Annotated in this window: 52 protein-coding genes and 4 tRNA genes (2 of these 56 only partly in view); 36 read left to right on the forward strand and 20 right to left on the reverse strand. The window is 70.0% G+C overall.

What is annotated here, in order from left to right:
* A protein-coding gene (gene glmS / locus ACFY10_RS06435; RefSeq protein ID WP_390663889.1) for a glutamine--fructose-6-phosphate transaminase (isomerizing) crosses the window boundary here: on the forward strand, positions 1-31 show its 3' portion. Its footprint begins 1,787 nt before the window's first position; 31 of the gene's 1,818 nt are visible here — the last part of the coding sequence; its start codon lies off the left edge, out of view; its stop codon occupies positions 29-31.
* A 91-nt stretch (positions 32-122) separates the two neighbouring features.
* Here the strand turns inward: glmS and ACFY10_RS06440 are convergent, their stop codons facing one another.
* Positions 123-689, reverse strand: coding sequence for a GPR1/FUN34/YaaH family transporter (locus tag ACFY10_RS06440; protein ID WP_390663890.1), 567 nt, complete (start codon positions 687-689; stop codon positions 123-125).
* Positions 690-839: 150 nt separating this feature from the next.
* Positions 840-1,367 carry a universal stress protein gene (locus ACFY10_RS06445; RefSeq protein WP_361257292.1) on the reverse strand — a complete coding sequence of 176 codons (528 nt, stop codon included), beginning with the start codon at positions 1,365-1,367 and terminating at the stop codon, positions 840-842.
* Between the two features lie 372 nt (positions 1,368-1,739).
* On the opposite strand from ACFY10_RS06445, the gene ACFY10_RS06450 reads away from it, so the two are divergent.
* The 4 genes from ACFY10_RS06450 to ACFY10_RS06465 all read left to right on the forward strand — a co-directional run bounded on the left by ACFY10_RS06450 (position 1,740) and on the right by ACFY10_RS06465 (position 4,577).
* Positions 1,740-2,072, forward strand: a complete 333-nt coding sequence (locus tag ACFY10_RS06450) for a hypothetical protein (RefSeq protein ID WP_390663891.1) — start codon at positions 1,740-1,742, stop codon at positions 2,070-2,072.
* Positions 2,073-2,449: 377 nt separating this feature from the next.
* A complete protein-coding gene (locus ACFY10_RS06455) occupies positions 2,450-3,685 on the forward strand; it encodes a helix-turn-helix domain-containing protein (RefSeq protein WP_390663892.1) in 1,236 nt (411 codons plus the stop codon).
* A gap of 112 nt (positions 3,686-3,797) precedes the next feature.
* Positions 3,798-4,400: an oligoribonuclease gene (gene orn / locus ACFY10_RS06460; protein ID WP_390663893.1), complete on the forward strand. Its 603-nt coding sequence runs from the start codon at positions 3,798-3,800 to the stop codon at positions 4,398-4,400.
* A 104-nt stretch (positions 4,401-4,504) separates the two neighbouring features.
* Positions 4,505-4,577, forward strand: a tRNA-His gene (locus tag ACFY10_RS06465).
* 174 nt (positions 4,578-4,751) lie between these two features.
* Here the strand turns inward: ACFY10_RS06465 and ACFY10_RS06470 are convergent.
* Positions 4,752-5,795 carry a LacI family DNA-binding transcriptional regulator gene (locus ACFY10_RS06470; protein ID WP_390663894.1) on the reverse strand — a complete coding sequence of 348 codons (1,044 nt, stop codon included), beginning with the start codon at positions 5,793-5,795 and terminating at the stop codon, positions 4,752-4,754.
* A 414-nt stretch (positions 5,796-6,209) separates the two neighbouring features.
* Between ACFY10_RS06470 and ACFY10_RS06475 the strand changes: the two genes are divergently transcribed.
* The 5 genes from ACFY10_RS06475 (at position 6,210) to ACFY10_RS06495 (ending at position 11,692) form a co-directional block, all read left to right on the forward strand.
* A complete protein-coding gene (locus tag ACFY10_RS06475) occupies positions 6,210-7,532 on the forward strand; it encodes an ABC transporter substrate-binding protein (protein WP_390663895.1) in 1,323 nt (440 codons plus the stop codon).
* Positions 7,529-8,557, forward strand: coding sequence for a carbohydrate ABC transporter permease (locus ACFY10_RS06480; protein ID WP_390663896.1), 1,029 nt, complete (start codon positions 7,529-7,531; stop codon positions 8,555-8,557). The genes ACFY10_RS06475 and ACFY10_RS06480 overlap by 4 nt, the downstream gene beginning before the upstream one ends.
* Complete coding sequence (locus ACFY10_RS06485; RefSeq protein ID WP_390663897.1) at positions 8,554-9,456, forward strand: carbohydrate ABC transporter permease; 903 nt, start codon at positions 8,554-8,556, stop codon at positions 9,454-9,456. The genes ACFY10_RS06480 and ACFY10_RS06485 overlap by 4 nt, the downstream gene beginning before the upstream one ends.
* Before the next feature lie 138 nt (positions 9,457-9,594).
* A complete protein-coding gene (locus ACFY10_RS06490) occupies positions 9,595-11,034 on the forward strand; it encodes a GH1 family beta-glucosidase (RefSeq protein WP_390663898.1) in 1,440 nt (479 codons plus the stop codon).
* A gap of 94 nt (positions 11,035-11,128) precedes the next feature.
* Positions 11,129-11,692 (forward strand): hypothetical protein, encoded by a 564-nt coding sequence (locus ACFY10_RS06495; RefSeq protein ID WP_390663899.1) that lies wholly within the window; start codon positions 11,129-11,131, stop codon positions 11,690-11,692.
* An 87-nt stretch (positions 11,693-11,779) separates the two neighbouring features.
* Here ACFY10_RS06495 and ACFY10_RS06500 read toward each other — a convergent pair whose 3' ends face one another.
* From ACFY10_RS06500 to ACFY10_RS06510, 3 genes are all read right to left on the reverse strand, one after another.
* Complete coding sequence (locus tag ACFY10_RS06500) at positions 11,780-13,234, reverse strand: cellulose binding domain-containing protein (RefSeq protein WP_390663900.1); 1,455 nt, start codon at positions 13,232-13,234, stop codon at positions 11,780-11,782.
* 184 nt (positions 13,235-13,418) lie between these two features.
* A complete protein-coding gene (locus ACFY10_RS06505) occupies positions 13,419-14,804 on the reverse strand; it encodes a sensor histidine kinase (RefSeq protein ID WP_390663901.1) in 1,386 nt (461 codons plus the stop codon).
* On the reverse strand, positions 14,801-15,514 hold the full coding sequence (locus tag ACFY10_RS06510) for a response regulator transcription factor (protein ID WP_390663902.1): 714 nt from the start codon (positions 15,512-15,514) through the stop codon (positions 14,801-14,803). Before ACFY10_RS06510 ends, ACFY10_RS06505 begins: the two co-directional genes overlap by 4 nt.
* 98 nt (positions 15,515-15,612) lie before the next feature.
* Here ACFY10_RS06510 and ACFY10_RS06515 point away from each other — a divergent pair, with 98 nt between their 5' ends.
* On the forward strand, positions 15,613-16,122 hold the full coding sequence (locus ACFY10_RS06515) for a hypothetical protein (RefSeq protein ID WP_390663903.1): 510 nt from the start codon (positions 15,613-15,615) through the stop codon (positions 16,120-16,122).
* Here the strand turns inward: ACFY10_RS06515 and ACFY10_RS06520 are convergent, their stop codons facing one another.
* Both ACFY10_RS06520 and ACFY10_RS06525 read right to left on the reverse strand, forming a co-directional pair.
* Positions 16,123-16,992: a spermidine synthase gene (locus ACFY10_RS06520; protein WP_390663904.1), complete on the reverse strand. Its 870-nt coding sequence runs from the start codon at positions 16,990-16,992 to the stop codon at positions 16,123-16,125. It abuts the gene before it with no gap.
* A gap of 63 nt (positions 16,993-17,055) precedes the next feature.
* Positions 17,056-17,508, reverse strand: coding sequence for a hypothetical protein (locus ACFY10_RS06525; protein ID WP_390663905.1), 453 nt, complete (start codon positions 17,506-17,508; stop codon positions 17,056-17,058).
* 272 nt (positions 17,509-17,780) lie between these two features.
* Between ACFY10_RS06525 and ACFY10_RS06530 the strand changes: the two genes are divergently transcribed.
* Positions 17,781-19,229 carry a hypothetical protein gene (locus tag ACFY10_RS06530; protein ID WP_390663906.1) on the forward strand — a complete coding sequence of 483 codons (1,449 nt, stop codon included), beginning with the start codon at positions 17,781-17,783 and terminating at the stop codon, positions 19,227-19,229.
* Positions 19,230-19,419: 190 nt separating this feature from the next.
* Here the strand turns inward: ACFY10_RS06530 and ACFY10_RS06535 are convergent, their stop codons facing one another.
* Positions 19,420-20,016: a histidine phosphatase family protein gene (locus ACFY10_RS06535; RefSeq protein ID WP_390663907.1), complete on the reverse strand. Its 597-nt coding sequence runs from the start codon at positions 20,014-20,016 to the stop codon at positions 19,420-19,422.
* 192 nt (positions 20,017-20,208) lie between these two features.
* Here ACFY10_RS06535 and ACFY10_RS06540 point away from each other — a divergent pair, with 192 nt between their 5' ends.
* The 7 genes from ACFY10_RS06540 (at position 20,209) to ACFY10_RS06570 (ending at position 26,643) form a co-directional block, all read left to right on the forward strand.
* Positions 20,209-21,156, forward strand: a complete 948-nt coding sequence (locus ACFY10_RS06540) for a phosphatase PAP2 family protein (RefSeq protein WP_390663908.1) — start codon at positions 20,209-20,211, stop codon at positions 21,154-21,156.
* Positions 21,107-22,264, forward strand: a complete 1,158-nt coding sequence (locus ACFY10_RS06545) for a hypothetical protein (protein ID WP_390663909.1) — start codon at positions 21,107-21,109, stop codon at positions 22,262-22,264. The genes ACFY10_RS06540 and ACFY10_RS06545 overlap by 50 nt, the downstream gene beginning before the upstream one ends.
* Before the next feature lie 43 nt (positions 22,265-22,307).
* Positions 22,308-23,897 (forward strand): hypothetical protein, encoded by a 1,590-nt coding sequence (locus ACFY10_RS06550; protein WP_390663910.1) that lies wholly within the window; start codon positions 22,308-22,310, stop codon positions 23,895-23,897.
* Positions 23,894-25,231 carry an AAA domain-containing protein gene (locus tag ACFY10_RS06555; protein ID WP_390663911.1) on the forward strand — a complete coding sequence of 446 codons (1,338 nt, stop codon included), beginning with the start codon at positions 23,894-23,896 and terminating at the stop codon, positions 25,229-25,231. The genes ACFY10_RS06550 and ACFY10_RS06555 overlap by 4 nt, the downstream gene beginning before the upstream one ends.
* A 267-nt stretch (positions 25,232-25,498) precedes the next feature.
* A complete protein-coding gene (locus ACFY10_RS06560) occupies positions 25,499-25,864 on the forward strand; it encodes a hypothetical protein (protein ID WP_390663912.1) in 366 nt (121 codons plus the stop codon).
* 121 nt (positions 25,865-25,985) lie between these two features.
* Positions 25,986-26,579: a bifunctional DNA primase/polymerase gene (locus ACFY10_RS06565; protein WP_390663913.1), complete on the forward strand. Its 594-nt coding sequence runs from the start codon at positions 25,986-25,988 to the stop codon at positions 26,577-26,579.
* Positions 26,570-26,643: transfer RNA gene (locus ACFY10_RS06570), tRNA-Lys, on the forward strand. The genes ACFY10_RS06565 and ACFY10_RS06570 overlap by 10 nt, the downstream gene beginning before the upstream one ends.
* A 302-nt stretch (positions 26,644-26,945) precedes the next feature.
* Here ACFY10_RS06570 and ACFY10_RS06575 read toward each other — a convergent pair.
* Positions 26,946-28,256, reverse strand: a complete 1,311-nt coding sequence (locus ACFY10_RS06575) for a M6 family metalloprotease domain-containing protein (RefSeq protein ID WP_390663914.1) — start codon at positions 28,254-28,256, stop codon at positions 26,946-26,948.
* A gap of 284 nt (positions 28,257-28,540) precedes the next feature.
* Between ACFY10_RS06575 and ACFY10_RS06580 the strand changes: the two genes are divergently transcribed.
* Positions 28,541-30,418, forward strand: coding sequence for a putative bifunctional diguanylate cyclase/phosphodiesterase (locus ACFY10_RS06580; RefSeq protein WP_390663915.1), 1,878 nt, complete (start codon positions 28,541-28,543; stop codon positions 30,416-30,418).
* Here ACFY10_RS06580 and ACFY10_RS06585 read toward each other — a convergent pair.
* The 3 genes from ACFY10_RS06585 to ACFY10_RS06595 form a co-directional block, all read right to left on the reverse strand.
* On the reverse strand, positions 30,397-31,485 hold the full coding sequence (locus ACFY10_RS06585; protein ID WP_390663916.1) for an LLM class flavin-dependent oxidoreductase: 1,089 nt from the start codon (positions 31,483-31,485) through the stop codon (positions 30,397-30,399). The genes ACFY10_RS06580 and ACFY10_RS06585 overlap by 22 nt on opposite strands.
* Before the next feature lie 193 nt (positions 31,486-31,678).
* Entirely contained in the window at positions 31,679-32,410 is a 732-nt protein-coding gene (locus ACFY10_RS06590; protein WP_390663917.1) for a decarboxylase, read from the reverse strand.
* A complete protein-coding gene (locus ACFY10_RS06595) occupies positions 32,407-33,204 on the reverse strand; it encodes an aspartate/glutamate racemase family protein (protein WP_390663918.1) in 798 nt (265 codons plus the stop codon). Before ACFY10_RS06595 ends, ACFY10_RS06590 begins: the two co-directional genes overlap by 4 nt.
* Before the next feature lie 151 nt (positions 33,205-33,355).
* Here ACFY10_RS06595 and ACFY10_RS06600 point away from each other — a divergent pair, with 151 nt between their 5' ends.
* Together ACFY10_RS06600 and ACFY10_RS06605 are read left to right on the forward strand one after the other, a co-directional pair.
* On the forward strand, positions 33,356-34,303 hold the full coding sequence (locus tag ACFY10_RS06600) for a D-2-hydroxyacid dehydrogenase (RefSeq protein ID WP_390663919.1): 948 nt from the start codon (positions 33,356-33,358) through the stop codon (positions 34,301-34,303).
* 22 nt (positions 34,304-34,325) lie between these two features.
* Positions 34,326-35,735 (forward strand): amidase, encoded by a 1,410-nt coding sequence (locus ACFY10_RS06605; RefSeq protein ID WP_390663920.1) that lies wholly within the window; start codon positions 34,326-34,328, stop codon positions 35,733-35,735.
* On the opposite strand, the gene ACFY10_RS06610 is transcribed toward ACFY10_RS06605, so the two are convergent.
* A complete protein-coding gene (locus tag ACFY10_RS06610; protein ID WP_390663921.1) occupies positions 35,716-36,210 on the reverse strand; it encodes a DUF3830 family protein in 495 nt (164 codons plus the stop codon). The genes ACFY10_RS06605 and ACFY10_RS06610 overlap by 20 nt on opposite strands.
* Positions 36,211-36,398: 188 nt before the next feature.
* Between ACFY10_RS06610 and ACFY10_RS06615 the strand changes: the two genes are divergently transcribed.
* The 9 genes from ACFY10_RS06615 (at position 36,399) to ACFY10_RS06655 (ending at position 42,422) form a co-directional block, all read left to right on the forward strand.
* The gene (locus ACFY10_RS06615; RefSeq protein WP_390663922.1) at positions 36,399-36,779 is read left to right on the forward strand and encodes a hypothetical protein; all 381 of its coding nucleotides are present in this window, start codon (positions 36,399-36,401) and stop codon (positions 36,777-36,779) included.
* 152 nt (positions 36,780-36,931) lie between these two features.
* Entirely contained in the window at positions 36,932-37,867 is a 936-nt protein-coding gene (ehuB, locus tag ACFY10_RS06620) for an ectoine/hydroxyectoine ABC transporter substrate-binding protein EhuB (RefSeq protein ID WP_390664147.1), read from the forward strand.
* Positions 37,864-38,619, forward strand: coding sequence for an ectoine/hydroxyectoine ABC transporter permease subunit EhuC (ehuC, locus tag ACFY10_RS06625; RefSeq protein WP_390663923.1), 756 nt, complete (start codon positions 37,864-37,866; stop codon positions 38,617-38,619). Before ehuB ends, ehuC begins: the two co-directional genes overlap by 4 nt.
* A complete protein-coding gene (gene ehuD, locus ACFY10_RS06630) occupies positions 38,616-39,266 on the forward strand; it encodes an ectoine/hydroxyectoine ABC transporter permease subunit EhuD (RefSeq protein ID WP_390663924.1) in 651 nt (216 codons plus the stop codon). Before ehuC ends, ehuD begins: the two co-directional genes overlap by 4 nt.
* 34 nt (positions 39,267-39,300) lie before the next feature.
* On the forward strand, positions 39,301-40,071 hold the full coding sequence (gene ehuA, locus ACFY10_RS06635) for an ectoine/hydroxyectoine ABC transporter ATP-binding protein EhuA (RefSeq protein WP_390664148.1): 771 nt from the start codon (positions 39,301-39,303) through the stop codon (positions 40,069-40,071).
* Positions 40,072-40,241: 170 nt separating this feature from the next.
* Positions 40,242-40,733, forward strand: a complete 492-nt coding sequence (locus tag ACFY10_RS06640) for a hypothetical protein (RefSeq protein WP_390663925.1) — start codon at positions 40,242-40,244, stop codon at positions 40,731-40,733.
* 256 nt (positions 40,734-40,989) lie between these two features.
* Positions 40,990-41,214, forward strand: coding sequence for a LuxR C-terminal-related transcriptional regulator (locus ACFY10_RS06645; protein WP_390663926.1), 225 nt, complete (start codon positions 40,990-40,992; stop codon positions 41,212-41,214).
* A 263-nt stretch (positions 41,215-41,477) separates the two neighbouring features.
* Entirely contained in the window at positions 41,478-42,236 is a 759-nt protein-coding gene (locus ACFY10_RS06650; protein WP_390663927.1) for an IclR family transcriptional regulator, read from the forward strand.
* Between the two features lie 112 nt (positions 42,237-42,348).
* Positions 42,349-42,422: transfer RNA gene (locus ACFY10_RS06655), tRNA-Lys, on the forward strand.
* Between the two features lie 127 nt (positions 42,423-42,549).
* Here ACFY10_RS06655 and ACFY10_RS06660 read toward each other — a convergent pair.
* The 5 genes from ACFY10_RS06660 to ACFY10_RS06680 form a co-directional block, all read right to left on the reverse strand.
* A complete protein-coding gene (locus ACFY10_RS06660) occupies positions 42,550-44,205 on the reverse strand; it encodes an AMP-binding protein (protein ID WP_390663928.1) in 1,656 nt (551 codons plus the stop codon).
* A gap of 40 nt (positions 44,206-44,245) precedes the next feature.
* Positions 44,246-44,761, reverse strand: coding sequence for a DUF3592 domain-containing protein (locus tag ACFY10_RS06665; RefSeq protein ID WP_390663929.1), 516 nt, complete (start codon positions 44,759-44,761; stop codon positions 44,246-44,248).
* Positions 44,762-44,858: 97 nt separating this feature from the next.
* Entirely contained in the window at positions 44,859-45,464 is a 606-nt protein-coding gene (locus tag ACFY10_RS06670) for a lytic polysaccharide monooxygenase (RefSeq protein WP_390663930.1), read from the reverse strand.
* Between the two features lie 97 nt (positions 45,465-45,561).
* Complete coding sequence (locus tag ACFY10_RS06675) at positions 45,562-46,683, reverse strand: SPFH domain-containing protein (protein ID WP_390663931.1); 1,122 nt, start codon at positions 46,681-46,683, stop codon at positions 45,562-45,564.
* A gap of 118 nt (positions 46,684-46,801) precedes the next feature.
* Positions 46,802-48,229: a peptidoglycan-binding protein gene (locus ACFY10_RS06680; protein WP_390663932.1), complete on the reverse strand. Its 1,428-nt coding sequence runs from the start codon at positions 48,227-48,229 to the stop codon at positions 46,802-46,804.
* A gap of 187 nt (positions 48,230-48,416) precedes the next feature.
* Here ACFY10_RS06680 and ACFY10_RS06685 point away from each other — a divergent pair.
* The 4 genes from ACFY10_RS06685 (at position 48,417) to ACFY10_RS06700 (ending at position 53,588) form a co-directional block, all read left to right on the forward strand.
* A tRNA-Lys gene (locus tag ACFY10_RS06685) sits at positions 48,417-48,490 on the forward strand.
* A gap of 120 nt (positions 48,491-48,610) precedes the next feature.
* Positions 48,611-49,327: a FadR/GntR family transcriptional regulator gene (locus ACFY10_RS06690; RefSeq protein ID WP_390663933.1), complete on the forward strand. Its 717-nt coding sequence runs from the start codon at positions 48,611-48,613 to the stop codon at positions 49,325-49,327.
* A 320-nt stretch (positions 49,328-49,647) separates the two neighbouring features.
* On the forward strand, positions 49,648-51,654 hold the full coding sequence (locus ACFY10_RS06695) for a glycosyltransferase family 2 protein (protein WP_390663934.1): 2,007 nt from the start codon (positions 49,648-49,650) through the stop codon (positions 51,652-51,654).
* Positions 51,651-53,588 (forward strand): galactose oxidase-like domain-containing protein, encoded by a 1,938-nt coding sequence (locus tag ACFY10_RS06700; RefSeq protein WP_390663935.1) that lies wholly within the window; start codon positions 51,651-51,653, stop codon positions 53,586-53,588. Before ACFY10_RS06695 ends, ACFY10_RS06700 begins: the two co-directional genes overlap by 4 nt.
* A 65-nt stretch (positions 53,589-53,653) precedes the next feature.
* On the opposite strand, the gene ACFY10_RS06705 is transcribed toward ACFY10_RS06700, so the two are convergent.
* Positions 53,654-54,673, reverse strand: coding sequence for a glycoside hydrolase family 6 protein (locus ACFY10_RS06705; protein ID WP_390663936.1), 1,020 nt, complete (start codon positions 54,671-54,673; stop codon positions 53,654-53,656).
* Between the two features lie 164 nt (positions 54,674-54,837).
* On the opposite strand from ACFY10_RS06705, the gene ACFY10_RS06710 reads away from it, so the two are divergent.
* Positions 54,838-55,482, forward strand: partial view of an ANTAR domain-containing protein gene (locus ACFY10_RS06710; RefSeq protein ID WP_390663937.1) — the 5' portion only. Its footprint extends 147 nt past the window's final position; only the first 645 of its 792 coding nucleotides appear in the window; it begins with the start codon at positions 54,838-54,840; the stop codon falls past the right edge of the window.

The following is a 55,482-nucleotide window of genomic DNA, read 5'->3' on the forward strand; positions in this document are numbered from 1 at the left end:
GAACCTCGCGAAGTCGGTGACGGTCGAGTAGCGGCAAACAGAACGGACCCCCACGTGATGCCACCAATCACGGGGGGTCCGCTCCATTCGCCGGGGGCCGCCCAAACCCCCGGCCTGCGCAGCTAGCCGGTGGCCGTCACCCGCCGGCCGGCAGCACGCCGAGGAAGCACCGTCGGCCAGTGAGCCAGCGCCGCAGTCGCCGCGTACCAGGCAACTGCCCCCGCCGCCACGGCGAACCAGCCCCCCACCTTCGTGAGCGATCCGCTCGTCGCGAACTGCGCGATCGCGAGAAGCACGAGGGAGACGAAGAACAACCCGTACGTACCCTGCGTGAGTTGATCCCCACCCGCCAGGGTGAGCGACAACGTCACGAGGGCGAACAGCAGCAGGAACAGCCCGGCCGCATTGGCGGACATCGCCGCGCCGGCGGTGACGGCCCAGGTGAACCAGAGGGCGCCGAGCGCCGAGTACGCCGTTCCGTTGACGGAGTCACCGTCACGGAAGGCGAAGAGTCCGGCGACGAAGAGCGCAACGCCGCCTACGTAGTGGGCCAGTGAGACGGCGTCAGCGGCCGACACGCCATTGATCACATCGGTGTATCCGAGTCCGAACGCCAACAGGGTGATACCCAGGGCGAGTCGGCCGACCACGGTAGTGGTTCCGCTTCCCGCAGAGACGTCGTTGTCCACGGCGGGCTCCCTTCATGCATGTGCAGTTGTGCGGTGACCGATATATGCCCTTCACAAGGGCACAAACACCTCTACGCGTGAGTAGGTTTGCACGCTGCACAAAGGAAGCAGACCGTTCCCGGATCGCATCTCACCTGGGAGAACGAGGCGTTACGGAATGACAACGACGGGTCGCTTCGCCCGCTTCGCGAGCCGGCCCGCGACGGAGCCGAAAATCCGCCCGACGATGCCGTGCGTGGAGCCGACGACGATCGCGTCCGCCTCGTACTCCCGCCCCACCTCTTCGAGTTCGTGGCAGATGTCGCCGCCGCGCTCGACCAGGATCCACGGCACCTCGGCGAGGTATTCCGCGCAGGCGAGCTCGAGGCCGAGCACCTCGGTGCGGTGATCCGGCACATCGACGAAGACCGGTGGCTCGCAGCCGGCCCACACCGTGGTGGGCAGCCGGTTGGCGACGTGGACGATGATCAGGCCCGATCCGGAACGGTGGGCCATGCCGATCGCGTAGGCGAGGGCGCGCTCACTGGAGGTGGAGCCGTCGAAGCCGACGACGACGCCGTGCTTGAAGGCTGGATCGCAGGAATGGCGTGGCTCTTCGGCCGCCTGGGGCTCGGCCGCCGTGGGATCGGCGACGGGCCGCTTGCGGTCCGCGGGTTCGAAGAATTCGTGACCGGCCATGGCTGTCTCGGCGTTTTGATCCTTTATGGGAGGGCCCGCGAGCGGAACTCGCTGACGGATGCAGCAGTAAGCGGCGGAGCTGTGTCCGGGAAACATCTTCCCAACCCCATACCCCCAAGGGTACGGCGGCACGCCTCCTTAGCCCAGATCCCGCCCACTCCCCCACTCTCGGCTTCGCTCGAGCGGGGGGACCCCCATCGTGGGGGTTCCAGGGAGCATGCACGAGGGTGCGCCCGTAACGCAATGGTTGCTGCGCTGTACAGGCGGTTTGCACAGGGTTCAATTATTCCGGGGCCGCAGAGGCGGAGGCGTACAGTGACCGCCCGGTCGAACACGCGTTGAACACCGAGACCCAGGCCCCAGGGAGCACGCATGTCCGGACCGCACCCCACCCCCGAGACTCCCCGCGCGACCGCCCCGCCCCAGGACACCGTGACCGATGTCGTGCGCTGGGCGGTGTTCAGCTGCGTCCTCGTCCCCGTGGTCCTCCTCTGGTACGGCACCTCGCTCGCCGGCGCCGCGGGCACGGCGCTCGGCCTCGCCGCCGTCACCGCGGTGTGCCGGCTGCTGCTGCGCCAGTCCGAACGCGTGGCGGCCCGCCCGCCGAGCGAGGATCACACGTCCCGTCGTGGCCGCCATCACAGGAGCGGCACGGGTGCTCACAGAGGCAGGCGTCACACTGGGGGAAGTACACCGGTCGGCTGACCGGTTTCCGCGCACGCGCCCGACGCTTTTCAGCCAACTTCCGGACACCGTGCATCCCTTGCCCCGACCACCCCCCAACCCCCGTTCCACCTGCAGAGAAAGGGGCTCGGGGACCCCGCGTACCCTACGTGGATTGGCCACTGCGACAAGGCGCACTTCCCTGCACGGCCCACGAGTGCAACGCTTCGTGATCGAATGCTTCACGCCAAGTTGCCATGTCGACAATGCGCCGGTTGGCGAACTGGTCACACCGGCAGCATGCGACACAGTAGATTCGATCTTGACGTCTTACGGCGGGGGACTCGTGCAGGACCGAGGGGAAACGTGCAGGAGCGACACAACCGAGGAGCCGCGACCACCGAGGGGGGCTTAGCAGTATGAGCCACGACTCCACTGCCGCGCCGGAAGCCGCGGCCCGGAAGCTTTCCGGGCGACGCCGCAAGGAGATCGTCGCGGTGCTGCTGTTCAGCGGCGGCCCCATCTTCGAGAGTTCCATACCGCTGTCGGTGTTCGGGATCGACCGCCAGGACGCCGGCGTACCGCGCTACCGACTGCTGGTGTGCGGCGGCGAGGAAGGCCCGCTGCGGACCACAGGGGGCCTGGAACTCACCGCGCCACATGGCCTGGAGGCGATATCGCGCGCCGGCACGGTCGTCGTACCGGCCTGGCGCTCGATCACGTCTCCGCCGCCGGAGGAGGCGCTCGACGCTCTGCGCCGGGCGCACGAGGAAGGCGCCCGCATAGTCGGGCTGTGCACCGGCGCCTTCGTGCTGGCGGCGGCGGGCCTGCTGGACGGCCGCCCCGCGACCACACACTGGATGTACGCGCCGACGCTGGCCAAGCGCTATCCGTCGGTGCACGTCGATCCGAGAGAGCTCTTCGTCGACGACGGGGACGTATTGACGTCCGCCGGTACGGCGGCCGGAATCGATCTCTGTCTCCACATCGTGCGGACGGACCACGGCAACGAGGCGGCGGGCGCACTGGCCCGGCGTCTGGTCGTGCCGCCGCGCCGGTCGGGCGGTCAGGAGCGCTACCTCGATCGATCTTTACCAGAGGAGATCGGCGCCGACCCGCTCGCGGAGGTCGTCGCCTGGGCGCTGGAGCACCTCCACGAGCAGTTCGACGTGGAGACCCTCGCCGCGCGTGCGTACATGAGCCGGCGCACCTTCGACCGCCGGTTCCGCTCGCTCACGGGCAGCGCCCCGCTGCAGTGGCTGATCACCCAGCGGGTGCTGCAGGCGCAGCGCCTGCTGGAGACGTCGGACTACTCGGTGGACGAGGTCGCGGGCCGCTGCGGCTTCCGTTCGCCGGTGGCCCTGCGCGGGCACTTCCGCCGTCAGCTGGGGTCGTCTCCGGCCGCCTACCGTGCCGCGTACCGCGCTCGCCGTCCGCAGGGCGACAAGCCGGCCGACATGGAGGGTGCGGCCGGGTCGCCGGGGCCCGCGCCCATGCTGCATCCGGAGGGTCCGGTTCCGCTGCAGAGCCGACGGGCCGCGGCGAGTGCCGTCGGGTCGGGGGCGTCGCTTTCGGCCGCGGCCGCGGCGGAGAACGGCCGCGAGGCCTATGTGACAAGCCGGGCGAGCCTGCCGGGGCAGCGCAGCGGCACGTGACGGCGAGGAGGGGGCGGGTGACCGAGGCCACCCGCCCCCTCCCCCCCCCGTACTCCCGCTCCTCGAACACCAGAGGGGCTGTTTTTGCGGGCGCCAGCCTTAGGGTGGTCGCATGAACGATCGCATGGTGTGGATCGACTGCGAGATGACCGGCCTCTCGCTGTCCGACGACGCTCTCATCGAGGTGGCCGCCCTCGTCACCGACTCCGAGCTGAACATCCTCGGGGAGGGTGTGGACATCGTCATCCGTCCGCCGTCCAAGGCACTGGAGACGATGCCGGAGGTGGTGCGTCAGATGCACACCGCGTCCGGACTGCTGGAGGAACTCGCCGGCGGCACGACACTGGCGGACGCCGAGGAGCAGGTCCTCTCCTACGTCCGCGAACACGTCAAGGAACCCGGCAAGGCCCCGCTGTGCGGCAACTCGGTCGGCACCGACCGCGGCTTCCTGCTCCGCGACATGCCGACGCTCGAGGACTACCTCCACTACCGGATCGTCGACGTGTCGAGCGTCAAGGAGCTCGCACGGCGCTGGTACCCGCGGGCCTACTTCAACAGCCCCGAGAAGAACGGCAACCACCGCGCCCTCGCCGACATCCGCGAGTCCATCGCGGAACTCCGCTACTACCGCGAGGCGATCTTCGTGCCGCAGCCCGGCCCCGACTCCGACACCGCCAGGTCGATCGCCGCGAAGCACGTCCTGCCTGCGGAGTAAGGACCTGTGAGGCGCGCGGCAAAAGCCGTGCGCGAGCACCCCTTCGGACCCTGTACACTTTTTCTCGGCCGGTCGGAAAACCACGAAGTAGACCGCCGGTCGTGGTGGGTGTAGCTCAGCTGGTAGAGCACCTGGTTGTGGTCCAGGATGTCGCGGGTTCGAGTCCCGTCACTCACCCTGAGTAATCAGCCGGTGACCCTGAAGAACAGGGTCACCGGCTGATTCGTTTCCACCACCGCCAGCTGCGCCGCCGTACTGCGCCCCGTAAGGGGCGCGGGGCGTTGAACACCTCCCCCACCGTGCGGAGATACGGCTCGACGGCGGGAACCTCATGGCAGACCCGAGCGGTGATCAGGAAGACGTACGCGTCACCAGCTCCGTGGCCAGGACCACCTGGCGGCGTTCCAGGTCGCGGGAGACGGCCGGGCGGCGGTCGGCGATCTCGCCGAGGAGGAGGTCGATCATGCGGCGACCCATTTCCTCGATGGGCTGGCGGACGCTGGTGAGGGGCGGGTCCATGTGGCGGGCGATGGCCGAGTCGTCGTAGCCGACGAGCGCCACGTCGTCGGGGATGCGGCGGCCCTCCTCACGCAGGACCTGGCGGGCGCCGGCCGCCATCACGTCGGAGCCCGCGAAGACCGCGTCCAGGTCGGGGCAGCGGGCGAGCAGTTTCGTCATGGCCCGGCGGCCGCCCTCCTCGGTGAAGTCGCCCGGTTCGATGAGGAGTTCGTCGACCTCGTGGCCGGCGTCGCGCAGGGCGTCGCGGTAGCCGTCGACGCGGCGCTGGGCGCCGTAGACATCGAGGCGGCCGGTGATGTGGGCTATCTTGCCTCGGCCCCGGTCGATGAGGTGCTCGACCGCCGAGCGGCCGCCGCCGTAGTTGTCCGAGTCGACGGAGGTCAGGGTCTCCGCGGCCGAGCGGGGTCCGCTGATGACCGCCGGGATCTCCAGCTGGGCGAGCAGGTCGGGGAGCGGGTCGTCCGCGTGCACCGAGACCAGCAGGACGCCGTCGACGCGGTGGGCGGCGAGGTACTGGGCCAGGCGCTGGCGCTCGCGGTCGCTGCCCGCGAAGATCAGCAGGAGCTGCATCTCCGTGTCGGACAGCTCGGCGCCGACGCCTTTCAGCATGTCCGAGAAGTACGGCTCCGCGAAGAAGCGGGTCTCCGGCTCGGGGACGACCAGGGCGATCGCGTCCGTGCGGTTCGCCGCGAGGGCCCGGGCGGCCGTGTTGGGGACGTAGCCGAGTTCGGCCACCGCCGCCTCGACCGCGGCGCGGGTCGCGTCGCTGACGCGCGGCGAGCCGTTGATCACCCTTGAGACCGTGCCGCGGCCCACGCCGGCGCGGGCGGCAACCTCTTCGAGGGTGGGTCGACCACCGCTCCGGTTCCGCACCATTGGCTCCGCCCTTTCCGCCGTTATTGCAGCTGGCCTGGAATGTAACAGTCCCGTGGGATCCGTGAACGCCCCTGGGGACTGCCGCCCCCAGACCCCCGCTGTCGGCCTGAACGGCCTCGTCCTCAAACGCCGGACGGGCTGAAACAGCCGACCGGGGCCGAACGGCCCGACCCCTCGCAGCGGACTCCTCAAGTCCAGTTAACAGCCCGATAACTGAACACATCTCGCCGCGCCGACTCCCTTGACACCCCCGCTCGAACCGACGAACCTTCAACACATCACTTGTGGGAGCGCTCCCACAGTACCTGACACATACACATCCCGCACGTTCCCCGCCCGAGCCGCAGCGTGTAGAACGGGCCCAACAATGCAGTTGGCCGGGGGGTCGGCACGTCAGGCAACAGGAGGACGCAAATGGGCACGAGTACCCGACGGTCCCGCAGGCTGATGGCCCTCGCGGCCGTCGCCGCGCTGACCACGGGGCTGCTGGCCGGCTGCTCCAAGGACTCGGACAACGGCTCGTCGAACGACAGCGGCGGCAACGCCAACGGCAAGACCACACTGACCATCGGCACCTTCGGTGTGTTCGGCTACAAGCAGGCCGGCCTCTACGACGAGTACATGAAGCTGCACCCGGACATCAGCATCAAGGAGAACGTCACCACCCGTACCGACGTGTACTGGCCGAAGGTCCTCACCAGGCTGCAGGCGGGCTCCGGCACCGACGACATCCAGGCGATCGAGGTCGGCAACGTCACCGAGGCCGTGCAGACGCAGGGCGCCAAGTTCGTCGACCTCGGCAAGGACGTCGACAAATCCCAGTGGCTGAACTGGAAGAACGCCCAGGCCACCACCAAGGACGGCAAGCTGATCGGGCTCGGTACCGACGTCGGCCCGATGGCGATCTGTTACCGCAAGGACCTCTTCAAGAAGGCGGGCCTGGAGACGGACCGCACCAAGCTCGCCGCGCAGTGGAAGGGCGACTGGGCGAAGTACGTCGACCTCGGCAAGGAGTACATGAAGAAGGCGCCGAAGGGCACCAAGTTCGTGGACTCGGCCTCCTCCGTCTACAACGCAGCCCTCGGCGGCGGGAGCGAGCGCTACTACGACAACAGCGGCAACGTCGTCTGGGACAAGTCCGACGGCGTGAAGAAGGCCTGGGACGTCGCGATGACGGTGGCGACCAGCGGCATGTCGGCGAAGCTGAAGCAGTTCGACAAGCCCTGGGACCAGGGCTACGCCAACGGCACCTTCGCCTCGGTGGCCTGCCCGGCGTGGATGATCGGCTACATCGAGCAGAAGTCCGGTGACTCCGGCAAGGGCAACTGGGACGTCGCCGCCGCGCCGACCGCGTCCAACTGGGGCGGCTCCTTCCTCGGCGTGCCGACCGCGGGCAAGCACCAGAAGGAGGCCGTCGCCCTGGCCAAGTGGCTGACCGCGCCCGAGCAGCAGGCGAAGGTCTTCGCCAAGCAGGCCAGCTTCCCGTCGACCCCGTCGGCGTACGCGAATCTGAAGCCGGCCGCGGACACCACGGCGTACTTCTCGAACGCGCCGATCACACAGATCTTCGCCGACTCGGCGAAGACCATCCCGGTCCAGTACTTCGGGATCAAGGACCAGCCGATCAACACCGCGATCACCGACGTGGGGATCCTCCAGGTCGAGCAGAAGGGCAAGAGCCCCTCGCAGGGCTGGGACGCGGCCAAGAACGAGATCAAGGACGTGCTCGGCCAGTGAGCAGTTCCAAGCAGGCACTCGCGCATCCCGCGTCGAGCGCCGAGGCCGCGCCCGGCACCCCGCCGGGCGCGGCCCGGGGCGCTCACGGTCGCGGTACGCCGCCCGGGGGCTCCGACTCCTGGCGCAGCCGGCTGTACCGCTGGGACATGAAGGCGTCGCCGTACGCGTTCATCGCCCCCTTCTTCATCATCTTCGGGGCGTTCTCGCTGGTCCCGCTGCTCTACACGGCCTGGTACTCGCTGCACAACGTGCAGCTGTCCTCGCTGGACACGCAGACCTGGGCGGGCCTGGACAACTACAGGAACCTGCTCGGCTCGGACTTCTTCTGGAACGCCCTGAAGAACACCTTCACCATCGGTGTGATCTCGACCGTGCCGCAGCTGATGGCCGCGCTCGGGCTCGCCCACCTGCTCAACTACCGGCTGCGCGGCTCGACCATCTGGCGGGTCGTGATGCTCACCCCGTACGCCACCTCGGTGGCAGCGGCGACCCTGGTCTTCACGCTGCTGTACTCCTGGGACGGCGGCATGATCAACTGGCTGCTGCACTTCGTCGGGGTCGATCCCATCAACTGGCGTGAGTCCGACTGGGGTTCGCAGTTCGCGGTGTCGTCGATCGTGATCTGGCGGTGGACCGGTTACAACGCGCTGATCTATCTGGCGGCGATGCAGGCGATCCCGGTCGACCTGTACGAGTCGGCGGCACTCGACGGCGCCAACCGCTGGCAGCAGTTCCGGCATGTGACGATTCCGCAGCTGCGGCCCACGATCCTGTTCACGGTGGTCGTCTCCACGATCGGCGCGACCCAGCTGTTCGGTGAGCCGCTGCTGTTCGGCGGGGTCAGCGGCTCCAAGGGCGGCTCGGAGCACCAGTACCAGACGCTCGGCCTGTACATGTACGACCAGGGCTGGATCATCGGCAACCTCGGCAAGGCGTCCGCGATCGCCTGGTCGATGTTCCTGATCCTGCTGATCGTCGCCGTGATCAATCTGCTGTTCACCCGACGCCTGAGGAAGTCCCAATGACCACCAGTGAACTGACGTTGCCTCAGGTTCGGAATCAGAAGGCGAAGAAGGACCGCAACCGCCGGGTCATGGGCGCGGGCAAGCAGCTGCACGCGGGCCCGGTGACGTACCTCGTCCTGACGGTCTTCGCGCTGCTCTCGCTGGCTCCCCTGGTGTGGACGGCGGTCGCGGCCTCCCGCACCGACCACCGGCTGGCCGAGACTCCGCCGCCGCTGTGGTTCGGCGGGAACCTGTTCAAGAACCTGCAGGCCGCCTGGGACCAGGCCGGCATGGGCACCGCGATGTTCAACAGCACGGTCGTCGCGGGCACCATCACCATCGCCACGGTGCTGTTCTCCACGCTCGCCGGGTTCGCCTTCGCCAAGCTGCGGTTCAGGTTCTCCAGTGTGCTGCTGCTGCTGACGATCGGCACGATGATGATCCCGCCGCAGCTGGCCGTCGTACCGCTGTATCTGTGGATGTCGCACCTGGGCTGGTCGAACCAGCTGCAGACGGTCATCCTGCCGACCCTCGTGACGGCCTTCGGCACGTTCTTCATGCGGCAGTACCTGGTGCAGGCACTGCCCACCGAGCTGATCGAGGCGGCGAGAGTGGACGGCGCGAGCAGCCTGCGCGTCGTGTGGCACGTGGTCTTTCCGGCCGCCCGGCCCGCGATGGCCGTGCTCGGCCTGCTGACCTTCGTGTTCGCCTGGAACGACTTCCTGTGGCCGATCATCGCCCTCAACCAGCAGAACCCGACCGTGCAGGTCGCCCTCAACTCCCTCGGCACCGGTTACGTCCCCGACCAGGCGGTGATCATGGCGGGCGCGCTGCTGGGCACGCTGCCGCTGCTGATCGCGTTCATCCTCTTCGGCAAGCAGATCGTGGGCGGCATCATGCAGGGCGCGATCAAGGGCTGACCGCTCCTCATATCGCTCTTGCCCCATGCCCCTTCGGGGCCGGGTCACCGCCGCCTCGGCCCCTCTGCTCCTCTCCTCCTGTCCCCGCCCCTCCCCTCCAACTCTTCGGTCTGAACGACCACTTATGGGAGCGCTTCCATGTCTGAGTCCGCACAGCCGGCGACCCCGGTGACCTTTCCCCCCGCCTTCCTCTGGGGTGCCGCGACCTCCGCGTACCAGATCGAGGGTGCGGTGCGGGAGGGCGGCCGTACGCCGTCGATCTGGGACACCTTCAGCCATACGCCGGGCAAGACCGCGGGTGGCGAGCACGGTGACATCGCTGTCGACCACTACCACCGGTACCGCGAAGACGTGGCGCTGATGGCCGAGTTGGGCCTGTCCGCGTACCGCTTCTCGGTCTCCTGGTCGCGGGTGCAGCCGACGGGGCGTGGTCCGGCCGTGCAGGTGGGTCTGGACTTCTACCGGCGGCTGGTGGACGAGCTGCTCGAGCACGGCATCAAGCCGGCCGTCACCCTCTACCACTGGGACCTGCCGCAGGAGCTGGAGGACGCGGGCGGCTGGCCGGAGCGGGACACGGCGCTGCGGTTCGGCGAGTACGCGCAGATCGTGGGCGAGGCGCTGGGCGACCGGGTGGAGCAGTGGATCACGCTCAACGAGCCGTGGTGCAGCGCGTTTCTGGGATACGGCTCCGGGGTGCACGCACCGGGCCGTACGGACCCGGAAGCATCGCTGAGGGCCGCTCACCACCTCAACCTCGCACACGGTCTCGGCACTTCGGCCCTGCGGTCCGTGATGCCGGCCCGCAACTCGGTCGCGCTCAGCCTCAACTCGTCGGTGGTCAGGCCGCTTTCACCGCAGGACCCGGCGGATCTGGCGGCAGTACGGAAGATCGACGACCTGGCCAACGGCGTCTTCCACGGCCCCATCCTGCACGGGACCTACCCGGACTCGCTGTTCGCGGCGACCGAGCTGATCACCGACTGGTCGTACGTCCTCGACGGCGACCTGCCGGCGATCAACCAGCCGCTGGACGCGCTGGGCCTCAACTACTACACGCCCGCGCTGGTTTCGTCGGCCGAGGCCGACCCGAGCGGCCCGCGCGCCGACGGCCACGGCGCCAGCGACCACTCCCCCTGGCCGGGCGCGGACGACGTCGCCTTCCACCAGACGCCGGGCGAGCGCACCGAGATGGGCTGGACGATCGACCCGACGGGCCTGCACGAGCTGATCATGCGGTACACCCGCGAGGCCCCCGGCCTGCCGCTCTACATCACCGAGAACGGCGCGGCCTACGACGACAAGCCCGACCCCGACGGCCGCGTCCACGACCCCGAGCGCATCGCCTACCTGCAGAAACACCTCGCGGCGGTACGCCGGTCGATCACCGACGGCGCGGACGTCCGCGGCTACTACCTGTGGTCCCTGATGGACAACTTCGAGTGGGCTTACGGCTACGAGAAGCGCTTCGGCGCGGTCTACGTCGACTACGCGACCCTCGCCCGTACGCCCAAGTCGAGCGCCCTCTGGTACGGGGAGGCGGCGCGGACGGGGACGCTGCCGCCGGTGGAGGCCGAGTAGCGGGACCCATGAGCGGGGGCGGGGCGCGGTGGCCGAGGGGGCACCGCGCCCCGGTCTTCACAGGGACCGCTCAGGCGGGGCTCAGAGGCCTCTCGTGCGGGGGCGTTCGATCCGTACTGCAGGGCGAGTTGCCCCTGAGCTGCTCGGCGGGAGCCTCTCCACGCTGGACGCGGGCGGGAACCAGGCCGCCCGGCAGGCCCTGGCGGACGCGGGCGAGCGGCACCGGGCGGCCGAGGGGCAGCTCGCCACCGCCTGCTCCCCCGCTCAGTACGCGCTGGTCACGCAGACCGCGGTCGAGGGACTGCACCATGTGCGTACGGCCCGTACCGCCCTGGGCCTGGACGCGGGTCCCGCCCTGCCGACCACGGGGCTGGGCGGCGGCCAGGTCACGGTCGGCGGGCAGACGCACACCGCCGCCGCGCAGCCGGGTGCGGCGACCCCGTACTACTTACCCGGGCGGTGTGGTCGGCGGACGTACAGTGCCCGGCGGCTGGTAAAGCGCGCGTGGTGGAAGACCACGCTCGGGGCCGGTGCGGCGGGGGTCGGCGGGATGCTGCTGGCCGACGCGATCTTCGACGGGTTCCACCACCACGGCCCCGACCCCGGCGGCCCGGGCGGGTTCGGCTTCGAGGGCTTCGGAGGACCCGGTCCCTTCTGACGGGCCCGTCCCTTCTGACGCGGGTGTGCGCCCCGGCCGGGTGGGGGGAGATCCGGCCGGGGCGCATCAACCCCCGTTCGGCAACGGTCAGTTGAAAGCGCCGAACGCCTTCGAGAAGGCGAACTTGTCCTGGGTGATCGAGCTGCAGGTGGCGTCGGCGGTGGGCTTGGTGCCGCCGTCGCACTGCTTGTCGCGGGTCGCCGACCACATCGAGAGACCGCCGAGGCCCTTGGACTTGGCGAAGTCCGTCAGCTGGGTGGCGTCGTCCACCTTGAAGATCTCGGACGAGACGTCGTTGACGCCGATCATCGGGGTGACGGCGACCGCCTTCCAGGCGGCCGAGTCGGAGAGGCCGAGCACGCTCTTGACCTGCGCCTGCGTGGCGGTCGCCGCCTGCTCGGCGTAGGTGCCCATGTCGCCGCTGTACGAGGCGCCGTAGTCCATCGCCATGATGTTGACGGTGTTGATCTTCACGCCGTTGGACTTGGCGTTGGAGAGGAGGTTCACGCCGTCCTGGGTGAGGCCCTCGGGCATGACCGGGAGGGTGAAGGAGACGTCCAGGTCGGGGTGGGCCGCCTGGAGCTTGGCTATCGCCTTCGCGCGGTTCGTGTTCGCCGTGGTGTTGGGCAGCGCGCCGCCCTCGACGTCGAAGTCGACCTTGGTCAGCTTGTACGCGTCCACGACCTTGCCGTACGCCGTCGCCAGCGCGTCCGCCGAGGAGCACGTCGTCGCCAGTTCGGAACCGGACGCGCCGCCGAAGGAGACGCGGACGTCGCCGCCCTTGGCGCGCAGCGCGCCGATCTGCGAGGCCACGCCGTCGCTGCCGAGGTCGCTGACACCGCCCCACTTGGGGGTGCAGCCGCCGCCGTCGGTGATGAAGGCGAGGTTGTAGTTCTTCACGCCGGTCGCGTCGGCGCTCGCGAGCAGGTCGAAGGCCGGGTAGAGGGAGGTGTCGACGTAGGGGGCGAAGCCGGCGCTCGCGGTGGTGCCCGTGCCCGAGCTCTGGGTGGGGGTGGGCGTGGGGGTCGCGGTCTTGGTGGGGGTGGGGGTGGCGGTGGCCGTCGGGGTCGGCGTCGCGGACTGCGTCGGGCGGCCACTGGGCTCCGGCGTCGGACCGTCGTCCGCGGAACACTTGGCGCCGTCGACGAGACAACTGGTCGGGTCCGCGCTGCCGTTGACGACGAAGCCGACGGTGACGGACTTCCCGGGCGCGAGGCCGTCGGTGTCCCACTTGGCCGGCGTCACGGTGACGTGCTGCCCGCTCACACTGGACTCGGCGTTCCAGAGCGAGCCCAGCTTGGAGCCGGACGGCAGGTCGAACTCCAGCTTCCAGGTCTTCTCCGTCTGGCCGCTGTTGTTCGTGACGACGTACTGCGCGGTGTAACCCGTCGACCAGTCACTGGTCTTCGTGTACGCGGCGCCGATGCCGGCCGCCTGCGCGGTACCGGTGAGCAGGAGCGCGCCGCCACCGATCACGGCCGCGGCGACAGCTCCGCCGATCGCCTTGTTCCTGCCACTGACCTTGCGCCGGTGCGTGCTCATGCGCGTGCCTGCCTTCGCTGTTCACGGGGGATCGCGGGGTTTCCCAGGGGTGGGTGCGGCAGCACGCTAGCGAGCCGGAATCGGGCAAAGTGCCTGATCCGGACGGGGGTTGAGGATCTTAGGGTGCGCTTAAGGAAGGGATCGGGGACGGTTAAAGGTAGAGACCAATTTCCAGACCGGCCTTCTAGACCGGCTTCGAGACCGGCTTCTTCTGTCTGCGCCGCCGTACGGAGCGGTGGCCCCGCCCGGGCGTCCGCTCCCGTCCGTCCAGCTGGATCCAGATCCGCACCTCGGTGCCGCCCAGCACCGACGCCCCGATCCGGACGTCACCGCCGGTCGACTCGGCGAGCCGCCGCACGATGTCCAGGCCGAGTCCGGTGGACCCGTCGCTGCCGGAGCCCCGCCCGCGCGCCATCGCGGCCTCGGGGTCCAGGATCCCGGGACCGGCGTCGGAGACCAGCACGATCACCGCGTCCTCGCCGTTGTGCAGGTCGACCGCGAAGGCCGTGCCCTCGGCGGTGTGCCGGAAGACATTGCCGAGCAGGGCGTCCAGCGCGGCCGCGAGGTCCGCCCGGGCCACGGGTATGCGCACCGGCCGGTCGGCGCCGGCCACCCGCCACTTGCGGCCCTCGTCCTCGGCCAGCGCCGACCAGAACGCCATCCGCTCGCGGACGACCTCGGCCGCGTCGCATCCGGCGCCGGGACCGGCGGCCGCGGTCTGCGGTTTGGCGTCCCGGGCCGTGCGGATGATGGTGTCGACCTCGCGCTCCAGCTGGGCGACGGCGGCCCGGGTCTGGTCGGCGGCCGGTCCGTCGCCGAGCGAGGCAGCGTTGAGGCGGAGCACGGTCAGCGGGGTGCGCAGACGGTGGGACAGGTCCGCCGCCAACTCCCGCTCATTCGCCAGGAGTTGTACGACCTGGTCGGCCATGGAGTTGAACGCGACCGCCGCCAGCCGCAGTTCGGTCGGCCCTTCCTCCGGCACCCTCGACCCCAGCTTCCCCTCCCCCAGCTCGTGCGCGCCCTCGACCAGCTTCTGCGCGGGCTGCACCATCCGTACGCCCAGCCGGTCGGCGACCGCGACGGACCCGACGATCAGCGCGATACCGACCCCCGCGAGCACCGCCCACGCCGTGCCGACGCCGTTGCTGACCTCGGACTCGGGGACGTACACCTCGACGACCGCGATCGCGCCGGAGCTCAGCGCGACCGGCTGGAGCAGTGTGGAGCCGCCGGAGACCTCGGTGGTGGAGGCGCGGCCCAGCCTGCGCACGGTCGCGATGTCCTTGCCCGCGGCGCGCTGCCGTCCGATGTCGACGGCGGGCTGTCCGGCGGCCGCGGGTATGTGCACGGCCATCCCGGTGTCCGAGCCCGCGGAGGCGACGACCCGCTCCAGCTGGTCGCGCTCGGTGGTGATGGACAGCGCCGGGGCGACCGCGGCGGCCTGCCGCTCGGCGTTGGAGAACGCGCGGTCCCGGGCCATCTCCTTGATGACGAGCCCGAGCGGCACCGCGAAGGCGACCACGACCATGGCGGTGACCGCCAGGCAGACCTTGACCAGTGCCCATCTCATCGAGGCGGCTCCGCTCCTTCGGAGGCGGGCGGCTCCAGTTTCACGCCGACGCCGCGCAGGGTGTGCAGATAGCGCGGCTGCGCGGCGGTCTCGCCCAGCTTCCTCCGCAGCCAGGACAGATGGACGTCGATGGTCTGGTCGTCGCCGTACGACTGCTGCCACACCTCGGCGAGGAGTTCCTTGCGCGGGACGACGACGCCTGGCCGGCCGGCCAGGAAGGCGAGCAGGTCGAACTCGCGGCGGGTGAGGTCGAGGCGGACGCCGTCCAGTTCGGCCTGGCGGCGCAGGGGGTCGACGGTGAGGCCGCCGACGCGCAGGACGGTGGACGGCGAGGTGTCCGAGGGGGCGGACCGGGACCGTCGTAGGACCGCGGACATCCGCGCGGACAGGTGCTCGACGGAGAACGGCTTGGTCAGGTAGTCGTCCGCGCCCGCGTTCAGCAGCCGGACGATCTCCGTCTCGTCGTCCCGCGCGGTGGCGATGATCACAGGCACGTCGGTGATGCCGCGCAGCATCTTCAGGGCCTCGGACCCGTCCAGATCGGGCAGTCCGAGGTCCAGGATGACCACGTCGAAACGGAAATGGGCGACCTCGCGCAGCGCCTCCAGCGCCGTCCCGACACTGCGCACGGTGTGCGCGGCATCGGTCAGGTGCCGGATCAGCGCCGAGCGTACGAACTGGTCGTCCTCGACCACGAGCACACTTGCCATGCGCGGCACCGTACGCCATGCGGGCGGGCCGTATCTGGGCCTGTGGATAACTCCGACCGTGTGCGGCTCGTGGGACGCGTGAGGCAGTATGGCCCGCGATGCGCAGAGGACTCGTACACGTACTGGCTTGGTCGCTCGCCACGGGCGCGGCGGTCACGCTGTCGTGGTGGGGTGTCCACACGGTGATGGCGGGCACTGCGTACGACCCGCCGCGCGCCCTGCCGATCACGGCGGCGGACGCGACCACGCAGGAGTCGAAGCCGCTGGCGTCGTCGACGAAGCGGCCCTCCCCGTCGCCGTCGAAGAGCGCGTCGCGGGGGCCCTCTCCGACGCCCACGCCGTCGGCGGCGACGACACCGGGTCCCACCCCGACCCCCACCGCGTCCGGCCAGGTCAAGGCCTACGACACCGGCGGCGGGCGCGCGGTGTTCGACCTCGGCAGAACCTCCGCGACGCTCGTGTCGGCGACGCCGGGTTCCGGCTGGTCGATGCAGTTGTGGAAGACGGAGACCTGGATCCGGGTGGAGTTCACCTCGGGCACGAACAAGGTGTCGGTGATCTGTACGTGGCACGACGGGCCGCCGCACGTGGAAATAGGCAATTACTAGCTAGCGGAACACCGAGGGCGGCGGTGCCGGTGAGGCGACCGCCGCCTCGTCCGTCACCGGGGTCGCCCCGCCGGTGAAGTCGAGGAGCGCACGGCCGTGTTCGACCCGGCCGGGGTGCGGGTCCGAGGCGGCCCGGCGGGTCAGTTCCGTGATCGGCAGCGGGGCGTCGGAGGCGACGAGGACCGCGTTGCCGAAGCGCTTGCCGCGCAGCACGGTCGGGTCGGCGACCAGCGCGAGTTCGGGGAAACGGGCGGCCGCGGTGGCGATCTGGCCGCGGAGGTGGGCGAGCGGCGGCCCGTCGGCGACGTTGGCGGCGTAGAAACCGCTCGGTTTCAGGACCCGGCGGACCTCGTCGAGGAACTCGGTCGAGGTGAGGTGGGCGGGTGTGCGGGCCCCGCTGAACACATCGGCGATGACGAGGTCGGCCCAGCCGTCGAGCACCTTGGTGAGCCCTTCGCGGGCGTCGACGGAACGCACTCTGATCCGGGCGTTCGGGTCCAACGGCAGTTCGCGGCGGACCAGTTGGACGAGGGCGGCGTCCCGCTCGACGGCCTGCTGGGTGGAGCGGGGGCGGGTGGCGGCGACGTAGCGGGCGAGGGTGAGGGCTCCGCCGCCGAGGTGCACGGCGTGCACGGGCTTCCCGGCGGGCGCGACCAGGTCGATGACGTGCCCGAGCCGGCGCTGGTACTCGAAGGAGAGGTAGGAGGGGTCGTCGAGATCGACGTGCGACTGCGGCGCCCCGTCGATCAGCAGCGTCCAGGCCCGCGCCCGGTCCCGGTCGGGCATGAGCTCGGCGAGCCCGCCGTCGACGGCCTCGACGACGGCTTCGGCGCCGCCGCTTCCGCGCCGGGGGTTCCTGGACTTTCCCATTGCGCCATTATCGGCAGCCCGGGGCGGCCACGCCTGCGCAGGGTGCGGACCCCGGCCCTCGGGTCAGCGGCAGTTGTCCGCGGCCTCGATGATCCGTGCCGCCTCGCCCAGCGCGGCGCGCAGCACCGCCGGGTCGGTCGCGAGGTCGGCCTCGCCGGGCGGGAGCAGCCAGTCCGAGCCCTCCACGGGCGGCTCGGGGTTCAGACTCAGGCCGCGGCCGTTGGTCTCCGTACAGGTGCTGCCCGGGACGTCCCAGGCGGCGGCCGTGCCGGGCGGCACCACGAAGCCCAGCGTGTTGCAGTCGTCGTCGTGCAGGACGGGGCCGACCGCGTCGCCCGCTCCGCGCCGCAGGATGTCGACGGCCTCCAGCCCCTGCCGCGTGGGCACGGTGACGAGGTCGCATGCACCGTCCGGGAGGGGCGGCCCGCTGCGCTCCGGGGTCGGGGCGTGCGCCACGGCCGCGGGCAGCGTATGAGGAACGACGCTCTGGCTGGTCTCCATCCCGGCCTCCACCACGGAACCCCTCCTTGAACGAAGCGGGTCGGGAGTCGGGCGGCTCCCGGTCCGCAGGGTTCAACGCGGCGCCGCGTCAACGGCTACGGCGGAAGTCAGCCACAAAGGATGGCAGTTCATGGCAGATCCCGTATGAGATATCCGGTTTGTAGCCAAACCCAGCGTGAGGGGTCCGGCACAGCAGGTACGTTCTTGCCCGCTGGAGACAGGGCGCTACACGGACAACTCACCCTGAATCCGGCATGGTTCGACGGTTCGCACGAGAGGACCCGGCCATGACGTCGTCAGAGCTGACCTCGTCCCAGCCCACGCCCCCCAGGCCACCACGGCCGAACCTCGTCTTCCGGCAGTTGCGCGGACAGCGCTCGCCGGCCGAGTTCGCCGCGGCGGTGCGGCGGGCCGCGCGCGAGATCGGGGAGCGGGTCAGCTGTGACGCGCGCTACATCGGCCGGGTCGAGGCGGGCGAGATCCGCTGCCCCAACTACGCATACGAACGGGTGTTCCTGCACATGTTCCCCGGCCGCACCCTCACCGACCTGGGCTTCGCGCCCCGCTCGTCCGTACGCGGACGCCGGGCGCGCACCACCGGTGAGACACAGGGGGCGTACGAGCCGTATGAAACGCAGAACAGCCCGGGCCCGCAAGTCCCTTACGACCCGCATGAGCATCACGAGAGCCATGCGCTTCACGAGAACTACGAGGAGAGCGACGTGCTGCGTCGCGCATTCATGACCGGCGGTGGCGCCACGGTGGCCGCCGCCTCGCTGAGCCCCATCGGGCTCGCCTTCGACGCCGCGGCAGCGGGACGTCCCGTCCGCCGCCCCGGCACGCACGACGCGTACGCGCTCGAAGAGGCCGTACGCAGAATCCGGCTGCTCGACGACCGGCACGGCGCGGACGGGCTCTACCGGCGCGCATCGGAACCGTTGCGCGCCGCCTATGCGCTGCTGGACGCCGGGGCGACCCGGCAGACGACCGCCGACCGTCTCCACTCGGGCGCCGGTGAACTCGCCATCTCCGTGGGCTGGCTGGCGCACGACTCGGGGCGGTTCGACGATGCGCGTTCGCACTACGCGGAGGCGCTCGCGACCGCCCGGATGACCGGCGACGACGCCCTGGAGGCGCATGCCTTCTGCAATACGGCCTTCCTCGCGCGCGACGCCGGACGCCCGCGCGAGGCGGTCCGGGCCGCGCAGGCCGCGCAACGCGTCGCGCGCCCCCTGGGCTCCGCCCGCCTGATGTCGCTGCTCGCGCTGCGCGAGGCGGGCGGCTGGGCGGGGCTCGCCGACCGCACTGCCTGCGAACAGGCGCTCGTCCGCGCGCAGACCCTCTTCGAGCGAGGCCCCTCGGACGCCGACCCCGAGTGGATGAGCTTCTACGGCGAGGCCGAGCTGGAGGGCCTGGAGGCGCAGTGCTGGTCGACGCTGGGCGACTGGCCGCGCGCCGCCCGCCACGCACGGCGCGCGGCCCAGCTCCAGAACCCGCACTTCACCCGCAACATCGCCCTGTACACGGCGGAACTGGCGGACGACCTGGCGAGAGGCGGCCGCCCGGACGAGGCGGCGGCAGCCGGGATGCGGGTACTGGACCTTCTGGACCAGGTCCAGTCGTCCCGGGTCCAGACGATGCTGGCAGGCACGGCACGAGTGCTGCTGCCACACCGCCGGGCATCCGGGGTTTCGGGCTTCTTGGAACGCCACGCTTCACAGCCGCGCACGGCTTGAGGCAGGCCGCCCGCCGTAGCCGCGGGCAGTCGTGCCGCCGTAGCTGCGGGCAGTCATGCCGCCGTAGCTGCGCCGCCGTAGCTGCGGGCAGTCGTGCCGCTTGGGGCGGCACGGGTGGGCGCAGCGGCACCCGGCCAGCGCCGGTGAGCGACACCCCCTCGACGGCCACCCCGTCGGACGGTGCAATTTGCTACCCCGCGAGATGCCCCAGGTCATTCCAGCTCTCAATCGCGGGCTCGCCATAGGCCCACCCGAGCACCGACAACGACGTCGGATTGAGCCGTATCCGTGCCGCGAACTCCAGCGGCAACCCCAACCACCGCGCCCCGATCGACCGCAGAATGTGCCCGTGCGCGAACACCAGCACATCGCGGTCAACGTCGCGCGCCCACGCCACCACCTCATCGGCCCGAGCGGTCACTTCGGCAAGGGACTCGCCTTCCGGAACCCCGTCGCGCCAGATGAGCCACCCCGGCCGCGAGGCCTGGATCTCCTCGGGCGTCATGCCCTCGTACGCACCGTAGTCCCACTCCATCAGCGTGTCCCACACAGCCGCCCGCTCCCCGAACCCGGCAAGTTCGCACGTCTCACGCGCGCGTGCCAGCGGGCTGGTGCGGACGGTGACCCCGGGGAGCCCCTCGAACGGCGCGCGGTGCAGCCGCTCGCCGAGCAGCTTGGCGCCGCGCCGGCCCTCCTCCAGGAGCGGTACGTCGGTCCTGCCGGTGTGCTTGCCGGACAGCGACCACTCGGTCTGTCCGTGCCGGGCCAGCAGAATGCGAGGTGCCATGAGCTGAGCGACCTTCCGGGAGAAATCGCAGGCGGAACCCCTCCATCATCGCGCACGCTTGGTACGGGCAACCCGGCGGGCGATCTCTGCGTCTTTGAGGGCCGGGGCGCCCGAATGGGGTGCGCACGTACGCCGTAAAGTGGCACGACCGGACCGCCGGACGCCGCGCGAGAAGAAGGGGGAGGCGATCGGATGCCGAGGACCGAGACGACACCGGGCATCGAGGCAGCAACCCCGCGGACCCGCCTGCGCTGGTGGACCGAGCTGCCGCTGATCCTGCTGGTGTACGCCTGCTACTCGGCCGGCCGCCTCCTTGCACGCGGTGACACCTCGAGCGCCGTCGACCACGGCGTGGCGATCCTGAACATCGAGAAGTTCCTGCACATCAACGCCGAGCACCCGCTCAACCGGCTCTTCACGCGCGAGGCGTGGCTCGGTGTACCGGCCGACTTCTGGTACGCGTCGCTGCACTACCTGGTCACGCCGGCGATCCTGGTCTGGCTGTTCAGATCGCGCGCCGTGCACTACCGCGCCGCCCGCACCTGGCTGATGACCTCGACCTTCTTCGGCCTGATCGGCTTCACCCTGCTTCCGACCTGTCCGCCGCGTCTGCTCTCCGCGGGCCACGGCTTCGTCGACACGATGGCGCAGTACAGCTCGTACGGCTGGTGGGGCGGCGAGGCCAGCGCCCCGCGCGGCCTCGGGGGCATGACGAACCAGTACGCGGCCATGCCGAGCCTGCATGTGGGCTGGGCGCTGTGGTGCGGGGTCATGCTGTGGCGGTACGGCAGGACGCGTACGACGAAGGTCGCCGCCGCCGCCTACCCGTTGCTCACCACGATCGTGGTCATGGGCACCGCGAACCACTACTTCCTCGACGCGGTGGCGGGTGCGGCCGTGATGGGCGTCGGGCTGTTGCTGACGCCGTACGTGATGCGGGGCGCGGACCGGATCAGGGAGCAGTTCCCCTCCGGCGCAGGGCGCTCGCAGGTCGCAGGTTCCTCAATTGTCAGTGCCGGATGCCAGACTTCCGCGGGTGAGCGAATTCCACGGCAGCGCGAGTCCCGGATCGGATCCGGAGCCGAGCCGGATGCCTCTCCCACGGACGCGGGGGAAGGCGCTCCGGCAGCGGCTCGCTGAGCTGCGCGGTCCCGACGTACCGGCCAAGGCGCTGGACGCGCGTGCCCTGGCGGCCCTCGCTGCCAACCCCGGTTGCAAGCGGCGCGCGATCCTGGACGGCGCCGGGGTGAACAAGGCGGCGCTGGCGAGCGCGCTGGGTACCCCTTCGGTGTTCGGGCAGTCGCAGTTCGCGTTCACGCGGGGCAACGCGTTCGAGGCGAAGGTCAAGGCGGACGGCGGCGCGGAGCTGCTGCGGCTGGTGCACGAGAAACTGGACCGGCGCGCGGAGCCGCCCGCAGGCGCGCATGTGCCCGACCTCTCCGCGACCGGCCCCGAGGGCCGCGCGGCCCGTACGGCGCTGGCGCTGCGCGAGGCCACCGCCGCGCCCGGCACCTGGACGCTCCTCGACCACCCGATGCTCGCGCTCGACGTGGCGGGCTCCCCCGCGTTCCTGGAGCCGGACGCCGTGGTAGCGCACCCCGACGGCAGCTGGACGGTCGTGGAGATCAAGTCCTTCCCGATGCTGGACGGTTCCGCGGACCCGGCGAAGGTGGGCGCGGCGGCGCGCCAGGCGGCGGTCTACGTGCTGGCGCTGGAGGAGGTCGCCGCCCGTCTCGATCCGGCCCCCGAGGTGCGGCACCGGATCCTCCTCGTCTGCCCCAAGGACTTCTCCAACCTCCCCACCGCCTCGGCCGTCGATGTGCGCAAGCAGCGCGCGGTCACTGGCCGCCAGCTGGCCCGCCTGACCCGTGTCGAGGACATCGCCGACACGCTCCCCGAGGGCGTGTGCTTCTCCCCGGAGCTGCCCGCCGCCGAGCTGACGTCCGCCGTCGAGTCGGTTCCGGCGACGTACGCGCCGGAGTGCCTGTCCGCCTGCGAGCTGGCCTTCCACTGCCGCGACCGCTCCCGCGCGGCCGGTGCGGTGACCTCCCTGGGCCGCTCGGTCCGCGCCGAACTGGGCGGCCTGGCGACCATCGGGGACGTCCTGTCGGCGGCCCGGGGAGAAGCCGGAGACCCGGAGGATCCGGCGGTGGCGGCTCTGCGCAGGGCGGCCCGGCTGCGCGCCGAGGCGCTGGAGAGCCTCGGGCCGCAGGCCCCGGCGGATGCCACGACGGGGGGTGCCGTGTGATGACGGCCTTCCCGACCCCGGCCCCCTGTTCCGAGGAGCCCCCGTGTCTCTGATCACGACGCTCGCCCGGCTGGAAGCCTGTCGCACCGGCCGTGCCCAGCCCGCCGCCACGGTCCGGCACCGGCACCTGTCCGAACGGCCGCTCGTCTTCGTCCCGCTGACCACCGCAGGTGAGGCGGGGGCCCCGCTCGGCGCACTGGTCGGCACGGACCGGGACGCGCCGCGCCTGCTCGCCGTGCCGCAACCGCGCGACCGCGACCTCAGGTTCACGTTCCTGGCCGAGCTGGCGGACGTCGTCCTGCCGTATCTCGACGCGTACGCGGACGACGTGGAGGCCGCCGAGCGCAACGAGACCGACCCGGAGACCGGCAAGCGGGTCAAGGTCGAGGTCGAACTGTGCGCGGACGCCCCGCAGCTGATCGTGCCGAGCCGTGCGGGCGTCGACTTCGTACGGCTGCTCGGCCGCTCCATGCGCTTCCGGCGTACGGCGGAACAGGACCCGGAGACTCCGTATCCCGCACCCCCGCGCGTGCCACTGCTCGGCCGCTGGCTGACGCACTTCGGGGAGCGCGCCCGCGTCCCCGGCTCCTCCCTGCTGCTGGCGATGACGGACGTCCTGGCCCGGCACTGGGCGACCGGACAGTCCACGCTGGAGGACCAGCACCTGGGCGCCCTGCTCGCGTGGATCGACCCGCCGGAGGGCTCGACGGGCGCCGAGGCCGCCCTGCACGCCGAACTCGCCCGCGACCCCGAGGGCCAGCTGCAGTGCCCGCCCGCCGGACCGGCCACCGACCCGGCGTTCGACAACAAGCTGCTCGCCCCGGCCATCGAGCGCTACGACCGCGCGCGTACCGCCCTTGCCGCCGCCGAGGACGGTCTGCAGGCGGACGACCGGCTCGGTGAACTCACCGCCGCCGAGCGGGAGATCCGGGAGCTGGTGCTGAGCCGCACCCTGCCCACCTGGGAGAAGGTCTGGCAGGGCCTCGACCTGCTGAAGGCGCTGCCGGACGGGGCGCACGTCGAGGAGCGGTGGACGCGCGACCGCTGGTCGTTCACCGGTCACCGCGACCGGATCGTCGCGGGCGAGCCGCCGCAGCCGCGCCGCGACGATGCGGTCACGGCCGCCAACAAGCTCGCCGCACGCGAGCGCGAACAGGCCCGCCTCGAGGCCCAGGAGGCGCTCGACGACCCGTTGGTGATGGCGGGGCGGCGGCTGTCCGGGGAGGCGTTCGCCGGGGAGGTGACGGACGTCGTGATGGCGTACAGCGAGGGCAAGCGGCCCAGCCCGCGCCCGCTGGTCACCGTACGGACTGAGGACCGTCCGCACCTGGGCGAGCGGGTCAAGGTGTACCGCTCGCTGGGCGGCAAGCCGCAGGCGGCGGAGTTCGTCGGGCGGGAGGCGGAGGATCTGCTCGTGCTGCGCATCGTCGACAAGATGGGCCGCGGCAAGGAGCCCGAGGCCGGCTCCGTGCCGGAGAAGGGCGACCGGTTCTGCTTCACCCTCTTCGAGCACGAGCAGCGGGGCGGCCCGAAACTGCCCGACCCGGAGGAGACACCGTGGACGCACGGCGGACCGCCGGGTGAGGCGGCTGCGGAGGCCGCCGATCCTCTGACCGCGGAGGATGTCCTGTGACCACCGCTTTCGACCCCGGTGCCCTGGCCGCCGAGGCCACCGACGCCATCCTCCGCGACACCCTGCACGGCACCCACCGGGGCGTGGTCGTCGACTCCCCGCCCGGCGCCGGCAAGTCCACGCTCGTCGTCCGCGCGGCGCTCGAACTGGCCGACGCGGGCCGCCCGTTGATGGTCGTCGCCCAGACGAACGCCCAGGTCGACGACCTCGTGCTGCGCCTCGCGGAGAAGAACCCGGACCTCCCCGTCGGCCGCCTGCACAGCAGCGACACCGACCCGTACGACAAGGCGCTCGACGACCTGCCGAACGTACGCAAGTCGGCGAAGGCGGGCGACCTGACCGGTCTGTCGGTCGTCATCTCCACGGCCGCGAAGTGGGCGCATGTGAAGGTTGACGAGCCATGGCGGCACGCGATCGTGGACGAGGCGTACCAGATGCGCTCGGACGCGCTGCTCGCCGTGGCCGGGCTGTTCGAGCGGGCGCTGTTCGTGGGCGACCCTGGGCAGCTCGACCCCTTCTCCATCGTGGGCAGCGAGCAGTGGGCAGGGCTGTCGTACGACCCCTCGGCCTCCGCCGTGACCACCCTCCTGGCCCACAACCCCGAACTGCCGCAGCACCGTCTGCCGGTGTCCTGGCGCCTCCCGGCCTCCGCGGCCCCCCTGGTCTCGGGCGCCTTCTACCCGTACACCCCCTTCCGCAGCGGCACGGGCCATGGCGACCGCCGCCTCGCCTTCGCCGTCCCGTCCGACGGCTCCGGCCCCGACAAGGTGATCGACGAGGCGGCCGAGTCGGGCTGGGGCCTGCTGGAGCTGCCCGCCCGGCACACCCCGCGGACGGATCCGGAGGCGGTGCGGGCGGTGGCGACCGTCGTACGGCGGCTGCTGGACCGGGGCGGCGCGGCGACGTCGGAGCGCGCACCCGAGGAGCCGCTGCCGCTGACCCCCGACCGGATCGCCGTCGGCACGGCCCACCGCGACCAGGCGGCGGCCGTCCGCGCGGCGCTGGAGGAACTGGGCGTCACGGACGTCACGGTCGACACGGCGAACCGCCTCCAGGGCCGCGAATACGACGTCACGGTGGTCCTCCACCCCCTCTCCGGCCGCCCCGACGCCACCGCCTTCCACCTGGAAACAGGCCGCCTGTGCGTCCTCACCTCCCGCCACCGCCACGCGTGCATCGTGGTCTGCCGGGCGGGCGTGAGCGAGCTCCTGGACGACTATCCGTCGACGGAGCCGGTGCAGCTGGGGACGCTGGTCAAGTTTCCGGACGGGTGGGAGGCGAACCATGCGGTGCTGGCCCGGCTGGCGGAACACCGCGTGAGCTGGCAGCCGTGACAGAGACACCGGAGACCCGGCCATCAGCATCGACCCCCACCCCGCCAATCCACCGGCCGGAGGCCGGCACGCCGCCGGAGGCGGCCAATAAATACAGCCCGGACGGGTGGGAGGCGAACCACGCGGTGCCGGCCCGGCTCGGGGAACATCGCGTGCCGTTCAGGCCTTGAGGAACCTGGCGTCCCAGACCCACTTGCGTGGCCGCGGGACAATGGACGGTGGCCCGGTCATGGACGGGTCGACCGCGACGTACGAGGAGGAGAAGACATGGCGGAGCCCACGCCGCGTCGGAACGAACCGCGGCTACGCCCCGCGCCCCTGCTCTTCGAGCCCGCGGAGGCGGCCTCCGACCCGGAGCACTTCTTCGACCTCGAGTCGATCGACGACCCGCGGGCGCTGCTGGCCCGCGCGACGGAGCTGGCGCAGGCGTTCCGTGCGGCGGCCGACCGGGCGGTGGAGTTCCAGGCGATGGCGGCCGCGCAGCTGGCGGACCCCCGGCGGTTCGACCGGCTGACGCCTGCGGACATCGCGGAACGCGCCGAGTGGACCGAGGACTATGCCAAGAAGATGGTCGAGTACGGGCGGGACCTGATGAGCGGGGCCGAGGGGCGGGGTTCCGCCGACCCGGTGTGAATACGGGCCATTTCGCTTTGGCATATGCCAGGTGGGCAAGATACTCCCGCCCACTCCCACCTGTCCCGGTTTCCGGCAACTCCTTGGAATGGTGCGTTCACAGCCGGTAGATGTAGATGTCATGAGCAGCGAACGCACGGATCCGTTCTCCGACCGCTTCGACGTCAGCGGGGTCACCGCGGACGGAGCCGCCTGGCTCGCCTCGGCAGGGACGTATCCGCGCAGCACGCTCGCCCTCTGGAAGGAGCACGCCGACGCCCCGGTGGTGCTCCCCTGCGGCTCCGCCTTCGACGTCGTCAGTGCGCCCGCGGTCTTCGCGCGCCGGATGGTCGACCGGCTGTGGGACGAGGGGCCGGGTTCCGGCCCGGTGGCGGCCTTCCGGGGCCGGCTGCTGCTGTTCGCCGCCCCCGGCACGGCCCAGCGGCTGCCCTCGCTGCTGCGCTGGGAGGAATTCGGCCGCACGGGCGCGATCCCGCCGCTGCTGTGTCACGGCAACGGCGACGCGGTGACCGTCCCCGCCCTGCTCTCGACCGCCCCGCCGACCTCCCCCGACTCCCGCTGGCTGGTCGCCCCGGACACCCGTCACCCCTGGCTGCCGGGCCCGGAAATCCTCCTGTGGGCGGCCGTGCGGGCGGCCCGTGCGGCCGTGCGCATATCGATTTTTCCTCCCGCCGATCAGGATGCTAAGGTCTACGACGTCAGCAGGCGCCGCTAGCTCAGTTGGTTAGAGCAGCTGACTCTTAATCAGCGGGTCCGGGGTTCGAGTCCCTGGCGGCGCACAGACAGCGAAGGTCCCTCGCAAGCGCGGGGGACCTTCCCCTTTGGCCCCTCTCCGGTGCCCTGATTCCCTCCGGCGCCACAGGGCGGCTGGGGGTCCGGGGGTTATCCCCCGGGAAATGCAGCATCAGCGGGTCCGGGGTTCGAGTCCCTGGCGGCGCACGATGGCGACGGCGAGGCGTGTTCGCGGAAAGCGCGAACCACCTCGCCATCGCTGTTTTTGCGCGGCTGCGCCGCGCACTGTGGGGGCTTCGCCACCCACACCCCCTTCACCGTCGGCTGCCGTGGCCGCAGGCCGAAGAAGTCACCCGGCGGCCGTGATCTTCACCGTCCACGCCCCCGAAACCATCCGCCCCTCCACTTCCACCCGGATCCCCTCGCCCGGCACCGTGAAGGTCTCGCCCAGAGAGACCGGGGCGTCCGCGAGGGGCGGGTAGACGGAGTTCTCCCAGCACGCCTCCGTGTGCGGGTGGGCGTCGATCACCTCGATCGGGCCGCCGCCGGACTGGGCGCCGCCGCGCACCCGGTACACGAGGATCCCCGACCGGCAGGCCGCCGCGTCGTTGCCGACCGGCCCGCGTGCCTCGAAGGCGAGCACGGTGTCGGGACCGGTCCGCACCACCGCGAGCTTCACGCCGTGCCCGAGCCGGAAGGCCGGCGGGCCCGCCGCACCCCTGACCGGGATCCCCGGCCCGGCCCCCAGCGGCTCCAGTGTCAGCCGCGTGACGCCCGCCTCCCGCACGCACACGACCTGCCGCGGGGCCAGCCACCCCAGCTTCCACTTGTGCCAGCCGAACAGGTCCGGAGCCAGCCCGAACTGGCTGCCCATCAGATCCCAGTCCCCGACGTACGTGTCCCAGTCGCCCTTGCCGTCGTCGGGCCGGTGGTACAGATCCGGCAGGTCGAAGACGTGTCCGGTCTCGTGGGCCAGCACGAGCCGGTCCGGCGGATGCTTCTCGAACACCGTGACGACCCGGCGGATGTCCGTGCCGTCGGCTCTGAGCGGGGTGTCCAGGTTGACGACCTTCGTCGCGTCCGAGTCCACACCGGGCGCGTCCGGGTCGGCGACGAAGTAGACGACGTCGTAGCGGGAGAAGTCGACCTGCGGATCGGCGACGGCGAGTGCGTCGTGCAGGTACGCGGCCCGGTGCTCGGCGCTCCAGTCCCGCTTCATGGCGTACGCCGTGGACGGCTTCGGCATCCGGATCCAGTGCCGCAGCGAATGCGGGTGGAGGGTGAACCTGCCGTAGGAGGAGCGTTCGAAGTAGCGGCTGGTGGCCGGGAAGTGGTCGGCGGTCAGCTGGGCGGGCGTGGTTCTCGGGACGGCATCCGGGAACGACAGGAAGACCATCACCGACTTCAAGGCGCGGGTCGGCCGCGGATATGCGGCGTTCCAGGTGTCGAGGCCTTCCGAGTGATGGGCGTCGGTGCGCTGCAGCGCACACGGCACCGCCGAGAACGGTTCGGCGATCGACGGTCCGGTCACCAGCGAGGTCGCGGCGAGCGCCGACAGGGTGGTGAACACGGCGGCGGTGCTGCGCAGTCGGGAACCCCTGAATTCCTTGAGGGGGGACTGACGCGGCACAGGGACCTCCGGAGGCGGTACACGGGACACCGCACCCAGCCTGTGTCAGTTTGTCGTATTACGCCCTGTTCGCCTGCCCCAGATGAGTGAGGCGGCCGGAAGACCTGTCAGAGTCGACACCCCCGAAACGCTCACGGAACGTCACAAGCGGTCGGGGGCCCCAACAACCCGTCCACCTGCGGGCAGAAACGATCTGTCAGAAGTGCCGCCGGATCCGGGACACTGGGCATGGGGTGGAAGGCCCTTGGGTCTGCCTCTATGATCGGCACACTTTCCTGCACGGACAGAGATCGAGTGCACTGCGGGAGCGAGCGGTGAGCGGAACGTCCGAAGGGCCGGCGCCCGCGGCAGACCTCGACCGGGGCGCCGTAACAGAGAGTAACAACTATGCGTCTCCTCGTACCGAGTCGCTGAGGACTCGTACGGAGCGACCGGCGTACCACTCGGCCTTCACGGCTGCGCCGCTCGCCATGGCGGTCGTCGACCGCGAGGGGCTGGTGGTCAGCGCCAACGACGGGTTCGGCGCCCTGTTCGGCAGCGCCGCCGACGAGTTGGCCGGCCGCCTCGCCGCCGACCTGGTGGACCTGGCGTCCGACGCCCGTACCTGGCACGCGTACCGCGAGGTGCTGCGCGGCCGCGAGGCGAGGCTGCGCTGCACGCGCCGTCTGAAGAGCCCCGACGGCCAGTCGGTCTGGGTCCAGGTCACCGTCTCGCCCCTGGCGGCCCACGACGACGGCGTCCTGATGTCGCTCACCGACATCAGCGCCCACCGTGAACTCCAGGGCCGGCTACGGCACTTGCAGATGCACGACCCGGTGACCCGGCTGCCCAACCGCACCCTGTTCTTCGAGCGGCTGACGGCCACGCTGGAAGCGGAGTCGTACGACGAGAGCGGCACCGGACGGATCGGCCTGTGCTACCTCGACCTGGACGGTTTCAAGGCCGTCAACGACACGCTCGGCCATCGCGTCGGCGACCGGCTGCTGGCCGCCGTGGCCGAACGCCTCACGCGCTGCGCCGACGAGGCGGGTTACGCCAGAACGAGCGCCCCGCTGGTGGCAAGACTCGGCGGCGACGAGTTCGCCCTGCTGGTGGAGGACTCGACGGGCACCGAGCAACTCGCCGATCTGGCCGAGGCGGTGCTGGAGGCGGTCCAGGCGCCGTTCGACCTCGCCGGTCAGCGGGTGTCGGTGTCGGCGTCGATCGGCGTGGTGGAGCGGCGCGCGGCCGACACCACTCCCACCGCCCTGATGCAGGCGGCCGACACCACGCTCTACTGGGCGAAGGCCGACGGAAAGGCCCGTTGGACGCTCTTCGACCCGGAGCGCAACGCCCACCGCATGACCCGCCAGGCCCTCGCCTCCACACTCCGCCCCGCCATCGAACGCGATGAATTCGTCCTCGAATACCAGCCGTTGGTGGGCATGGAGGACGGGCGCCTGCGCGGCGTCGAAGCCCTGGTCCGCTGGAATCACCCGCAGTTCGGCATGCTGACGCCGAATCGGTTCATCGGATTGGCGGAGGAGGACGGCTCGATCGTGCCGCTGGGCCGCTGGGTCCTGCGCACGGCCTGCCGCCAGGCGCGCCGCTGGCAGTTGGACCACCCGGACGAGCCGCCGCTGTTCGTGAGCGTCAATGTGGCGGTGCGTCAGGTCTGGGACTCGGAACTGGTCGCCGATGTGGCCGAGACCCTCGCCGAGACCGGGCTCGCGCCCCATCTGCTCCAGCTGGAGCTCACGGAGTCCGCGGTGATGGGCTCGGCGGGCCGCCCCCTGCAAGCCCTGCAGGCCCTCAGCGACATGGGCGTCGGCATCGCGATCGACGACTTCGGCACGGGCTACTCGAACCTGGCGTACCTCAGCCGGCTGCCGGTGTCGGTGCTGAAGCTGGACGGCTCGTTCGTACGGGGCTTCCAGTACGAGAGCGACAAGGACGGGGCCGTCCCGCCGAACCCGGCCGACGAGGTCGTGGTCGAGGCGATGATCCAACTCGCCCACCGCCTGGGCCTGACGGTCACCGCGGAGTGCGTGGAGACGTCGGCACAGGCAACCCGCCTGCGCCGCATCGGCTGCGACACCGGCCAGGGGTGGCTGTATTCACGGCCGGTGTCGCCGGCTCGCATCTCCGAACTGCTCGGGCCCGACGAGGAACAGAGCGCACGCGCCGAGGATCAGGCGGTCGGCAACCCGTAGGCCTCCGCGATCAGTTCGTATGAGCGCAGCCGCACATCGCCGCTGTGGGCGTTGCCCGTGATCATCAGTTCGTCGGCGCCGGTGCGCTTCTGGAGGTCGTCGAGGCCGGTGCGGACCTCGTCCGGGGTGCCGTGGATGACATTGGAGTTCCAGGAGTCGACGAACTCCCGTTCCATCGGGCTGAATTCGTAGGCCTCGGCCTCTTCGGGGGTCGGGACGAGGCCGGGGCGGCCGGTGCGCAGGCGGACCATGTTGAGCGCGGCGGCCAGGACCTGACGGCGGGCCTCCTTCTCGTCGTCCGTGGCGAGGGCGGAGACGCCGATGAGGGCGTAGGGGGCGTCGAGAACCTCGCTCGGCCGGAAGGACTCGCGGTACAGGTCCAGGGCCGGGACGGTGTTCTGCGCGGAGAAGTGGTGCGCGAAGGCGAAGGGCAGGCCGAGGACGCCGGCCAGCCGGGCGCTGAAGCCGGAGGAGCCGAGCAGCCAGATCGGCGGGCGGTGCGGGGACTGGACACCGCCGGGGGAGGTCGACTGGATCGGGCCGGGTACGGCGTGGATACGGCGGTAGCGGTGGCCGTCCGGGAAGTCGTCGTCCAGGAAGCGGGTGAGTTCGGCGAGCTGCTCGGGGAAGTCGTCGGCGCCCTCGTTCAGGCGGTCGGTGCGGCGCAGGGCGGCGGCGGTGGCGCCGTCCGTGCCGGGCGCGCGGCCGAGGCCCAGGTCGATGCGGCCCGGGGCCATGGCCTCCAGCGTGCCGAACTGCTCGGCGATGACGAGCGGCGCGTGGTTGGGCAGCATGACACCGCCGGAACCGAGCCGGATGCGGTCGGTGTGGGCGGCGAGGTGGGCGAGGATCACGGCGGGGGACGAGGAGGCGACGCCCGGCATGGAGTGGTGCTCGGCGACCCAGTACCGGTGGAAGCCGCGGGACTCCGCGAGACGGGACAGGGCGACGCTGGTGCGCAGGGCGTCGGTGGCGGTGCGGCCCGCGCCGACGGTCACCAGGTCCAGTACGGAGAGGGGTACGGGGGCGGTGCCCTGTGCGGTGCCCCGGATCTCGTCTGCCGTCACGTGTTGCCTCCGTCGGTTTCGCCGTGTGCGTGGTCCATCCGGCGCTAACAGGAGGCACTCTCCGCTTTATTCCCGAGGGGCTCCGCCCCCGGACCCCCGAGTGCGGCAAATCCAGCCCCTCCGGCGTTTGAGGAGCGGGGGTCCGGGGGCGGAGCCCCGGGGGACGGGACGGGGCGGCGGGGGCGAGGAAAAATCAGACCTGGACGATCGGCTCCCTCGTGAACAGCGCCCCCAGGTTCGGCGCGTTCACCCTCCGGTCCGCCAGCCGCAGCGCCTCCCACACCGTGACCTGGTTGGCCGTGAGCACCGGCTTGCCCAGCTCCTTCTCCAGGGCTGGGATGTGCGCAGCAGTGTGCAGGGCGGTGTCCGGCAGGAGCAGTGCGTCCGCGTCCTCCCGATCCGCATCCCGCGCCAGCAGGAACACCTCCGCCTCCCCCCACGTGCCGACCTCCGCCGCCGTGATGATCCCGGCGCCGCGGACGGACGTCACCTCCGCACCGCCCGACCGAAGGAAGTCGGCAAAGAGCCCGGCCACGTCGTCGGGATACGTCGCACCGACCGCCACCCGCCGCGCCCCGATCTCCTGCAGCGCGTGCACGAAGGCAAAGGACGTCGACGAAGCCGGCAGCCCGGCCGCACGGGCCAGTGCGCGCACCTGCTCCTGGGCGCCCTCCCAGCCGTAGACGAAACTGCCGCTGGTGCACGCCCACACCACCGACTCGGCGCCTCCCATGCGCAGCTCCTCGACCCCCGCCGCGAGCCGCTCGGCCGAGCCCATCTCCCGCAGCGCGTCCACCCGGTGTGCGTCCTCGCCGATGTCGGTGTGGACGACGTCGAGGCGGATGTCGCTGCCGAGAAGCTGCTCGATGCGTGGGTATTCGTCCTCGGCGGAGTGGCCGGGATAGAGGAATCCGAGTGCCGTCATGACCTGCCTTCCTGCTGCTGTTCACCGTCCGGGAGCTGTGGCAGTACGGGGCCGGAGCGCGCCGCCGGATCGATCAGCGCCTGATACGGCCCCACCGCCCGGGTACCCAGTCGGGACAGCGCAGCCCACATCGTCACCTGGTTGGCCGAGATCACCGGGATGCGCAGCTCGGCCTCCAGCTGCGGGATGACGTCGTAGGTCGGGAGGTTGGTGCAGCTGATGAACAGGACGTCGGCCGAGCGTCGTACCGCCCTGTGGGCCATGGCGACCACATCGCGGTACGGGACCTTCCAGATGTGCCGGGTCAGACCCATGTACGCGCAGCCGGTGACCTCGACGCCCGCCTCGGCGACGTACTCCTCCAGCGCGCGTGTCACCGACACCGTGTACGGCGTCACCAGTGCCACCCGCCGGGCGTCGAGCGCCGCGAGGGCCTCCAGCAGGGCGCCCGAGGTGGTGACCGAGGGGATCGCGCCGGCCCGGGTCATCGCCGCGCACATCGCGCGCTCCCCGGCGATCCCGCCGACGAAGCTGCCCGAGGTGCAGGCGTAGGCGACGACCTCGGGGGAGATCGCGGTCAGGGTGCGGACCGCGTCGTCCAGCGTCTCGTGCTCGCTCACCAGACGGGCCAGGTCGAGGCTCACCTCGACCGGCACGAACGGCGTCCGCGTCAGATGCAGTGAAACGTCGTCCGGGACCCAGCGCCACAGCTCGCGGTCCAGTGCGAAGTCAAATGGGGCGACCACACCCACACCCCGCTGGGGAAGTGGTCCGCCGAGGAATGAAACGTCCATGGAACCCATGGCGACCACCGCCTCACCGTGAGAGACCAGCGGAGCAACGGACCCCCCATCGCACCCGTGTTGACGAAGGTAGGTTCAGGTGCGAGCGTGGTCAAACCTCGCATGTCAGACGGCCGCCACCACCCCGAGAAACGGCTTTCGCATGACCACCCCCACCCTGCTCGTCCTGGACGCCGATCCGCTCCCCCGCCTCGGCAGACTCACCGGCCGCGCCCGGATCGAGCACGCGGACGAGTCGACCCTCGCCGAGCGGCTGCCGCACGCGGACGTGCTGCTGGTCTGGGACTTCACGTCCCGGGCCGTGCGTTCCGCCTGGCCGGGCGAGGGTCCGCGGCCGCGCTGGGTGCACACGGCGAGCGCGGGCGTGGATCACCTGATGTGTCCGGAACTCGCCGCGTCCGACACGCTGGTCACCAACGCGCGCGGCGTCTTCGACCAGCCGATCGCCGAGTACGTCGCGGCCCTCGTCCTGACCATGGCCAAGGATCTGCCGCGGACCTTGGAGCTGCAGCGGGAGCGGACCTGGCGGCACCGGGAGACGCAGCGGGTGGCGGGCACGCGCGCGTGCGTGGTCGGTTCCGGGCCCATCGGCCGTACGATCGCCCGCACGCTCAAGGCGCTCGACATCACCACCGCCCTCGTCGGCCGCACCCCGCACACCGGCATTCACGGCCCGGACGACCTCGACCGGCTGATCGCCCGCGCCGACTGGGTGATCGCGGCCGCCCCGCTCACCGAGCAGACGTACGGCATGTTCGACGCGCGCCGCTTCGGCGTGATGCAGCCCTCCGCCCGCTTCATCAACATCGGGCGCGGCGGTCTGGTCGTCGAGGACGCGCTCGCTCAGGCGCTGGCCAAGCGGTGGATCGCGGGCGCCGCCCTGGACGTCTTCGAGCACGAACCCCTCACCCCCGACAGCCCGTTGTGGGAGGCCCCGGGCCTGATCGTGTCCCCGCACATGAGCGGCGACACGGTCGGGTGGCGCGATCAACTCGGCACTCAGTTCGTGGAGTTGTACGAGCGCTGGGAGGCGGGCAAACCCCTGCTGAACGTGGTCGACAAGAAACGCGGGTACGTACCAGGACGCTGAACCGCCGAGCGATGGAGGGAAGATGACGGACCTCGACCTCACCGAGCTGACCGCCGTACGAATCGTCGAGGGCTACCGCAAGGGCGAGTTCAGTCCGGAGGAGGTCACGCGGGCCGCACTGGAACGGGCCGAGCGGATCCAGCCCGAGGTGAACGCCTTCGTGCGCCTGCTCGCCGACGAGGCCCTCGCGCAGGCCCGGGAGTCGACGCAGCGATGGCGGCGCGGTGAGCCGAAAGGCCTGGTGGACGGGGTCCCGACGACGGTGAAGGACATCATCCTGCTGCGCGGCGCCCCGACCCTGAAGGGCTCCAACACCATCTCGGAAAAGGGCAGTTGGGACGAGGACGCGCCCTCCGTCGCCCGGCTGCGCGAGCACGGCGCGGTGTTCATCGGCAAGACGACGACACCGGAGTTCGGCTGGAAGGGCGTGACGGACTCGCCACAGTCGGGGGTCACGCGCAATCCGTACGATCCCACCCGCACCGCCGGCGGTTCGAGCGGCGGTGCGGCGGCCGCGGTGGCGCTCGGCGCGGGCCCCCTGGCCCTGGGCACGGACGGTGGCGGCAGCGTCCGTATCCCGGCGGCGTTCTGCGGCATCTTCGCACTGAAGCCGACGTACGGCAGGGTGCCCCTCTACCCGGCGAGCGCCTTCGGCACCCTGGCCCACGTCGGCCCGATGACCCGGGACGCGGCGGACGCGGCGCTGCTCCTGGACGTGATCGGGGTGCCGGACCACCGCGACTGGTCGGCGCTGCCCGCCGCGCCCGGGTCGTTCGCCGCCGGATTGTCGGGCGGCGTGAAGGGCCTGCGGATCGCCTACTCGCCGTCCCTCGGCGGCCAGGTGGCCGTGCAGCCCGCGGTCGCTGCGGCGGTGCGGCGGGCGGTGGAGCGGCTGGCGGAACTCGGCGCGTACGTCACCGAGGACGACCCCGACTTCACCGACCCGGTGGACGCCTTCCACGCCCTGTGGTTCTCCGGGGCGGCCCGGGTGACCCAGCAACTCGGCTCCGAACAAAGGAAGTTGCTCGACCCCGGCCTGAGGGAGATCTGCGGCACCGGCGCCCGCCTCTCCGCGCTCGACTACCTCGCCGCGGTGGACGTCCGCATGGAACTCGGCCGCCGCATGGGCCGCTTCCACGAGTCCCACGACCTCCTGGTCACGCCGACGCTGCCGATCACGGCGTTCGAGGCGGGCGCCGAGGTGCCGAAGGGCTCCGGTCACCGGCGCTGGACGGGCTGGACCCCGTTCACGTACCCCTTCAACATGACCCAGCAGCCGGCGGCGACCGTCCCGGTCGGGGTCGATGGGGACGGTCTGCCGATCGGGTTGCAGGTGGTGGGGGCGCGGCATCGGGACGATTTGGTGCTGCGGGCGGGGCATGCGCTGTACGAGGCGGGGGTCGCGGGCGGCGTCACACCCGCCGGAAGCTGAGCGTCTCCCCCGCCGCCCCCGACCGCCACAGGTCGTTGCAGGCCTCGGCCATCGCGTCGAGGCCCTCGACCACCTGGCCCCAGACGATGCCCGGGACCCAGCCCACGTCCCCGTTGAGCAGCAGGTTGTTGCGCTCGTAGAAGAGGGCGAGGTCGACGACGGTGGTGCCGGGGCGTACGTCGGTGTCGTAGCCGTAGGCCTTGGTGCCCAGCTCCGTGCCGGCGAAGGAGAAGTAGCAGAGGTCGCCGGGGATCGGCGTGACCGTCGGGTTCTCCAGGGGTGGCTCCCGGTCGGCGAAGGGCGGGAAGAGCGCGTAGATCTCATTGCGTGCGTATTTGGCGTGATAGACGTCGCCGCTCAGCGGAAGGGCGTCCCACACCGCCGCGCAGGTGTGCGGTGCGCGCTCGTCGAGGAGCTTCGCCGTGCAGTGGACGCCCCGCTTGACCAGCGAGACTTCGATGTGACGGTCGGCCATGTGCCCTCCTGTGGAGCTGCTTTCAGTCATGTATGCCGCGCCCCGCCGCCGTTGCACGTTCGGTCACCTCCCCAAGAGTCAATGGCAGCGGTGGTGCCCGGGCCACAAGACTCTTGGTGCCCGCGCAGGAGGACGCCACGCGTGACCTCTTGTGAAGCATCAGCACATCCCGCTCAGGAGGCGCCCCGATGACCTCGACGACCGCACGCCGTCCCCGCAAGACCCTGCTCGGAGTCCTGGCCGTCGCCGTGGCCGCCGGAACGGCCCTCGGTGTCACCCCCGCCGAGGCCGCGACGGCGACCAAGAAGTGCAGCGGCGGACCGGCCAACTGCGTCCTCGCCAAGGTTCACCCCAAGAAGGGGACCGTGAAGGTGACGGTCGACAACACCGGAGGCAACAAGCCGTACAAGTACGGCTGGGACCTCCGTCAGAACGGCAGGATCCTGTGCAGCGGAGAGATCCGCGAGCGCTGGCCCGCGAAGACGTTCACCTGCAAGAACATGCCGAAGGGCAAGCTGATGCTGAGCGCGTCGTACCAGAAGAACGCCTCCGTCGGCCTGAAGTGGTAGCCGCGGCATGAAGCGGTGACCCCTGCCCGACGACGTACCCGATGCCTGCGCCAGGGCATCGGGTACGCCCCTTTTGCCATCTTGTGCACCATCCTCATCAGGGGCCGCAAACAGACGGCATAGGTGCAATCGGTCTGGGTAGACGCGCGCCCATGGCTCCACCACAGGGCAAGAACTCAGGAAGCGACACAAGAAACGACACAAGAGGCATCCGGCGCCGCTCGCTGCTCGCGGGGGTAGCGGCGCTCGGCGCGGTGGGCACGATGGGCGCGACGAGCGCATGCAGCAGGGTGGCGACGGCGGACACCGGCGACGGCGGGCATCTGCTGGATCAACTGCGGGCGAAAGGCGTGGTCCGGCTGGGCCTGGCGGGCGAACAGCCCTTCGGCTACATCGGCAAGGACGGAAAGATGACGGGCGAGGCGCCGGCCGTCGCCGAGCGCATCTTCAAGCGGCTCGGGGTCGACAGCGTAGAGCCGTTCGCGACCGAATTCGGCTCGCTGATCACCGGCCTGAATTCCCTTCAGTTCGACTGCGTTGCGGCCGGCATGTACATCACTCCGGAGCGCTGCGGTCAGGTCATCTTCGCCGACCCTGAATACCAGATGCTCGATTCCTTCATCGTGCCGAAGGGAAACCCGAAGAACCTCCGCACTTACAAGGACATCGCCAGAACCGGCGCCAGGATGGCCACCGGCCTCGGCTACGCGGAGATCGACTACGCCAAGGAAGCCGGGGTCAAGCACATCACGACCCTGCCCGACCAGCTGGCCGGCCTCCTGGCGGTCGAGCAGGGCCGCGTCGATGTCTTCGTCGGCACGGCGGTCACCGTGCGCAATGTCGTGAACCAGAGCAAGTCCCAGAAGGCGGAGGGCACACCGGAAGTCACGCCGTATGTGAAGGGAAAGCCGGTCATCGACGTCGGCGCCTTCGCATTCCGCAGTCCGGAGACCCATCTCAGGGATGCTTTCAACCGCGAGCTGCACAAGATGAAGCGGAGCGGTGAACTCCTTGAGGTCATGCGGCCCTTCGGATTCACGAAGGACCAGATGACGACCATCACCGCCAAGGAGAAGTGCAAGCCATGAGCGAAATCAGCTGGGGTTTGTGGAAACTGCTCCTCAACGGCATATGGACCACCGTCCAACTCACCGTCTACAGCGCCGCACTCGCCGCCGCGGTGGCCTTCGTCATCGGCCTGGCGCGCACCCATCGACTGTGGATCGTGCGCTTCCTCTCCGGCGCGTACTTCGAGATCTTCCGCGGCACCTCCGCGCTGATCCTGATGTTCTGGATCTTCTTCGTGCTGCCGATCGGCTTCGGCTGGCAGCTGGTCCCGATGTGGGCCGCGGTACTGGCCCTGGGCCTGAGCTACGGCGCGTACGGCTCGGAGGTCGTACGAGGCGCCGTCAAAGCGGTGGCACCGGCCCAGCGTGAAGCGGGCATCGCGCTCAGCTTCAGCCCCGCCCAGCAGCTGCGCAAGATCATCCTGCCGCAGGCCTGGCCGGGGATGGTCCCGCCGTTCAACAACCTGCTCATCGAGATGCTCAAGGGCAGTGCCCTGGTCTCGATCATGGGCGTCGGCGACATCACCTTCGGCGCCTCACTGGTGCGCAACGCCACCGGCCAGAGCGCACCCGTCTACACGATCATCCTCGTCATGTACTTCGTGCTGGCGTTCTTCCTCACCCGCGGCATGCGCGTCGTGGAGCGGCACGCCAAGGCCGGCATCGGCCAGGCTCCGCAGAAGCGCGAGGGTCTGCGGACCCGGATGACCGGCAGCCAGGTGAACGACTTCGCGCGCTCGGGCGCGACTCCCGGCGGAGGTGGTGTCCAGTGAAGTGGGACTGGAACGCGGTCGGCGACTTCATGCCGATGTTCTGGCACGGTCTGCTGGTCACCCTCGAGGCACTGGCGCTCGGCGCTGTGCTCGCCTTCGCCCTCGGCCTGGTGTGGGCCATGATGCAGCGGTCGGAACACGCCGCGGTGCGCTGGCCGGTGCTGGCGGTTACCGAGTTCGTACGGAACACCCCGCTGCTGGTGCAGCTGTTCTTCCTCTTCTATGTCCTGCCCGAATGGGGGCTCACGCTCTCGGCGCTCACCACCGGCGTGGTCGGCCTGGGCCTGCACTACTCGACGTACACCGCCGAGGTGTATCGCGCCGGCATCGACGGTGTGCCCGTGGGCCAGTGGGAGGCGGCCACGGCGCTCAACCTGCCCCGCGCCCGCACCTGGTTCGCGGTGATCCTGCCGCAGGCGATCAGGCGCGTCGTACCGGCACTGGGCAACTACGTCGTCGCGATGCTCAAGGACACGCCGATGATCTTCGTGATCGGTGTGCTGGAGATGCTGGGCGAGGCCCGGCAGTTCTCAGCCCAGACCTTCCACACGGTCGAGCCCATCACGATCGTCGGCATCGCCTTCATCGTCATCTCCTACCCTGCGTCCCTTCTCCTGCGAGTCCTGGAGCGTCGCCTTGTCCGCTGACAGCAGCCTCTCGAAAGAAACGGCCAATCCCGCGGTGGACGGCAGCGAGCTGATCCGCTTCGACAAGGTCACCAAGCGCTTCGGCGCCAACACCGTCCTCGATTCCCTGGACTTCACCGTCTCCTCCGGCAAGCACGTCACGCTGATCGGACCGTCCGGATCGGGCAAGACCACGATCCTGCGGCTGCTGATGACCCTGACGAAGCCCGACGAGGGCACCATCAAGGTCGGCGGCGAGTACCTCACGCACGAGGAGCGGGGCGACGGGCTCGTCCCGGCCGGCGAGAAGCACGTCCGTGAGGTGCGCAAGAACATCGGCATGGTGTTCCAGCAGTTCAACCTGTTCCCCAACATGAAGGTCATGCGGAACATCACCGAAGCCCCGGTGCATGTCCTCGGCCTGTCCAAGGACGAGGCCGAGGAGCGGGCCCGCGAGCTGCTCGACCTGGTCGATCTGACCGAGCACGCGGACAAGTACCCGACCCAGCTCTCCGGCGGCCAGCAGCAGCGCGTCGCCATCGCCCGCGCCCTCGCCATGCGCCCCCAGGTGCTCCTGCTCGACGAGGTCACCTCCGCGCTCGACCCCGAGCTGGTGGCCGGGGTGCTGGACGTGCTGCGCGACATCGCGCACACGACGGACATCACGATGCTCTGCGTCACCCACGAAATGAACTTCGCGCGGGACATTTCCGACGATGTCCTCATGTTCGACGCGGGCCGGGTAATCGAGTCCGGTTCGCCCCAGAAGATATTCACCGAGCCCGACCACGAGCGCACTCGGCAATTCCTGAGCGCGGTTCTGTAACCGGCCCGGGGCAGTCGTGTGAAGGGAGCGAAACTCTCCCTTCACACGACTGCCCATGAGGGCATTGCACTTCTGGACACCTCCCCAAGTCCCAATGGCGGCCCGGAACCGGCAGTTGAAGAATTCATTTCAACGAATCCACCGGTTTCGGTTACTGGAGGTATCCCCCCATGCCATCGACCACCCCTCGCCGCACTTCCGTGGGCCGCATCGCAGCCGCAGGCCTGGCCGCCGCCGCGTCCCTCGCCCTGCTGGGTACGGCGAGCCCGGCCGCCACCGCCGCACCGTCCGCCCACACCGCGCATTCCGGTGCGACCGCCGTGGTCGGGAAGGACAAGTACGGGAAGTGGGTCGCGACCGGCCCGGCCCGCTACAAGTGCCGTGTCTACGTCGCCGTCAGCGCAGGCGGGACCGCCAACGGCGCGGCCTCGGGCGAGTGCACGGTGAGGATGTCCCAGGTCGTTGTCGTGGGCATCAGCATCAACAACAACCACATCAAGCACACCACCGCGCGCGGCACCGGCAAGAAGGTCTACACCCAGGCCGTGAAGGAGACGAACCCCAGGGGCAAGCAGACCATCTGTGCCTTCGGCTACGTCAACTCTCCCCTCGACGAGACCAACCCGGTGCGCAGTGAGGCGAAGGTCTGCGTCAAGGCCTGAGCTGACGGCAAATATCCCGCCTTCCTCAAATGAACCTCAGTTCCTTTCACTTGCCTATGGATCTCGTCAATTGATCGCGAACGCGAAGACACTGCCCTAGAGTGTTGAGCGAAGGTGAAGGAAAACGGGGAAGGTAGCCATCACCGTGCCGATCAAGAATGCAACGCAATACCACTGCCACAACACACCGCATGAGCCCGGAGATCCACACTGCCCCTGTCGGCTCGCATTCCAGCCGGTTGAGACCGAACCGGCGGTGAATGAGCTGACGGACCGCGAGCGACAGGTCCTGGTCCTCCTCGGGGGCGGGCTGCCCAACCGTCTCCTCGCCCGCCAGCTGGGCATCGCGGAGCGGACGGTCAAGGCCCATGTCGCGCACATCATCGAGAAGCTGGGGCTGCGCACCCGGCTCGAGGCGGCAGTCGTCGCCAACCTTCACCACGACCTGATCTGCCCGGGAAGAAGCTCCCACAGCAGGTGACCGTCCCGCCCCGGGCCCGGACCGGGAAAATTTCCGGCGCGATGTCGCCGCTTCAGGGGTTGAACACGATTCAATCTCCGAGGTCCGGGCTCCGGGGCATGACGAGCGCATATGCCAGAGTGCCTCCGCCCCTGCTGAGAGCCGTGCACCGGGGTCGGAATCTCGTCAACAACCGCTCACAACAAGCCGCTTGACCGTTATCGTGGAAGAGATTCGCTGTCCGCAATACGGCCCAGTTGTAGAGCGAGCGCAGGGGGACCACCGTGGCGCTGAAGCACGAGCCGACCGCGCCGTACCACTCGGCCCAGGACGCCCTGCGCGTCCTGGAGACCGTGGCACGGCACACCACCGGAGTCACCGACACCGAGCTCGCCAGGCTCACCGGCCTCACCCCGGAGCGGCTGACCACGCTCCTGAGGATGCTGCGCCGCGAGGGCTACGTCGAGCAGATCACCGACGGGGCCTACGTCACAGGCGACGCCCTCACCCGCCTCGGCTCCGCACAGGGCCGCGAACAGGCACTGCGCGACAAGCTCCAGCGCACCCTGGACCGGCTGCGCGACTCGGTGGGCGCGGCCGTGTACCTGAGCCGGTACGTCGACGGCGAGGTCAAGATCGCCCAGTACGCCGACGGCCCGACCACCCCGGTGGTCAACGAGTGGGTCGACTTCCGGTACTCGGCGCACGCGACCGCGATCGGCAAGAGCCTCCTGGGTCAGCTCGACCAGAACAGCCGGCGCGACCATCTGTCCCGCCACAAGATGGCCCGCCTCACCTCGCGCACGATCACCAGCGACCGGCTCCTGCTCTCCCGCCTGGAGTCCCAGCCGCCCACCGTGCCCCACCTGGACCTCCAGGAGTACGCGGTCGGCACGGTCTGCGCGGCCGTCCCGATCAGCGCCGGCTCCGCGGTCGGCTGCCTGGCCCTCTCCCTCCCCGTCGAGGACGCCCACCGCCTCCGCCAGGCCGCGGACACCCTGAACCGGAACGCGGCGCCCGTACTGCTGTCCCTGGCGATCTAGAGCACGCCAGCCGGAGTACACCGGCCGGTGGTCAGAAGCACCCTTCCGGACCAGGTACTATTTTCTTCGTCGCCGCCCACGAGGAACGCACCAAGTGGTCGGCGAGAGTCATGCGCCGCTAGCTCAGTTGGTTAGAGCAGCTGACTCTTAATCAGCGGGTCCGGGGTTCGAGTCCCTGGCGGCGCACTTCTGAAGGGCCTCTCGTGGGAGCGAGGGGCCCTTCGAGATTTTCCGGGCACCGCAAGGGCGGCTGGGGGTCTGGGGGCCGCGCGGCGGTAGCCGCATATCAACACAGCCCCCAGAGGATGCAGCATCAGCGGGTCCGGGGTTCGAGTCCCTGGCGGCGCACCTCTGAAGGGCCTCTCGTGGGAGCGAGGGGCCCTTCGACGTGTTCCGAGGTCAGCCTCCGGTACGTCCCCTCGCCCGGCGGCCGCCACCACACCGGATCGGCGCACCGGAGCCCCTCCTTCCTGAGCCGCGCCCGGTGGATCTTGTTCGTCGCCGTGACCGGCATCCGCTCCACCACCCGTACGAACCGGGGCGCCATCTTCGTCCCGAGGTCGGGCTGGGCGGCCAGGAAGTCCGCGAAGTCCGCCGCGTCGAACCGTCCCGCGAGCGTCGCCATCACCTGGTCCCCGGTCACCGGATCGGGCACGGCGTACACGGCGACGGCGTCTGCGCCCTCGTACCGGGCGAGGATGTTCTCGATCATCGCGGCGGCCAGGTTCTCGCTGTCGACGCGGAGGCGGTCGTCGGTGCGGCCGGCGAAGTAGAGGTAGCGATCGGCGTCCCGGTAGAAGAGGTCGCCGGTCCAGTACCAGCCGTCGTGCCGCCGCTCGGCCTCCGCCGCGGGGTTGCGCCAGTAGCCCTCGAAGGGGTTGGACCCCTGGTTCACCAGCTCCCCTATGGCCTCGTCCCCGTTGAGCAGCCGCCCCGCCGAGTCGAAGACAGCGGGCGGGCACTCCTGACGAGTCTCCGGATCGAGTACGACGAGACCGGGCGCCGCCCGCCCCACCGCCCCGGTCGGCGTCCCCGGCGACCACTGCACGGCCGCCCCGCCCTCCGACGACCCGTACCCCTCCACCAGCCGCACCCCGAACCGCCGCTCGAAGGCCGCCGCGTCCACCGCGCCCGCCTCCGTGCCGAAGCCGAGCCGGAGGGGATTGTCCCGGTCGTCGTCGCGCTCCCCGGTGGCCAGGATGTACTGCACGGCCCGCCCCACATACGTGAAGTACGTCGCCCCGTACTGCCGTACCTCCGCCAGGAACCGCGAGGCCGAGAAGCGCCGCCGCAGCGCCACGCCCGCACCTGCCGCCAGCGCGGGCGCCCAGTCGGCGATCACCGCGTTGCCGTGGAACATCGGCATGCAGATGTAGTGCACGTCGTCGCGGCGCACCCCGAACTGTCCGACGAGGGACGCGCCCGCGGCGGCCAGCCGGCCCTGGCTGCAGATCGCGGCCTTGGGGGCGCCCGTCGAGCCCGAGGTGAAGTAGAGGAGCAGACGGTCGTCGGGGGCGGCCCGGGAGGCGTCCGGCTCGGCGTCCGTATACGACGCGAGCAGGTCGTCGTACTCCTCGCTGTCGGTCAACAGCAGCCTCACGCCGGGGAGTTCGAGGCCGGTGAGGAGCGGGAGGTGGGTGCGCTCGGTGATGACGGTCCGGCACTCGGTGTGCAGGATGTCGCGGGCCAGCTCCGGGCCCCGGCGGGTGGGATTGATCCCGGCGACCGCCGCTCCCGCCAGTGCCGCGGCGCCCAGCCACAGGGGATATTCAGGGGTGTTGTCGAGCAGTACGCCCACGTGCGGCTCGGCGCCGGGCGGCAGCAGGTCGGCCAGCAGGGCCGCACGGGCCGCGGCACCGGCGGCCACCTCGTGATGGGTGAGGACCAGGTCCTCGCACCACAGGCCTGGGCGGTGGTCGCCCCACCGCTCGGCTACGAGTTCCGCGACCGTGCGCCTCTTGGACTCCATGGCGGCGCACGGTAGTTGATGGACCGTCAGATGTGGAGGGTCACGGGGTCATCGTGACGCCGTCCACCACGACGGTGTTGGTGGTTTCGTCGGTGCCGTCGCCGAAACCGAACTCGTCGGACATCGCATGGAACGTGACCATGAAGCCGACGCAGAACACCGCGACCACCCCGAGGAACGCCAGGATGGCGACGGTGCCCGCGGCCAGCGCGCCCCGGCCGGGAGCCTTGGCCGTGGCGACCACGTTGTCGCCCTCCGCGTAGTAGACGGTGACGAAGTCGCCCTCCAGGATCGTCGCCGGGCCGTTCTCCTCCTCGAAGCGGACGACACGGCCGTCGCGCGCGGTGAACTCGTATACGTGGTGCAGCGTGGTGCTCACGGACGAGTCGCCACCGCCGCCGTGGGTCGTCGTGAACATCCGCAGACAGCGCCCCTCGGCCGTCAGCCCGCTGTTCCAGGCGCTGCGTATCTGCAGCGAGCGGCGCAGCACCCGGTACGCGCCGAAGAGGACGGCGGCCAGGATAAGGCTGGGGATGAGGTAGAAGAAGAGGTCCATGATGCTTCCCCCGAGGTCAGGTACTGCTTCGTGTGGGGAACCTACCCCCGGGGGAAGCCTGCCTGTCTCAAGTAACGCTCAGAGATCCACGAGCAGGTCAGAACGTGACGTCCGAGCAGGCGTAGAACGCGTTGCCCGTGTCCGCGATCGTCCATACGGCGACGATGACGTGGTGGCCGCTCAGCCCGGACGGGAGTGTGCCGCTGTGGGAGAGGGTGGCCGGGGGACGCTGGCCGTTGTACGGCACCGTGAGGAACGGTGTCGTGTTGAGGTCGGAGCGGGCCAGGTTGTGGTTCTGGTTCCAGCCCTGCCTGGTGACGTAGTACTTGAAGTCGGTGGTGGCGTGCATGGCGGTGAACTGCCAGCGGAACGTGTAGCTCTGGCCGCCGGTCACCTTGGTGGTGGGCCAGGCGCCGCCCGACGGGGTCTTCGGGCTGTCGAGCTGGGCGAAGCGGGAGTTGCCGCCGGAGCAGATGGCGCCGTCGGCCGGTCCGGCGGCGGGGAAGCCCTTGGGGCCCTCGACGCTCTGCGGCTCGTACTGGATCTCACCGCAGTTGGTCACGGTGCCGTTCTGGCAGAGCTTCTGCCTGCTGATGGGGAGGTCGGTGTAGCCGTGGCCGCTCGCGCCTCCGGCGGAGAGCACGAAGGCCCCTGCCGTGGTGAGCCCGAGCGCGGCGGCGTACCACTTGGTCTTTTTGCGCATGCTGCCGCTCCTGAAGAACGTGGGGGAAGTTCCATGAGGGGTGCAGGTCTAGACCAAGTCTCAGATTATTGCCGTTAATTGAACATGTCCATACCAATCACGGGCCGGGTTCTCCCCGCCCCGCACAGAACGCCACCGTCAAGTCCTTGACCAGCGCCTTGCGTTCGTAGTCGTCCAGTTCCACCAGGCCCCGCACGGTCAGCCGCGTCACGGTGTCCTCCACCGAGTCGACGACCGAGGTCAGCACGGTCGCGCGGTGCTGTGCGTCCAGGGCGGCGATACGGCGGCGCTGCATCGCGGCGGCGACCTCGGGGGCGTACTCGACCCGGACCGGCTGCACCGAGAACACCTCGAGCCCGATCGGCGCCGCGTCCGCCGCCGTCAGCCGGGTCAGTGCGGCGATATTGGATTCGGCCGCCTCCACCGAACTCCTCGCCCCGCCGGGCGCCTCCACCGCGACCCGGGCGAGGGCCGCCTCCACGCACTCGCGCAGATAGGTCTCGTGGTCCTCGACGCCCAGCACCGCCCGCGCGGTGTCCCGCACCCGCCACACCACCAGCACCACCACGCGCAGCGCGACCCCGTTGCCGTCGGCCGCGGGCATCTCCTCGCTGCGCCAGTGCCGCAGCCGTACGTCGACCCGGCGGCGCAGCAGCAGCGGGTTGACCCACATCAGGCCGGTGCGCCGGACGGTCCCCCGGTAGCGGCCGAACATCCCGAGCACCCAGGCCCGTCCGGTCCGGCCGCGGGCGAGTCCGCCGAAGCCGAAGAGCCCCAGCGCTCCGGCGCCCGCGTAGGCCGCCCACTGCACGGGACCGAGCCCGGCCCCCGGGTGCGCCGGCAGCCGCAGCGCCGCCGCCGCGAGCGACGGCAGAACGCCGGCCCACCACGAGGTGGCCACGCACCCGGCCGTCCCGCAGGCCCCGACGAGCACGCCTGCCGCCCCGGGCAGCACCCTGGCGGGCCGCTCGCCCAGTTCGGGGTCGACCTTGGGTACGGACGGCGACTTCGCCGACGCGGGGCGCCGGAACCGCGGCTGTTCACCCGTCCCCTGCCGGCGGCCGACGACCGTCGGCCTGAGCGGCACGGACACCGGGGCTTGTTCGTCGCGGAACAGCAGATGGACGGGGATCTCGGTGGTCGCCTCGTTCTGGATGAGGCGACCGGGCCTGCCCGGCCCCTCGGACTCGGGCGTCTGTGAAGTGGTCGTCGTACTCATGCGTGCCTCCAGCCTCCGCGCCAGATGCGTCACAACGGGTGGGTCAAACCAAACTGCTCAAACCGCTCAGAACCACAGAAAAGCCAGTACTGCCGGAACCGCTCAGGACCAGAACCGCTCAGGAGAACAGCCGCCGCCAGGTCTCCGGGCCCGGGATGCCGTTCGCCGCGCCGCCCCGCCATCCCTGGGAGCGCTGGAAGGCCTCGACATTGCGGCGGTCCTCCTCGTCCCAGCCCGGGCCCGGCTCGTCCGTGTAGTGCTTGCCGAACCCCTTCTTCACCAGCTGGTCTCCCAGCTGGGTGACGTAGGTGTTGGACGCGCCGGGGCGGAACATCGCCCGTCCCGGATAGCCCTGCACCCCATGGGACGAAGGCACCTTCGGAGCCGTCACCGCGGCCGACTTCGGATCCGCGAACACGGCCGCCGTCGGAACCGGCACTCCGGCCTGCGTCGGATCCGCGAACACGGCCGCCGTCGGATCCGCCACCTCGTCCTGCGTCGGATCCGATTCCTCGGCCGCCGGAATGTTCTTGCCCTTCCCGGACACCAGCAGCTCCCAGGTCCGCGGCCCCGGCATCCCGTCCGCGCCCTTGCCCTTCCAGCCCTGGGCCAGCTGGAAGGCCCGGGTGGCCTGCCGGTCCGCGTCCGACCAGCTCGGGCCGAGGTCCGACGGGTAGTAGCGGCCGGCACCGCGCGCGATGAGCATCTGCCTGAGCTGGGTCACGTACTTGTTGTTCGCGCCGGGGCCGAAAAACGCCGCTCCCGGGTACGCCATCGGGCCGCCCGGAGCGGCCGGCTTACCCGGCGCCGGCCCCTCCGCGTCCGCCTTGAGCCCCTTGTACCGGTAGGGGATGTAGCGGCCCGACTGACTCCAGTAGGCGTACGGGGTGGCCTTCCGGCGAGTCCGCGGGGGCGTCTGCTCGTAGGCGGTGTACTTGGTGTGCGCGCCGTTCTTCCAGCCGCCGAAAATGACCACGTGCGAGCCCCTCTGCGGGTTCGCCGGATTGTGGAACAGCAGAATGTCGCCCGGCTGCAGTTCCGCCTTGGTGACGCGTTCGCCGAAGTGGTCGAGGCTGCCCGTCCATTCGTTTCCGAGCAGGCCCCAGGCCATCGAGACATAGCCGGAGCAGTCCTGCCGGTAGCCGTCGGACCAGTAGGCCTCCATGCTGTACGGCACCCTCGCGTCGAGCCATTTCCTGGCCCGCTTGATGATCTCCGCACGGGTGGTCGCGGGCGCCTTGAGCGCATCCGCGGGCTTGAGGGACTGCCCGCTTCCGCCGTGCAGCGGGGCCCGGTGGCCCTGCGGGGTGGCAACCTCGTTACCTGCGGAAACGCCCGGGCCGGGCGGTAGGTGCGGGGCGGCGAGCGCCGGTGCCACGTGCCCCGTGCCGAGGGCGGCGGTCGCGGCGGCCGCCACGATCAGGGCCCTGCGGGCCGCCGGGTGCCGTCCCGCCCTCGAATACGGCAGGACGCGCCGCCAGTGCGCACATCCGGGGCAGTCGCAGTCGCTCGCCGGATCGAATTCCTCGAATACCGGAGTCGCCATGCGATTCCCCTCACACTCCAGATGAAAATGTCCGCGCCTGTCCACGATGATCAGTTTCCCAACCGTCTTCCCGACGCGCATGTTGACGGTCCGAATGATGTACAAGGCCGGTCCTCGACCCGGGCCGGGCCCGGGGTGGATGGTGCGGAGCACCCCGGACCGTCCGGTAGAGTTACGACGTCAGCAGGCGCCGCTAGCTCAGTTGGTTAGAGCAGCTGACTCTTAATCAGCGGGTCCGGGGTTCGAGTCCCTGGCGGCGCACAGACAGCGAGGCCCTCCGCGGAAGCGGGGGGCCTTCCGCATGTCCGGCCACGGGCTGCCCGGAACGCAGACTGTCCGGAACCCGGGAGCTCCCCTTGTTTGGCCGGATACTCTCTGGCCATGGCAGCGCGTGACCTCCAGGAGCGGATCAAGAAGCTGATCATCGATCGCAGGCTGCCCTCCGGGGCCCCGCTGCCGACCGAGCCCGAACTGATGGAGTTCCTCGGCGCGAGCCGGAACTCGGTACGCGAGGCGCTGAAGGCGCTGCAGGCGATGGGCATCGTGGAGATCCGGCACGGCTTCGGGACATACGTCGGCCCGATGTCGCTGGCCCCGATGATCGAGGGGCTCGCCTTCCGCACGGTCGCCGGGCACTACCGGGGAGAGGACTCCCTGCTCCAGCTGCTGGAGCTGCGCGAGGCGGTGGAGACGGGGCTGGTCTCCCGGCTCGCGGGACGGATCCCGGAGCCGGACCTCATTGAACTCGACGCCCTCGTGCACCGTATGGAACACCAGGCCGCGCAAGGAGGCGGCGGCCTCGCGGACACCGACCGCGCCTTCCACGCCACCCTGTACCGGGGGCTGGACAACGTGCTGCTCGGCGAGGTGCTGGAGGCGTTCTGGGACGCCTTCCACCGCGTACAGACGGATCTGGGAGGCGTGCCGCAGGACCCGAAAGTGACCTGCAGGCAGCACCGGGACATCCTCGACGCGGTGCGGTCGGGCGACTCGGTACGGGCGGAGGAGGCCATAAGAGAGCACTTCGGCAATATCCGCGCCCGGCTGTCCACGACTGGTCCACAAGACCCTCACAGGCACCGCAATGAACGCGTATGACCGGTAAACACCGCGTTTCGCATCTTGCGATCATGATGAACGCCGTAGAACCCTGTTTTTCAAGATGCTGCGGATACGCGGCAGTTGGGGGTCTAGTAAGCGGTTGCCGGGTCTGCGGGGATAGGGGGCCCCGTTCACGAGGCGATGCCGAGGGGGGCATCATGCAACCGGAAGGCCGCGGTTCCATGTCTACGGGTGTGGAAAGTGTGGTGACTGCGGCCGGTCACTGATACGTCTGTGGAGAGTCGAGGGGGACTCGGCCGCGGACGGAAGGAACCGACACAACACGCGGGCGTGTCCTGCGTGTGGGGGGATGACTCATGACGTCGACGCCGACGGGCGCCCGGCAGAACTTCGACCCGTCAGAAACCACCCAGCTCAGGGTGCCTTCGCACCGGAACAGCCAGACGGGCCAGTTCCGCCGCATCAAGAAGACCCTGCCGAGATACGACTACGAGCACTACAGCCGGCTGGCCGGTCCCCTCACCCAGCCCGACCCGAACAAGCCGTACAAGGTGCAGTACCGCTCGCTGCTCTCGCAGGAGCCGCACCGGCTGCGTGCCGCCCTGATGCTGGGCGCCGCGCCGCTGCTCTCGCTGATCCTGCTCGGCTGGCTGCTGCAGCCGCAGCATTGGACCGAGCGCGACTACCCCGCCTTCAGCTTCCTGCCGACCCTCGACGTCGTGATGCTCGTCTCGATCGGTCTGATCGAGTTCTTCCGCTGCATGAACGTGCTGTCCAACGCGCACGCCACGCTGGTCGCCCGCGACCCCGTCCCGGTGGTGCCTGAGACCGGCACGAGAGTCGCGTTCATCACGACGTACGTGCCCGGCAAGGAACCCCTGTCGATGGTGACGAAGACCCTGGAGGCGGCCGTCAGGCTGCGCCACCGGGGCCTTCTGCACATCTGGCTCCTCGACGAGGGCGACGACGCCGAGGTGAAGGCGGTCTGCGAGCGCCTCGGCGTACACCACTTCTCCCGCAAGGGCGTCGAGAAGTGGAACCAGAAGAAGGGCCCGCACCGCGCCAAGACCAAGCACGGCAACTACAACGCCTGGCTCGAGGCGCACGGCGACGACTACGACTTCTTCGCCTCCGTCGACACCGACCATGTGCCGCTGCCCAACTACCTGGAGCGGATGCTCGGCTTCTTCCGCGACCCGGACGTCGGCTTCGTCATCGGCCCGCAGGTGTACGGCAACTACGACAACCCCATCACCAAGGCGGCGGAGTCCCAGCAGTTCCTCTTCCACGCCCTCATCCAGCGGGCCGGAAACCGCTACGGCGCCCCGATGTTCGTCGGTACGTCGAACGCCGTACGCATCAAGGCGCTCCAGCAGATCGGCGGCCTGTACGACTCGATCACCGAGGACATGGCCACCGGCTTCGAGATCCACCGGCACAAGAACCCGGCGACGGGGAAGAAGTGGCGCTCGGTGTACACGCCGGACGTGCTCGCGGTGGGCGAGGGACCGGGTGCCTGGACGGACTTCTTCACGCAGCAGCTGCGGTGGTCGCGGGGCACGTACGAGACGATCCTGAAGCAGTACTGGAAGGGCTGGTTCTCACTGCCTCCGGGCAAGCTCTTCAACTACACGATGATGATCATCTTCTACCCGATGTCGGCCCTCAACTGGATCCTGGCGGCGCTGAGTTGTGCGCTGTTCCTGGGGCTGGGCGCCTCGGGTGTGAACATCGACCCGACGGTCTGGCTGATGCTGTACGGCAACGCGTCCGCGCTGCAGATCGGCCTGTACATCTGGAACCGCCGGCACAACGTCTCCCCGCACGAGCCGGAGGGCTCCGGCGGTGTGGCGGGCATGGTGATGTCGGCCCTCTCGGCGCCGATCTACGCCCGCTCGCTCATGGACACCGTGCTGCGCCGCAAGAGCAAGTTCGTGGTGACGCCCAAGGGCGACTCGGCCAGCCCGGACACGCTGTTCGGGACCTTCCGGATCCACCTGTTCTTCATCCTGGTCTTCGGCGGTTCGATCGCCGCCGGTCTCACACTCGGGCACTCGCACCCGGCGATGATCACCTGGGCCACGTTCGCCCTGCTGATCACCGCGTCGCCGATCTTCGCCTGGCGGTACGGACTGCGGCAGGCGAAGAAGCAGCCGCCCGCGCCGGTGTACGAGGAGCCGCAGGACTCGGCGGCGCCCACGACGGCGTACCAGCCGAAGCCGCTGCCGGGGCAGCAGGCGCCGCACTCGCCGCACGGCTCGGGGCAGAAGCCCAGCTGGGCCGCCTCGAGCGGGGGCTCGAGCGGAGGCAATGACCAGACGATGCAGATCGCTCTCGGTGGATTTGGGGGACGTAAGGAATGAACGACCGTGCAGGCCGCCGCCGCGCCCGTCGACTCGCGATCGGCACGGCGGTGGTGCTCGCGCTGGCCGGGATGAACGGGCCGTGGCTCTACCGCGTCGGGACCGAGAAATACCACCAGTACAAGATCAACAGACCCGAGTACAAAGCGGACAACGGACACTGGGACATCATCGAGTTCCCGCCGGAATACCGCCAGGACACCATCCATGCGGCGCTGCTGCGCACCGGCAAGGTGCTGCTGATCGCGGGCTCGGGCAACAACCAGGACAACTTCAACGCGAAGAAGTTCGACACCCGGATCTGGGACCCGGTCAAGGGCACGATCAAGAAGATCCCGACGCCGAAGGACCTGTTCTGCACCGGCCACACGCAGCTGGCGAACGGCAATCTGCTGATCGCGGGCGGGACGAAGCGGTACGAGAAGCTCAAGGGTGACGTCACCAAGGCCGGCGGCCTGATGGTGGTGCACAACGAGAACCCGGACAAGCCGATAACGCTGCCCGCGGGGACGAAGTTCACGGGCAAGGAGAACGGCAAGACCTTCGTGTCGAAGGACCCGGTGCTCGTGCCGCGCGCGAAGAAGGTCTTCGACCCGAAGACCGGCAAGTTCCTGCGCAACGACCCGGGTCTGGGCCGTATTTACGTCGAGGCGAAGAAGAGCGGCACGAAGTACGAGACCGGTACGCAGGACAACTACCGCATCCAGGGCCTCACCGGCACCGAAGCGCGCAACACGTACGGCATCGCGCAGAAGCTCGCCCTCGACAAGAAGGATTTCCAGGGGATCCGGGACGCCTTCGAGTTCGACCCGGTCGCCGAGAAGTACATCAAGGTCGACCCGATGAACGAGGCCCGCTGGTATCCGACGCTCACGACTCTGTCGGACGGCAAGATCCTCAGTGTCTCCGGGCTCGACGACATCGGGCAGCTGGTGCCGGGCAAGAACGAGGTCTTCGACCCGAAGACCAAGAAGTGGACGTACACGTCGACGATCCGCCAGTTCCCGACGTACCCGGCGCTGTTCCTGATGCAGAACGGCAAGATCTTCTATTCGGGGTCGAATGCGGGGTACGGGCCGGACAATGTCGGTCGCATTCCGGGTATTTGGGATGTCGCCAGCAACAAGTTCACCAAGCTGCCCGGGCTGAGCGACTCCAACAGGATGGAGACGTCCGGCACGGTGCTGCTGCCTCCGGCGCAGAACGAGAAGTTCATGGTGATCGGCGGTGGCGGGGTCGGCGAGTCCAAGCTGTCCAGCAACAAGACGCGGCTGATCGACCTGAAGGACAAGAACCCGAAGTTCACGGACGGGCCGACGCTGGAGAAGGGGACGCGGTATCCGCAGGCCTCGGTGCTGCCCGACGACACGGTGCTGGTGTCCGGCGGGTCGGAGGACTATCGCGGGCGCGGTGACTCCAACATCCTGCAGGCCCGGCTCTATCACCCGGACACCAATACGTTCAAGAAGGTCGCCGATCCCGAGGTGGGGCGGAACTATCACTCGGGGTCGATTCTGCTGCCGGACGGGCGTGTGATGTTCTTCGGGTCGGACTCGCTGTACGGCGACAAGGCGAACACCAAGCCGGGGAAGTTCGAGCAGCGGATCGAGATTTATACGCCGCCTTATCTGTACAGGGATTCGCGGCCGTCGCTGTCGGGTGGCCCCCAGACGATCGCGCGGGGCGGGACGGGGACGTTCACGTCACCGCAGGCTTCGGCGATCAAGAAGGTGCGGTTGATTCGACCCAGCGCGTCCACTCACGTCACGGACGTGGATCAACGGTCTGTCGCGTTGGACTTCAAGACGGCTGGGAACAAGATCACCGTTACTGTGCCGAAGAATCGGAATCTGGTGACGTCCGGGTGGTACATGCTGTTCGTCGATGACGATCAGGGGACACCGTCGAAGGCGCAGTGGGTGAAGGTTCCGTAGCGCTCCCGCGGGTTGCGTTGTTGGGTGCGGGAGCGCTGTGGCTTGTCGCGCAGTTCCCCGCGCCCCTAAGAACCTGACCCCTCCGCCAGTTTCAGAGCGTAGGTCGGCCACCATTGGCCCGCCTGCGGGCCGCCCTTGCATGTGCCGTCCGATTCCCCGGGGCGTTTGACCCAGAGGTACGCGTCCACCAGCGGGTCTGCCGTCTTTGTCGTCGGGGACTCGCCCAGTTTCCGGCCCGGCGGGTTGCACCAGTTCTCGTCGGCCTTTCCTGCCGTGTACGGGCCGTTGCCGTTGCGGCTGGTGTCGATGACGAAGTGCTTGTTGGCCACCTTGGCCGAGAGCTGCTTGCCGTAGGCGATGGAGTCTTTGGTCGAGTAGAAGTTGGAGACGTTGACCGAGAAGCCGTCGGCCTGGGCGACGCCCGCGCGCTGGAGGGGCTGGAAGATCTGGTCGGGGTGGCCCCAGCCGGCGTTGCCCGCGTCCAGGTAGACCTTGGTGCTCTTCAGGGACTTGAGCTTGGTGATGGCGTAGTTGAGGAGGCTGTAGCGCTCCTCCTGGAACTGGGACTGGGTGCAGCCGTCCACCAGGTGCAGTATGGCGTCCGGCTCGAGGATCACCATCGCCGCGCGGTTCCCGATGCCCGCGGCCACGCCGTCGATCCAGGCGCGGTAGGCGTTGCCGTCGGCCGCGCCGCCCTGGGAGTACTGGCCGCAGTCGCGGTGCGGGATGTTGTAGAGGACCAGGAGGGCCGTGCGGCCGGCCTTGTCGGCGGCCTCCGTGAAGCCCTGGGCCTCCTGCTCGGGGTTCTCCGGGCCGATCCACTCGCCGGTCGGCTGCTCGGCGATCTTGCGGATCTGCTCGGCGTCGGCGTCCTTGCCGGACTTGGCGTAGGCAGCCACCTGACGTGCCGCGTTGCCGTCCGGGTTGACCCAGAACGGGTCGCTGTCCTTGGGCTGTTGGGTGATTTTCGCGCCGGCGTCCTTGTCCTTGTCGCCGCCGCCTCCGGAGGAACACCCCGCGACGAGCAGTGCTGCCCCCAGCGCCGCCGCGGAAGCCCTCATTCCGGCCCCCCTCATGCCGTACATCCAACTCCCCCTTGGGTGCACTGGTCGAAGTCCCAATCCTGACATACAGCCCGCGTCGCCCACGAGATCGCCCGAACCTTGTCGGTGAGCTGTTACAGCACGATGGTTGGTGCAGGTGCACGCTTCAACAAAGGCGAGTGGCAGGGGGAAAGGGGCCGTGCGCGGTGACACACCACAGCATGCGGGAACTGCGGCTGGCAACGGCGCTGGTGGAGGCGGCCGACACCCTCACCGAGAGCTTCGAGGCCACGGACCATCTCCGGCGGGTGGCCGATCACTGTGTGGAGCTGCTGGCCGCGCGGGCGGCCGGAATCATGCTCATCGACGGCGGCCGGGCGGTGTCGATGAGCGGCAGCAGCCGGCAGGAGGCGGTGGTGCTCGACCTGCTCGCGGCCCAGCACGGCGGCGGCCCCTGCCTGGAGAGCTACGGCTCCGGGAGGCCGGTGCCGCCGGTCTCCATCCGGGCCGCCCACGCGGAGGCCCGCTGGCCGGACTTCACCGAACGGGCCCTCGGGCACGGCATCGCGGGGACCTTCGCGGTCCCGCTGCGCCGGGGCGGGACAGCGCTCGGTGCTCTCAACGTGTTCTTACCGGCGCCGCCCGACGGCTCCTCACCCGACGGTTCCTCGCCGGGCGGTGAGTCGGGACTGCCGGTGGCGCAGCTCCTCGCCGACGCCGCGGCCGTCGGGGTGCAGAACCACCGCACGTTCACGCAGTACCGCTCGCTGACCGAGCAGTTGCAGGAGGCACTCTCCAGCCGGGTCCGCATCGAGCAGGCGAAGGGCATGCTCGCGGAACGTTGGAACATC

This window comes from Streptomyces sp. NPDC001401, assembly GCF_042895385.1.
Lineage (GTDB): Bacteria > Actinomycetota > Actinomycetes > Streptomycetales > Streptomycetaceae > Streptomyces.

What these genes read in the sequence shown, in the direction of transcription:
- ACFY10_RS06445 (WP_361257292.1), bottom strand. Translation starts at nt 1,367, where the DNA reads ATGGCCGGTCACGAATTCTTCGAACCCGCGGACCGCAAGCGGCCCGTC.
- ACFY10_RS06450 (WP_390663891.1), top strand. Translation starts at nt 1,740, where the DNA reads ATGTCCGGACCGCACCCCACCCCCGAGACTCCCCGCGCGACCGCCCCG.
- ACFY10_RS06455 (WP_390663892.1), top strand. Translation starts at nt 2,450, where the DNA reads ATGAGCCACGACTCCACTGCCGCGCCGGAAGCCGCGGCCCGGAAGCTT.
- orn (WP_390663893.1), top strand. Translation starts at nt 3,798, where the DNA reads ATGAACGATCGCATGGTGTGGATCGACTGCGAGATGACCGGCCTCTCG.
- ACFY10_RS06470 (WP_390663894.1), bottom strand. Translation starts at nt 5,795, where the DNA reads ATGGTGCGGAACCGGAGCGGTGGTCGACCCACCCTCGAAGAGGTTGCC.
- ACFY10_RS06475 (WP_390663895.1), top strand. Translation starts at nt 6,210, where the DNA reads ATGGGCACGAGTACCCGACGGTCCCGCAGGCTGATGGCCCTCGCGGCC.
- ACFY10_RS06485 (WP_390663897.1), top strand. Translation starts at nt 8,554, where the DNA reads ATGACCACCAGTGAACTGACGTTGCCTCAGGTTCGGAATCAGAAGGCG.
- ACFY10_RS06490 (WP_390663898.1), top strand. Translation starts at nt 9,595, where the DNA reads ATGTCTGAGTCCGCACAGCCGGCGACCCCGGTGACCTTTCCCCCCGCC.
- ACFY10_RS06500 (WP_390663900.1), bottom strand. Translation starts at nt 13,234, where the DNA reads ATGAGCACGCACCGGCGCAAGGTCAGTGGCAGGAACAAGGCGATCGGC.
- ACFY10_RS06505 (WP_390663901.1), bottom strand. Translation starts at nt 14,804, where the DNA reads ATGAGATGGGCACTGGTCAAGGTCTGCCTGGCGGTCACCGCCATGGTC.
- ACFY10_RS06510 (WP_390663902.1), bottom strand. Translation starts at nt 15,514, where the DNA reads ATGGCAAGTGTGCTCGTGGTCGAGGACGACCAGTTCGTACGCTCGGCG.
- ACFY10_RS06515 (WP_390663903.1), top strand. Translation starts at nt 15,613, where the DNA reads ATGCGCAGAGGACTCGTACACGTACTGGCTTGGTCGCTCGCCACGGGC.
- ACFY10_RS06520 (WP_390663904.1), bottom strand. Translation starts at nt 16,992, where the DNA reads ATGGGAAAGTCCAGGAACCCCCGGCGCGGAAGCGGCGGCGCCGAAGCC.
- ACFY10_RS06530 (WP_390663906.1), top strand. Translation starts at nt 17,781, where the DNA reads ATGACGTCGTCAGAGCTGACCTCGTCCCAGCCCACGCCCCCCAGGCCA.
- ACFY10_RS06535 (WP_390663907.1), bottom strand. Translation starts at nt 20,016, where the DNA reads ATGGCACCTCGCATTCTGCTGGCCCGGCACGGACAGACCGAGTGGTCG.
- ACFY10_RS06540 (WP_390663908.1), top strand. Translation starts at nt 20,209, where the DNA reads ATGCCGAGGACCGAGACGACACCGGGCATCGAGGCAGCAACCCCGCGG.
- ACFY10_RS06545 (WP_390663909.1), top strand. Translation starts at nt 21,107, where the DNA reads ATGCCTCTCCCACGGACGCGGGGGAAGGCGCTCCGGCAGCGGCTCGCT.
- ACFY10_RS06560 (WP_390663912.1), top strand. Translation starts at nt 25,499, where the DNA reads ATGGCGGAGCCCACGCCGCGTCGGAACGAACCGCGGCTACGCCCCGCG.
- ACFY10_RS06565 (WP_390663913.1), top strand. Translation starts at nt 25,986, where the DNA reads ATGAGCAGCGAACGCACGGATCCGTTCTCCGACCGCTTCGACGTCAGC.
- ACFY10_RS06590 (WP_390663917.1), bottom strand. Translation starts at nt 32,410, where the DNA reads ATGACGGCACTCGGATTCCTCTATCCCGGCCACTCCGCCGAGGACGAA.
- ACFY10_RS06595 (WP_390663918.1), bottom strand. Translation starts at nt 33,204, where the DNA reads ATGGACGTTTCATTCCTCGGCGGACCACTTCCCCAGCGGGGTGTGGGT.
- ACFY10_RS06600 (WP_390663919.1), top strand. Translation starts at nt 33,356, where the DNA reads ATGACCACCCCCACCCTGCTCGTCCTGGACGCCGATCCGCTCCCCCGC.
- ACFY10_RS06605 (WP_390663920.1), top strand. Translation starts at nt 34,326, where the DNA reads ATGACGGACCTCGACCTCACCGAGCTGACCGCCGTACGAATCGTCGAG.
- ACFY10_RS06610 (WP_390663921.1), bottom strand. Translation starts at nt 36,210, where the DNA reads ATGGCCGACCGTCACATCGAAGTCTCGCTGGTCAAGCGGGGCGTCCAC.
- ACFY10_RS06615 (WP_390663922.1), top strand. Translation starts at nt 36,399, where the DNA reads ATGACCTCGACGACCGCACGCCGTCCCCGCAAGACCCTGCTCGGAGTC.
- ehuB (WP_390664147.1), top strand. Translation starts at nt 36,932, where the DNA reads ATGGCTCCACCACAGGGCAAGAACTCAGGAAGCGACACAAGAAACGAC.
- ehuC (WP_390663923.1), top strand. Translation starts at nt 37,864, where the DNA reads ATGAGCGAAATCAGCTGGGGTTTGTGGAAACTGCTCCTCAACGGCATA.
- ACFY10_RS06640 (WP_390663925.1), top strand. Translation starts at nt 40,242, where the DNA reads ATGCCATCGACCACCCCTCGCCGCACTTCCGTGGGCCGCATCGCAGCC.
- ACFY10_RS06660 (WP_390663928.1), bottom strand. Translation starts at nt 44,205, where the DNA reads ATGGAGTCCAAGAGGCGCACGGTCGCGGAACTCGTAGCCGAGCGGTGG.
- ACFY10_RS06665 (WP_390663929.1), bottom strand. Translation starts at nt 44,761, where the DNA reads ATGGACCTCTTCTTCTACCTCATCCCCAGCCTTATCCTGGCCGCCGTC.
- ACFY10_RS06670 (WP_390663930.1), bottom strand. Translation starts at nt 45,464, where the DNA reads ATGCGCAAAAAGACCAAGTGGTACGCCGCCGCGCTCGGGCTCACCACG.
- ACFY10_RS06675 (WP_390663931.1), bottom strand. Translation starts at nt 46,683, where the DNA reads ATGAGTACGACGACCACTTCACAGACGCCCGAGTCCGAGGGGCCGGGC.
- ACFY10_RS06680 (WP_390663932.1), bottom strand. Translation starts at nt 48,229, where the DNA reads ATGGCGACTCCGGTATTCGAGGAATTCGATCCGGCGAGCGACTGCGAC.
- ACFY10_RS06690 (WP_390663933.1), top strand. Translation starts at nt 48,611, where the DNA reads ATGGCAGCGCGTGACCTCCAGGAGCGGATCAAGAAGCTGATCATCGAT.
- ACFY10_RS06695 (WP_390663934.1), top strand. Translation starts at nt 49,648, where the DNA reads ATGACGTCGACGCCGACGGGCGCCCGGCAGAACTTCGACCCGTCAGAA.
- ACFY10_RS06700 (WP_390663935.1), top strand. Translation starts at nt 51,651, where the DNA reads ATGAACGACCGTGCAGGCCGCCGCCGCGCCCGTCGACTCGCGATCGGC.
- ACFY10_RS06705 (WP_390663936.1), bottom strand. Translation starts at nt 54,673, where the DNA reads ATGTACGGCATGAGGGGGGCCGGAATGAGGGCTTCCGCGGCGGCGCTG.